The sequence below is a fragment of the Streptomyces sp. 351MFTsu5.1 genome, assembly GCF_000383655.1.
GTDB lineage: Bacteria > Actinomycetota > Actinomycetes > Streptomycetales > Streptomycetaceae > Streptomyces > Streptomyces griseorubiginosus.
In genome coordinates this window covers 224,932-269,211 of sequence record NZ_KB911787.1, presented here as the reverse complement: position 1 = coordinate 269,211, position 44,280 = coordinate 224,932, and the positions used below count along the sequence as shown (strand labels likewise).

Annotated in this window: 42 protein-coding genes (1 of these 42 only partly in view); 23 read left to right on the top strand and 19 right to left on the bottom strand. The window is 72.1% G+C overall.

The window, feature by feature from the left end:
• From H295_RS0127990 to H295_RS0127965, 6 genes are all read left to right on the top strand, one after another.
• A partial coding sequence (locus tag H295_RS0127990; RefSeq protein WP_020138675.1) for an alpha-glucosidase C-terminal domain-containing protein occupies positions 1–717 on the top strand: 717 nt, incomplete at its 5' end.
• Positions 718–743: 26 nt separating this feature from the next.
• Entirely contained in the window at positions 744–2,108 is a 1,365-nt protein-coding gene (locus H295_RS0127985; RefSeq protein ID WP_020138674.1) for a maltokinase N-terminal cap-like domain-containing protein, read from the top strand.
• Positions 2,109–2,111: 3 nt separating this feature from the next.
• Positions 2,112–4,313, top strand: coding sequence for a 1,4-alpha-glucan branching enzyme (gene glgB / locus H295_RS0127980; protein WP_020138673.1), 2,202 nt, complete (start codon positions 2,112–2,114; stop codon positions 4,311–4,313).
• A 66-nt stretch (positions 4,314–4,379) separates the two neighbouring features.
• Positions 4,380–5,468: a glutamate--cysteine ligase gene (locus H295_RS0127975; RefSeq protein ID WP_020138672.1), complete on the top strand. Its 1,089-nt coding sequence runs from the start codon at positions 4,380–4,382 to the stop codon at positions 5,466–5,468.
• A gap of 193 nt (positions 5,469–5,661) precedes the next feature.
• A complete protein-coding gene (locus tag H295_RS0127970; RefSeq protein WP_020138671.1) occupies positions 5,662–7,566 on the top strand; it encodes an AMP-dependent synthetase/ligase in 1,905 nt (634 codons plus the stop codon).
• Between the two features lie 212 nt (positions 7,567–7,778).
• Positions 7,779–8,126 carry an ATP-binding protein gene (locus H295_RS0127965; protein ID WP_020138670.1) on the top strand — a complete coding sequence of 116 codons (348 nt, stop codon included), beginning with the start codon at positions 7,779–7,781 and terminating at the stop codon, positions 8,124–8,126.
• Positions 8,127–8,141: 15 nt separating this feature from the next.
• Here the strand turns inward: H295_RS0127965 and H295_RS0127960 are convergent, their stop codons facing one another.
• Positions 8,142–8,501 carry a hypothetical protein gene (locus H295_RS0127960; protein WP_020138669.1) on the bottom strand — a complete coding sequence of 120 codons (360 nt, stop codon included), beginning with the start codon at positions 8,499–8,501 and terminating at the stop codon, positions 8,142–8,144.
• A gap of 268 nt (positions 8,502–8,769) precedes the next feature.
• Between H295_RS0127960 and H295_RS0127955 the strand changes: the two genes are divergently transcribed.
• Entirely contained in the window at positions 8,770–10,146 is a 1,377-nt protein-coding gene (locus tag H295_RS0127955) for an NAD(P)/FAD-dependent oxidoreductase (protein ID WP_020138668.1), read from the top strand.
• Between the two features lie 256 nt (positions 10,147–10,402).
• Positions 10,403–12,634, top strand: a complete 2,232-nt coding sequence (locus H295_RS0127950) for an FUSC family protein (RefSeq protein ID WP_020138667.1) — start codon at positions 10,403–10,405, stop codon at positions 12,632–12,634.
• A 34-nt stretch (positions 12,635–12,668) separates the two neighbouring features.
• Here H295_RS0127950 and H295_RS0127945 read toward each other — a convergent pair whose 3' ends face one another.
• The 5 genes from H295_RS0127945 to H295_RS0127925 all read right to left on the bottom strand — a co-directional run bounded on the left by H295_RS0127945 (position 12,669) and on the right by H295_RS0127925 (position 15,803).
• Positions 12,669–13,103 carry a hypothetical protein gene (locus H295_RS0127945; protein WP_028809820.1) on the bottom strand — a complete coding sequence of 145 codons (435 nt, stop codon included), beginning with the start codon at positions 13,101–13,103 and terminating at the stop codon, positions 12,669–12,671.
• A 28-nt stretch (positions 13,104–13,131) separates the two neighbouring features.
• The gene (locus H295_RS0127940; RefSeq protein ID WP_020138665.1) at positions 13,132–13,971 is read right to left on the bottom strand and encodes a DUF1206 domain-containing protein; all 840 of its coding nucleotides are present in this window, start codon (positions 13,969–13,971) and stop codon (positions 13,132–13,134) included.
• An 86-nt stretch (positions 13,972–14,057) separates the two neighbouring features.
• A complete protein-coding gene (locus H295_RS0127935; protein WP_020138664.1) occupies positions 14,058–14,276 on the bottom strand; it encodes a DUF5133 domain-containing protein in 219 nt (72 codons plus the stop codon).
• 21 nt (positions 14,277–14,297) lie between these two features.
• Entirely contained in the window at positions 14,298–15,155 is an 858-nt protein-coding gene (locus H295_RS0127930; RefSeq protein ID WP_020138663.1) for a SigB/SigF/SigG family RNA polymerase sigma factor, read from the bottom strand.
• 204 nt (positions 15,156–15,359) lie between these two features.
• On the bottom strand, positions 15,360–15,803 hold the full coding sequence (locus H295_RS0127925; RefSeq protein WP_020138662.1) for an ATP-binding protein: 444 nt from the start codon (positions 15,801–15,803) through the stop codon (positions 15,360–15,362).
• A gap of 213 nt (positions 15,804–16,016) precedes the next feature.
• Between H295_RS0127925 and H295_RS0127920 the strand changes: the two genes are divergently transcribed.
• The 3 genes from H295_RS0127920 (at position 16,017) to H295_RS0127910 (ending at position 18,477) form a co-directional block, all read left to right on the top strand.
• Positions 16,017–16,253 (top strand): hypothetical protein, encoded by a 237-nt coding sequence (locus tag H295_RS0127920; protein ID WP_020138661.1) that lies wholly within the window; start codon positions 16,017–16,019, stop codon positions 16,251–16,253.
• 34 nt (positions 16,254–16,287) lie between these two features.
• Positions 16,288–17,766: an aminotransferase class I/II-fold pyridoxal phosphate-dependent enzyme gene (locus H295_RS0127915; RefSeq protein WP_020138660.1), complete on the top strand. Its 1,479-nt coding sequence runs from the start codon at positions 16,288–16,290 to the stop codon at positions 17,764–17,766.
• Positions 17,767–18,021: 255 nt separating this feature from the next.
• Positions 18,022–18,477 carry a cyclic nucleotide-binding domain-containing protein gene (locus tag H295_RS0127910; RefSeq protein WP_020138659.1) on the top strand — a complete coding sequence of 152 codons (456 nt, stop codon included), beginning with the start codon at positions 18,022–18,024 and terminating at the stop codon, positions 18,475–18,477.
• A gap of 22 nt (positions 18,478–18,499) precedes the next feature.
• On the opposite strand, the gene H295_RS0127905 is transcribed toward H295_RS0127910, so the two are convergent.
• Complete coding sequence (locus H295_RS0127905) at positions 18,500–19,798, bottom strand: MFS transporter (RefSeq protein ID WP_028809819.1); 1,299 nt, start codon at positions 19,796–19,798, stop codon at positions 18,500–18,502.
• Between the two features lie 110 nt (positions 19,799–19,908).
• On the bottom strand, positions 19,909–20,526 hold the full coding sequence (locus tag H295_RS0127900; RefSeq protein ID WP_020138657.1) for a LysE/ArgO family amino acid transporter: 618 nt from the start codon (positions 20,524–20,526) through the stop codon (positions 19,909–19,911).
• 66 nt (positions 20,527–20,592) lie between these two features.
• Here H295_RS0127900 and H295_RS0127895 point away from each other — a divergent pair, with 66 nt between their 5' ends.
• Complete coding sequence (locus tag H295_RS0127895; protein ID WP_020138656.1) at positions 20,593–21,486, top strand: LysR family transcriptional regulator ArgP; 894 nt, start codon at positions 20,593–20,595, stop codon at positions 21,484–21,486.
• Between the two features lie 17 nt (positions 21,487–21,503).
• Here the strand turns inward: H295_RS0127895 and H295_RS0127890 are convergent, their stop codons facing one another.
• Positions 21,504–22,208, bottom strand: a complete 705-nt coding sequence (locus H295_RS0127890) for a TetR/AcrR family transcriptional regulator (RefSeq protein WP_020138655.1) — start codon at positions 22,206–22,208, stop codon at positions 21,504–21,506.
• Between the two features lie 114 nt (positions 22,209–22,322).
• On the opposite strand from H295_RS0127890, the gene H295_RS0127885 reads away from it, so the two are divergent.
• Positions 22,323–23,543: a saccharopine dehydrogenase family protein gene (locus tag H295_RS0127885; protein WP_020138654.1), complete on the top strand. Its 1,221-nt coding sequence runs from the start codon at positions 22,323–22,325 to the stop codon at positions 23,541–23,543.
• 109 nt (positions 23,544–23,652) lie between these two features.
• Positions 23,653–23,907 carry a WhiB family transcriptional regulator gene (locus tag H295_RS0127880; protein ID WP_020138653.1) on the top strand — a complete coding sequence of 85 codons (255 nt, stop codon included), beginning with the start codon at positions 23,653–23,655 and terminating at the stop codon, positions 23,905–23,907.
• 117 nt (positions 23,908–24,024) lie between these two features.
• Here H295_RS0127880 and H295_RS0127875 read toward each other — a convergent pair whose 3' ends face one another.
• From H295_RS0127875 to H295_RS0127855, 5 genes are all read right to left on the bottom strand, one after another.
• Positions 24,025–24,474, bottom strand: a complete 450-nt coding sequence (locus tag H295_RS0127875; protein ID WP_020138652.1) for a DUF6098 family protein — start codon at positions 24,472–24,474, stop codon at positions 24,025–24,027.
• A gap of 69 nt (positions 24,475–24,543) precedes the next feature.
• Positions 24,544–26,364 carry a sensor histidine kinase gene (locus tag H295_RS0127870; RefSeq protein WP_020138651.1) on the bottom strand — a complete coding sequence of 607 codons (1,821 nt, stop codon included), beginning with the start codon at positions 26,362–26,364 and terminating at the stop codon, positions 24,544–24,546.
• A complete protein-coding gene (locus H295_RS0127865; RefSeq protein WP_028809817.1) occupies positions 26,361–27,062 on the bottom strand; it encodes a response regulator transcription factor in 702 nt (233 codons plus the stop codon). Before H295_RS0127865 ends, H295_RS0127870 begins: the two co-directional genes overlap by 4 nt.
• Positions 27,063–27,081: 19 nt before the next feature.
• A complete protein-coding gene (locus H295_RS0127860) occupies positions 27,082–27,831 on the bottom strand; it encodes a L,D-transpeptidase family protein (RefSeq protein WP_028809816.1) in 750 nt (249 codons plus the stop codon).
• 41 nt (positions 27,832–27,872) lie between these two features.
• Entirely contained in the window at positions 27,873–29,258 is a 1,386-nt protein-coding gene (locus H295_RS0127855) for a M1 family metallopeptidase (protein ID WP_020138648.1), read from the bottom strand.
• A gap of 141 nt (positions 29,259–29,399) precedes the next feature.
• On the opposite strand from H295_RS0127855, the gene H295_RS0127850 reads away from it, so the two are divergent.
• Positions 29,400–29,750, top strand: coding sequence for a DUF488 domain-containing protein (locus H295_RS0127850; protein WP_020138647.1), 351 nt, complete (start codon positions 29,400–29,402; stop codon positions 29,748–29,750).
• On the opposite strand, the gene H295_RS0127845 is transcribed toward H295_RS0127850, so the two are convergent.
• Positions 29,747–31,420, bottom strand: a complete 1,674-nt coding sequence (locus H295_RS0127845) for an FAD-binding dehydrogenase (protein ID WP_020138646.1) — start codon at positions 31,418–31,420, stop codon at positions 29,747–29,749. The genes H295_RS0127850 and H295_RS0127845 overlap by 4 nt on opposite strands.
• A 17-nt stretch (positions 31,421–31,437) precedes the next feature.
• Positions 31,438–32,064: a TetR/AcrR family transcriptional regulator gene (locus tag H295_RS0127840; RefSeq protein ID WP_020138645.1), complete on the bottom strand. Its 627-nt coding sequence runs from the start codon at positions 32,062–32,064 to the stop codon at positions 31,438–31,440.
• A 129-nt stretch (positions 32,065–32,193) separates the two neighbouring features.
• On the opposite strand from H295_RS0127840, the gene H295_RS0127835 reads away from it, so the two are divergent.
• The 3 genes from H295_RS0127835 (at position 32,194) to H295_RS0127825 (ending at position 35,051) form a co-directional block, all read left to right on the top strand.
• Positions 32,194–32,823 carry an alpha-ketoglutarate-dependent dioxygenase AlkB gene (locus H295_RS0127835; RefSeq protein WP_020138644.1) on the top strand — a complete coding sequence of 210 codons (630 nt, stop codon included), beginning with the start codon at positions 32,194–32,196 and terminating at the stop codon, positions 32,821–32,823.
• A 199-nt stretch (positions 32,824–33,022) separates the two neighbouring features.
• Positions 33,023–33,769 carry an MBL fold metallo-hydrolase gene (locus tag H295_RS0127830; RefSeq protein ID WP_028809815.1) on the top strand — a complete coding sequence of 249 codons (747 nt, stop codon included), beginning with the start codon at positions 33,023–33,025 and terminating at the stop codon, positions 33,767–33,769.
• A 40-nt stretch (positions 33,770–33,809) separates the two neighbouring features.
• Positions 33,810–35,051 carry a DUF4032 domain-containing protein gene (locus H295_RS0127825; protein WP_020138642.1) on the top strand — a complete coding sequence of 414 codons (1,242 nt, stop codon included), beginning with the start codon at positions 33,810–33,812 and terminating at the stop codon, positions 35,049–35,051.
• A gap of 1 nt (position 35,052) precedes the next feature.
• Here H295_RS0127825 and H295_RS0127820 read toward each other — a convergent pair whose 3' ends face one another.
• Complete coding sequence (locus H295_RS0127820; protein ID WP_020138641.1) at positions 35,053–35,925, bottom strand: universal stress protein; 873 nt, start codon at positions 35,923–35,925, stop codon at positions 35,053–35,055.
• 58 nt (positions 35,926–35,983) lie between these two features.
• Between H295_RS0127820 and H295_RS0127815 the strand changes: the two genes are divergently transcribed.
• From H295_RS0127815 to H295_RS0127795, 5 genes are all read left to right on the top strand, one after another.
• Positions 35,984–36,337 carry a VOC family protein gene (locus H295_RS0127815; protein ID WP_028809814.1) on the top strand — a complete coding sequence of 118 codons (354 nt, stop codon included), beginning with the start codon at positions 35,984–35,986 and terminating at the stop codon, positions 36,335–36,337.
• A 157-nt stretch (positions 36,338–36,494) separates the two neighbouring features.
• Complete coding sequence (locus H295_RS0127810) at positions 36,495–38,171, top strand: FAD-dependent oxidoreductase (RefSeq protein ID WP_020138639.1); 1,677 nt, start codon at positions 36,495–36,497, stop codon at positions 38,169–38,171.
• Positions 38,168–39,628 carry an ATP-binding protein gene (locus H295_RS0127805; protein ID WP_028809813.1) on the top strand — a complete coding sequence of 487 codons (1,461 nt, stop codon included), beginning with the start codon at positions 38,168–38,170 and terminating at the stop codon, positions 39,626–39,628. The genes H295_RS0127810 and H295_RS0127805 overlap by 4 nt, the downstream gene beginning before the upstream one ends.
• Positions 39,625–39,978 carry a UBP-type zinc finger domain-containing protein gene (locus tag H295_RS0127800; protein WP_020138637.1) on the top strand — a complete coding sequence of 118 codons (354 nt, stop codon included), beginning with the start codon at positions 39,625–39,627 and terminating at the stop codon, positions 39,976–39,978. The genes H295_RS0127805 and H295_RS0127800 overlap by 4 nt, the downstream gene beginning before the upstream one ends.
• A gap of 113 nt (positions 39,979–40,091) precedes the next feature.
• Entirely contained in the window at positions 40,092–43,034 is a 2,943-nt protein-coding gene (locus H295_RS0127795; protein ID WP_020138636.1) for a helix-turn-helix transcriptional regulator, read from the top strand.
• On the opposite strand, the gene H295_RS0127790 is transcribed toward H295_RS0127795, so the two are convergent.
• Together H295_RS0127790 and H295_RS0127785 are read right to left on the bottom strand one after the other, a co-directional pair.
• Positions 43,031–44,236 carry an SGNH/GDSL hydrolase family protein gene (locus H295_RS0127790; protein WP_020138635.1) on the bottom strand — a complete coding sequence of 402 codons (1,206 nt, stop codon included), beginning with the start codon at positions 44,234–44,236 and terminating at the stop codon, positions 43,031–43,033. The two genes, H295_RS0127795 and H295_RS0127790, sit on opposite strands and share 4 nt — an antisense overlap.
• A protein-coding gene (locus H295_RS0127785) for a glycosyl hydrolase family 95 catalytic domain-containing protein (protein ID WP_020138634.1) crosses the window boundary here: on the bottom strand, positions 44,233–44,280 show its 3' end. Its footprint extends 2,295 nt past the window's final position; only the last 48 of its 2,343 coding nucleotides appear in the window; the start codon falls outside the window, past its right edge — the gene reads right to left on this strand; its stop codon occupies positions 44,233–44,235. The genes H295_RS0127790 and H295_RS0127785 overlap by 4 nt, the downstream gene beginning before the upstream one ends.

The window sequence follows — 44,280 nt, the reverse complement described above, 5'->3', positions numbered from 1 at the left end:
GAGATGGTCACCGACGAGGAACGCGACTACATGTGGGCCGAGTACGCGAAGGACCCACGGATGCGCGCCAACATCGGCATCCGCAGGCGTCTGGCCCCCCTCCTCGACAACGACCGGGACACGATCGAGCTGTTCACCGCCCTGCTGCTGGCGCTGCCGGGCTCGCCGATCCTCTACTACGGCGACGAGATCGGCATGGGCGACAACATCTGGCTCGGTGACCGCGACGCCGTCCGCACTCCCATGCAGTGGACCCCTGATCGCAACGCGGGCTTCTCCACGGCAGATCCGGGCCGACTCAACCTGCCGATCATCATGGACCCCGTCTACGGGCACCAGGTCACCAACGTCGAGGCGTCGATGGCGTCGCCCTCATCGTTGCTGCACTGGACCCGCCGGATGATCGAGATCCGCAAGCAGAACCCGGCGTTCGGCCTCGGCACCTTCACCGAGCTCCAGTCCTCCAACCCCGCCGTGCTGGCCTTTCTGCGGGAGTACGAGGACGACCTGGTCCTGTGCGTCAACAACTTCTCGCGGTTCGCCCAGCCCACCGAGCTGGACCTCCGCGAGTTCGCCGGCCGGCACCCCGTCGAGCTGTTCGGCGGGGTGCGGTTCCCGGCCATCGGTGAACTGCCGTACCTGCTGACCCTCGGCGGGCACGGCTTCTACTGGTTCCGGCTCTCCCGAGTCGCATCCCGCATCGGCCGACGCTCTTGAGCGTGCCGACGAAAGGACGCGTCACCATGCCGAAGACCGCACCCCTCGGCCCGAGACCCGCGCCGGCGAGCGACCTCATGGCCTCGCTGGGCGGGCTGCTGCGCGAGTGGCTGCCGCGCCAGCGCTGGTTCGCCGGCAAGGACCGGCCCGTGAGCGAACTCGGTCTGCTGTCGATGACCGAGCTGTTCCCGGGCTGTCTCCATCTGCTGGTCCACGCCAGTCACGGCGGGGTGCCCGCACCGGGCGGCGGGACCCCGGCCGGGGACTGCTACCAGCTGCTGCTGGGCGTGCGCAAACACCTGACGCCGCGTCTCGGCCGGGCCCTGATCGGCCGCGCGGAGCAGGGCCCCCTGGCCGGGCTCACGATCTACGACGCCCTGCACGACCCGCGTTCGGCCCAGTTGCTCCTCGAACGGCTGCGGCAGCCCGGCGCGGCGGGACCCCTGCGCTTCGAGCGCGCGCCCTCGGTGCCGGTGCCCGCCGGACTGCCCCCGCGGCTGCTGGAGGCGGAACAGTCCAACTCCTCGCTGGTGTACGGCGACGAGTTCATCCTGAAGGTCTTCCGCCGGATCCAGCCCGGCGTCAACCCCGACCTGGAGGTGCCGGTCGCGCTGGCCGGGCAGGGCTGCCGCCGGGTGCCCGCGCCCGTGGCCTGGTTCCGGACCACGCATCCGCAGGAGGCGACGCTCGGCGTGCTCCAGCCGTATCTGCGGGACGCCTCCGACGGCTGGACGCTGGCCCTGCACGCGCTGGCCTCCGGTGACGACTTCACCGTGCAGGCGCACGAGCTGGGGCGGGCCATGGCCGAGGTGCACCTCGCGCTGGCCGCCGCGTTCCCCGGTGACGGGGCCCACGGCGACAACGGCTCCACGGCGGCCGCGATGGCCGAACGCCTGGACTCGGCCGCGCACAGCGTGCCCGCGCTGCGGCCGTTCGTGCCGGGCCTGCGGAGCGCGTTCGGCGCGCTCGCCACCTGCGACGCCGGGCCGCCCGCCCAGCGGGTGCACGGCGACCTGCATCTGGGGCAGGTGCTGCGGGCGGGCCGCGAGTGGTTCGTGATCGACTTCGAGGGCGAACCGTCCCGGCCGCTCGCCGAGCGCTGCACCGCCCAGTCGCCCGTGCGGGACATCGCGGGCATGCTGCGCTCCTTCGACTACGCCGCCCGCCAGCGCCGCCCGTGGCGCCCGGAGTGGGCGCGCCGCTGCCGGGAGGCCTTCTGCGGGGGCTACGCCGCCCTCGCCGGGTGGGACCCCCGCAAGAAGCACGGCCTGCTGCGGGCCTACGAGACCGACCGGGCCGTCTACGAGGTCCTGTACGAAGCGCGACACCGACCCGACTGGCTGCCCGTGCCGATGGCGGCGATCGAGCGCCTTGCCGTGAGAGGAGACTGAGCCGTGGCCCTGCGTGACACTTCACTGCCCGAGCCGTCCGGACCGGCCAGGTGCCTCCCGGCACCGCCGCTCGACGGCACCGACCGGTCCCGGCTGCTGTCGGGCGCCCACCACGACCCGCACGCGCTGCTCGGCGCCCACCCGGTCGCCGGGGGCATCGTGTTCAGGGCGCTGCGCCCGTTCGCCCGGGCGGTGAGCGTCGTGATCGACGGCGAGCGCTGCGGGCTGGCCTCGGAGGGCGACGGCCTCTTCTCCGGTCTGCTCCCCCTCGACGCGATCCCCGACTACACCCTGCTGGTGGCGTACGCGGACGGGGAGCAGGAGGTGCACGACCCGTACCGCTTCCTGCCCGCGCTCGGTGAGACCGACCTCCACCTGATCCGCGAGGGACGCCACGAGCAGCTGTGGAAGGCGCTCGGCGCCGAGCCGATGAGCCACCAGGGCGTCACCGGCACCCGCTTCACCGTATGGGCGCCGAACGCCCAAGGGGTCCGGGTCGCCGGGGAGTTCACCTGCTGGGACGGACAGGCGTTCCCGATGCGCTCGCTCGGCGCGTCCGGGGTGTGGGAGCTGTTCCTGCCCGGGATCGGCGAGGGCACCCGCTACAAGTTCGAGATCACCTCCCGCCACGGCGACCGGTTCCTGAAGGCCGACCCGATGGCACGCGGCACCGAGGTCCCGCCCGCGACCGCGTCCGTGGTGACCTCCTCGCACTACGAGTGGAACGACCAGGAGTGGATGGCAGGGCGGGGCGCGACTCCGGTCCACGAGGCGCCGTTCTCGGTGTACGAGGTCCATCTGCCGTCCTGGCGGAAGGGATTGACGTACCGTCAGCTCGCTGAGGAGCTGCCCGTCTATGTGAAGGAGCTCGGCTTCACCCACGTCGAGCTGATGCCGGTCGCCGAGCACCCCTTCGGTCCCTCCTGGGGTTACCAGGTCACCGGCTTCTACGCGCCGACCTCCCGGCTGGGCTCCGCCGACGACTTCAGGTTCCTCGTCGACGCCCTGCACCGGGCCGGCATCGGCGTGATCATGGACTGGGTGCCGGCCCATTTCCCCAAGGACGACTGGGCGTTGGCCCGCTTCGACGGGGAGCCGCTGTACGAGCCCGGGGACTGGCGGCGGGCGGAGCACCCGGACTGGGGGACGTACGAGTTCGACTTCGGGCGCGTGGAGGTGCGCAACTTCCTCGTCGCCAACGCCGTGTACTGGTGCGAGGAGTTCCACATCGACGGCCTCAGGGTCGACGCGGTCGCCTCCATGCTCTACCTCGACTACTCCCGGGACTCCGGCCAGTGGAGCCCCAACGTGTTCGGGGGCCGGGAGGATCTCGACGCGGTCGCCTTCCTCCAGGAGATGAACGCGACCGTGTACCGGCGGGCGCCGGGTGTCGTCACGATCGCCGAGGAGTCCACGGCCTGGGACGGCGTGACCCGGCCCACGGACAGCGGCGGTCTCGGTTTCGGCCTGAAGTGGAACATGGGCTGGATGCACGACTCCCTCGGCTACGTCAGCCACGAGCCGGTGCACCGCAAGTACCACCACAACGAGATGACCTTCTCGATGGTGTACGCGTACAGCGAGAACTACATCCTGCCGATCTCCCACGACGAGGTCGTGCACGGCAAGCAGGCGCTGGTGTCCAAGATGCCGGGCGACTGGTGGCAGCGGCGGGCCGACCACCGCGCCTACCTGGGCTTCATGTGGGCCCATCCCGGCAAGCAACTCCTCTTCATGGGGCAGGAGTTCGCCCAGGGCGCGGAGTGGTCGCAGGAGCACGGCCCGGACTGGTGGCTGCTCGACCCGGCGTACGATGCCGAGCCGGACCACCGGGGCGTGCGTGATCTCGTGCGCGACCTCAACACCGTCTACCGGGAGACGCCCGCGCTGTGGCAGCGCGACACCGACCCCGGCGGTTTCCGGTGGGTGCTCGGGGACGCGGCCGAGGACAACGTGTTCGCCTTCCTGCGGTTCGACGCGCAGGGCACGCCGCTGCTCGCGGTCTCCCACTTCTCCCCCGCCGTGCGCGAGGACTACCGGCTCGCCGTCCCCGAGGGCTTCCCCCTGTGGCGGGAGGCGCTCAACACCGACTCCGCGCGGTACGGCGGCGGCGACATCACCTGTCCCGACCCGGTCAAGGCGGAGGACGGGGCGCTGCGGCTCACCCTGCCGCCCCTGGCGACGGTGTGGCTGACGCCGGTGTGATCAACCGTCCTGTGGGCAGTCGGGGCGTACGAAAGACACCGGCGTCTCGGCAGAAGGGCGGCACACGTGCGCACCGTCGGAGTGGAGGAGGAGCTCCTCCTGGTCGACCCGGAGAGCGGGGAACCGCAGGCACTGTCCTCCGCGGTCCTCGCCCGGGCCACGCAGGACGAAGCGGACCAGTTCGTGTTCGAGAAGGAACTCCACAACCAGATGCTGGAGTTCGCCACCCACCCGCAGTCGGGGATGGACGCGCTCCACGCGGAGATCGTGCGCTGTCGCAAGGAGGCCGGCCGGCTCGCCGGCGAGAGCGGCTGCGCGGTGGCCTCGCTGGCCACCTCTCCGCTGCCGGTCAGCCCGTCCGTCGCCGTCGGGCGCCGCTACGACTGGATGGCGGAGCAGTACGGCATCGCCACCCGGGAGCAGCTCGTCATGGGCTGTCACGTCCATGTGTCCGTCGAGTCGGACGACGAGGCCGTCGCCGTGGTGGACCGGATCCAGCCCTGGCTGAGCGTGCTGGCCGCGCTGAGCGCCAACTCGCCCTTCTGGCAGGGCAAGGACACCGGGTACAGCAGTTACCGCAGCCGGGTGTGGCAGCGCTGGCCCTCGGCCGGTCCGACCGAGCCCTTCCGTTCGGCGGAGCGCTATCACCGCCGGGTCGCGGACATGGTGGCGACCGGGGTGATCCTCGACGAGGGGATGATCTACTTCGACGCCCGGCTGTCCCGGACCTACCCGACGGTGGAGATCCGGGTCTCGGACGTCTGTCTCCAGGCGGACACCGCCGTCCTCCTCGCGACGCTCGCCCGCGGCCTGGTGGAGACGGCCGCCCGCGAGTGGCGGGCGGAACGGGAACCGGTGACGCACAGTGTGAGCCTGCTGCGGCTGGCCGCCTGGCGGGCCGCGCGCTCCGGGCTGACCGAGGAGCTGCTGCACCCGGCGACGATGCACCGGATGCCGGCCGGGACGGTGGTGCGGGCCCTGCTGGAGCATGTGGAGGACGCGCTCGCCGACAGCGGTGACCTGGACCGGGCCCGCGAGCACTGCGAGGAGCTGCTGCGGCACGGCAACGGCGCCCGGGTGCAGCGCGAGCTGCTGGAGCGCACCGGCAGCCTGCGGGACGTGGTCACGGAGTGCGTGCGGCTGACCCAGGCCTAGCCGGCTTCCAGGGACACGCCCCAGGCCGGGTCGTACTCATGGGGGTCCGGGTCCCCCGATCTCGGCGAGATCACAGGTGACCGCCTACTTCCGTAATACCGGCACCCCTTGCTGACTCCTGGGTTAGATTCGAGCGCCGCGGATGACCGAGCTCGTCGGCGCAGTCACAGCCCGTACACGTCAGGAGCAGCGCATGCGCGACTTCGCCCTCGCTCCCCGGACCCTGTCGCGCTCCAGCGGGGGTCTGGCCGACAGCGTCTTCGAGAGAGCGGAGCTCGACCCCACCCTGCCGGTGCTCGCCCGCCGCCCCGAGGGCTCCCCGGGAGGCTGGCAGGAGGTCACGGCGGTGGAGCTGCGGGACGAGGTCGTGGACCTCGCGAAGGGGCTGGTCGCCTGCGGTATCTCGCCCGGTCACCGGGTGGCGATCATGGCACGCACCCGTTTCGAGTGGACGGTTCTCAGCTACGCGCTGTGGACGGTCGGCGCCGAGGTCGTGCCGATCTATCCGACGGCGTCGCGCGATCAGGTCGAGTGGATCCTGCGGGACGCCGGCTGTGTGGCCGTGGTGGTGGAGGACGAGCAGGCGGTCATGACGGTCGGCTCGGTGTGCGCTGCGCTGCCCCGGCTGCGGCACGTGTGGCAGCTGGACGCGGCGGCCCTCGACGACCTGGCCGAGCGGGGCGAGGTGATCCCGCTCGCCACGGTCGAGTCGCTGCGCCGCATCGTGCTCCCGGACTCCACGGCGGTGGTCGCCTACACCTCCGGCACCTCCGGGCGTCCGATGGGGTGCGCGCTCAGTCACCGCGGTCTGGCGGCCCCCTGCGACATCCTGCTGGAGGGCTGGCGGCAGGTCGCCTCCGCGCCGGGCGAGCAGCCGTCCGTCCTGGCCTTCCTGCCCTTCTCGCACGTGTACGGCCTCATGATCCAGGGCGTGTGCATCCGGGGCGGCTTCCTCATGGCCCACGAGCCCGACCTGAGCGAGGAGGCGCTGGCCACCTCCCTCCAGTCGTTCCGGCCCACGTACTTCTACGCCGTGCCCTCGGTCTACGAGAGGATCTACAAGAACTTCCTGCGCGCCTCCCAGCAGTCGGGCCGCGGTGCCCTGTTCGAGCGGGCCGCCGAGACCGCCCGCGACTTCGCCCTGGCCTGTGAGCGGCAGCGGCTGGGCGAGGGTCCGGGCCCCGGGTTCGACCTGCGGCTGCAGCACGCCCTGTACGAGCGGACGGTGTACCGCAGACTGCGAGCGGCGCTGGGCGGGCGGGCCCGCCGGGGCACCTCGGGCGGCTCGACCCTCAACCGCGAGCTCTCCCTGTTCTACGAGGGCATCGGTCTCTACGTCCACGACGGGTACGGCCTCACCGAGACCTGCGGCGGGATCACCATGCAGCCGCTGGGCCGGGAGAAGTCCGGGACCGTCGGCCGGCCGCTGCCCGGGGTGGACCTCAGGGTGGCGGAGGACGGGGAGATCCTGGTGCGCGGCCCGTCGGTGTTCCAGGGGTACGTCAACGACGAGGCCGCCACCCGGGCCGCGCTGTACGGCGGCTGGCTGGCCACCGGGGACCTGGGGCGGCTGGACGCCGACGGCTATCTGACGATCACCGGGCGGAAGAAGGACATCCTCGTCACCACCAGCGGCAAGAGCGTGGCCCCGGCCGCGCTGGAGCACCGGCTGCGGATGCATCCGCTGATCCACCAGGCGGTGGTCGTGGGCGACAACCGTCCCTGCGTGGGCGCGCTGCTCACCGTGGACCCGGAGTTCCTCGCGCACTGGCGCGGCGTGCTGCTCGCCCAGCAGGACCCCGCGGTCCGGGAGGCCCGGGAGGAGAACCTGCTGCGGGAGGAGATCGCCCGGGCCGTGGCCGCCGCCAACAGCTCGGTCTCGCGCTCGGAGTCGATCAGGGTCTTCCGGGTGCTGTCGGAACCGTTCGACCTGGCCAACGGGCTGCTGACGCCGTCGATGAAGCTGCGCAGGGACGCGATCGTGCACCGGTACGCCGCCGAGATCGAGGCGATGTACCAGGCCCGTTCGGCCGGCGCCCGGCGCAACGCGGCGGAGGACGTGCTGAGCTGGGACGACTCCGACAACGTGTTCCGCTGACCGGGGTGCGGGCCGGACGCGTTCGGGGAGGTCGGAACGATTGGGCGGCGCGCCGTCGGGAACACGGATCAATGGCAGCATGACCGTTGTCCGTCAGTCCCGCTGACGCCGCGCCGCACGAGCGGTACGGCGCCCGATCCGCGTGGGGAGAGACCCTGACTTCCGAGGCGATTCCGAGTCGCACCACCCGTTTCGCGGGCGAACCGCACTGTGTGACGGGTGCGCGGCTCGCTGCCGAGGAATTCCTGAGCGACCTCGGCGAGAACCAGCCGCCCGCCAGCCCCGAGCACTGGGACGACATCCTGCTGGTCGTCACCGAACTGGCCGCCAACGCCGTCCAGTACGCGCCCGGGCCGTTCGCGCTGCGGATGCGGCGGACGTTCGACGGGGTGCACGTGACCCTGCGGGACACCAACCCGACGCCGCCCGCCCCCCGCTCCTTCAATCCCCGTACGGGCGGCGGCGGCATCGGCTGGCATCTCATCCACGCCCTGTGCGACCAGGTCAGCGTGGTGCCGGACGATCGCGGCAAGGACGTGCACGTCTTCCTGCCGTGGTGAGGTGTCCGACGGCGGTCAGGCGGTGGCCGTGAGCCCCAGATAGTAGGCGCCCACCGCGGACAGGTAGGCGCGGTCGCGGGTCTCGCTGTCGGTGCGGAACCGCGGTGCCGCCTTCACCTCCGACCTGGTGCAGGCAACCGTGACCCGGCGGTCCTCGAGGTCGACGCGGGTCACGACGCCCACCGGGACCAGGACACTGCGGCCGAAGATCCACACGCCGGTGTCCACGACGAGGTGGGCCAGTCCCCCGGGGGCGGCCTGCCGGTCCACGAGCCCGATCGTGCCGTCGCTCGCGTCCACGCTGAAGCCCGTCAGGTCCTGTCCCTCGACGAGTCCGCTGTCCGGCATGTACGACCAGATGCTGTCGGTGGTCACACTGCTCCTTTCCTCCCGCACGCTGCACGGGCCCCGACGGTCCGCCGCGCACGGGCCCACTGCACCAAATACCCGTATGCCGCACGCGCATTCGGGAACCGGCGACCTCACAAGCGGTTTCCCGGCCTCCGCTCCGCGCACCTCCTTCACCTTTCTCCCGGTGCGTTTTGAGGCCAGGACGGGCATGGTGGTCCTCGAACGCATTCGTCGCACCCGCAGGGGCACACGAAGGGCGTTCGAGGCAGACCGCCTGGAGCCGCAGAAAGGGATGAACACCGTGACACGACCCAGGATCCTGGTGGTCGGCGCCGGCTTCGCCGGTGTCGAGTGCGTGCGCCGGCTGGAACGCAAGCTCTCGCCGGACGAGGCCGACGTCACCCTGGTGACGCCGTTCGCCTACCAGCTCTATCTCCCCCTGCTGCCCCAGGTCGCCTCCGGCGTGCTGACGCCGCAGTCGATCGCCGTCTCCCTGCGCCGCAGCAAGAAGTACCGCACCCGGATCATCCCGGGCGGTGCGATCGGCGTGGATCTCAAGTCCAAGGTCTGTGTGGTCCGCACCATTACGGACGAGATCGTCAACGAGCCGTACGACTACCTGGTGCTGGCGCCCGGCAGCATCACCCGTACCTTCGACATCCCCGGCCTCACCGAGCACGCCTTCGGCATGAAGACGCTGGCCGAGGCCGCCTACATCCGCGACCACGTCATCTCCCAGCTGGACCTGGCCGACGCCAGCCAGGACCCCGCGGAGCGCGCGGCGCGGCTCCAGTTCGTGGTCGTCGGCGGCGGTTACGCCGGCACCGAGACCGCGGCCTGCCTTCAGAAGCTCACGCACGCCGCGGTCAAGCGTTATCCGCGGATCGACCCCGGGCTGATCAAGTGGCATCTGATCGACATCGCCCCGAAGCTGATGCCGGAGCTGGGTGACAAGCTGGGCCGCAGCGCGCAGGAGATCCTGCGCCGGCGCGGTATCGACGTGTCGCTGGGTGTGTCCATCGAGAAGGCGGGTGCCGAGGAGGTCACTTTCACCGACGGGCGTGTCGTCCCCACCAGGACGCTGATCTGGACCGCCGGGGTCGTCGCGAGCCCTCTGATCGCCACGCTCGGCGCGGAGACGGTGCGCGGACGGCTGGCGGTGACGGCCGAGATGACCCTTCCGGGCCAGGACGGGGTGTTCGCGCTCGGTGACTCCGCGGCCGTGCCCGACAAGGCCAAGGACGACGACAGCGCGGTGTGCCCGCCCACGGCCCAGCACGCCATGCGGCAGGGCAAGGTGGTCGCCGACAACGTGATCGCGACACTGCGGGGGCAGGCGCTGAAGCCGTACGTCCACAAGGACCTCGGCCTGGTCGTCGACCTCGGCGGCACGGACGCCGTCTCCAAGCCGCTCGGCATCGAACTGCGGGGCCTGCCCGCCCAGTTCGCGGCCCGCGGCTACCACTGGGCGGCGCTGCGCACCAATGTCGCCAAGGTCCGGGTGGCGACGAACTGGACGCTCAACGCGATCGCGGGCGACGATTTCGTCCGCACCGGCTTCCAGGCCCGCAAGCCCGCCAAGCTGAAGGACTTCGAGTACACCGACGCCTATCTGACCCCGGAACAGCTCCGCGCCCAGGTCGAAGGAGCGAAGCGACTGGACCCGTAGGTGCGGCGCACGTCGCTCTGGACCGCCGATCGGTTGTCGGCCGGTCGGCGGTCGTAGGAGGGACAGCACGGCGTCCCCCCGAAGTACGGCCGCCCCGTAGCCGAGTGGCAGGAACTGATCACCTCCTCCCCGCTGACACGGCACATGGACCCGTAGGCGCGGCGCACACCCTCGCCGAGGCCAGAGGGAAGTGATGCACTCCGTCGTGCCATGCTGGAAACGGATCATGACGTGACACGGGAGCGAGTACGGCGGAGTGAACACAGCGAGGCTGCGGGACCGAGTCGCCGCGTCCGATCCGGGGCTGCTGCGGCTGGCCGCCGGTCTGCGCACGGTGGTGGCGATCGCGCTCACCCTGGCGGTGCTGGGTCTGGCGGGCGTGAGCGTCCGGCATCTGGTGGCGGGCGCCATCGCGGCCATGGTCGCGACCTTCGCCATCCGGGAGAAGCCACGCACCTCGCAGGCCGTGACGCTCGCCCTGGGCCTGCCGCTGGCGCTGGTCTCCATGTCGCTGGGGGCGCTGCTGAGTTCCCGGGTGGTGGCCGGTGACCTGTTCTTCGTGGCGCTGATCTTCTGCGCCGTCTACGGCCGCCGCTTCGGCGACCGGGGCACCGCCCTCGGTCTGATCGGCTTCCAGATCTACTTCGTCTCCCTGTTCGTCGGCGCCACCGTCTCCGGCCTGCCCGAGCTGTACGGCGTCCTCGGTGTCGCCTTCCTGTGCAGCGCGGCGGCGCGGTTCCTGCTGGTGCCGGAGACCCCGGCGGGCCTGCTGGAGCGGCTGCGGGAGGCCTTCCGGGCCCGGCTCGCCCAGCTGGTGTCCGCACAGCTGGGGCTCCTCGACGCCGGCCCCGAGGAGATCGACGAGGCGCTGGAGACCGTGCGCGAGGGGACCGCGCGGCTGCACGAGACGGCGCTGATGATCCAGGGGCGGCTGGAGGAGGGAACCGCCGACGAGGCCACGGCACGGCTGGTGCAGCGGCGGATCGCGGACGCCGAGATCGCCGCCGAGCGGCTCGGCCTGCTGCTGCTGACGGCCCGCAGCGCCGAGCGGGCGGACACCCTGACCCTGCATCTGCCGGGCGCGCCGGCCCCGCGGGCGGGGCGGATGCCGGGCCGGGACGAGGCGATGGCGCAGGTGCGCCGGGATCTGGAGGCGCTGCGGCTGCTGGTGCTGCGTCCGAAGGCGGCCCGGTCCGGCACCGCGCTGTCCCAGGTGCGCAACCGGCTCCTCGGCTACCGCGAGGAGGACCGGCTGCCGCCCGCACCGCCCGCCGTCCAGGACGTCTTCCGGGGCATCGGCGAGACCGCTCGGGCGGTCCTCGGCCTCAGGATCGCCCTGGACGGTCCGCAGGACGAGTCGGACGACTCCCCCGAAACGGCCCGTTCCCGCGAGGAGCTCGACGCCGAGGACGCCGTCATCGACGCCGGCAAGGCGGACGGGGCGGCGGAGGAGGAGCTGACGGGGCTCCGGCGGCCCACGACCCGGGCCGCGGTGCAGGTGGCCGTGGGGTCATCGCTGGCCATCGTGGGCGGTGAGTTCCTGTCCAGCCAGCGCTGGTACTGGGCCGTGCTGACCTGCTGGATCGTCTTCCTCAACACCTCGTCCACCGGGGAGATCCTGGTCAAGGGCTACCGCCGGCTGCTGGGCACGGTCCTCGGCGTGCTCGCCGGGATCGTGCTGGCCGGGTCGGTCGGGCAGCACACCTGGACCGCGTTCGCCCTGGTGCTCGTGCTGGTGTTCGCGATGTTCTACACCGCGCCGCTCTCCTACACGCTGATGTCCTTCTTCGTCACCGCCGCCCTGGGCCTGCTCTACACCCTGCTGCACACCTACAGCCTCTCGGTGCTGGTGCTCCGGGTGGAGGAGACCGCGCTCGGCGCGGCCTGCGGGGTGATCGCGGCGGCGTTCGTCCTGCCGGTGCGCACGGACCGCCGTACCAACGACCTGCTCGTCACCGTTCTGGAGCGGCTCGACGAGGTCACCGAGGCCGCCGTGGACCAGCTCAGCGGCGGCACCCCGGTCGAACTGCTCGACCAGGCGCGCGACCTGGACCAGGCGCTGGCTGATCTGCGGGCGGCCACCCGGCCGCTCACGCATCCGATCACGCCGCTGCGGGCCCGCCGGGACACGGCCCGCTATGTGGTGGCGCTGCTGGAGACCTGCGCGTACCACGCGCGCTCCCTGGCGGCGACGGCCGAACTGCTGCCCACGCACCCCTCGATCGCGGCGGATCCCCGGCTGCGGCGGGCGGGCCGGCGCATCGGGGACAACATCGCGGCGATCGCCGCGCACGTGCGCGACGAACACTCCAGCGCCGCGGTCGAGACCGGGCCGAGCATCGCCTCGCTGCTGGACACCGAGGTCCCCGGCACCCCGCGGTTCGGCCGGGTCACCGACCGCGTGCTGCGGCACGTGCAGCGGCTGGACGAGACCCTGGTGGGTCTGGCCCGGCCACTGCACGTGCCGGTTTCGGCGCCGAAGCGGTAGCGAACGCCTGGGCGTTCACATGTCCTTAAGGTGCTCAGAGGTCCGTGGGCAGACCGCTCACCTCGGCGATGCCCCGCAACTCGTCGTCGAGCCGCCTGCGTTCCCGGATGTACTCGGCGATCTCGCCGAGCCGCACCGGATCGTCGGCGGTGTCCGCGTCGGTGACCACCCGGATCGGGTCGGTCCGCTCGTCGACGTGGAGTTCGATCACCTTGTTGTCCATGCGCCCGGTGACGGCGGTGGCGATGACCAGGGCGGCCTCGTCGCGGATCTCCTGGGGCAGCCCGTCCTGTTGACTGTCCTCTAGGGCGAAGTCCAGGGCGGGCAGCTGTTGTTCGTCGATCGCCCGCAGCACCGGACGGACCACGCTGAGCAGCAGCTCGTAGTCCTCCGAGGGCATGCGGATGCGCAGAAGGTCCAGGTAGACGTCCACGGGCCTACCGTCGGGCGGAAGCTCGGGTTCGCTCATACACCCCGGGTTCCCCACGAGCCGCCGATCAGACCCGCCGCCAGCGGGCCATCGCGAACGAGAACACCCCGAACAGCACCAGACCGGCCGCGACCAGGACCAGCAGCCAGGGTCCGAGCGGGGTGTCGACGAACGAACGGAGCGTGTCGTCGAGGCCCTTCGCCTTGTCCGGTTCGTAGTCGACCGCCGCGCGGACGGCGAAAGCGCCGGCCGCGGCGAACACCACGCCGCGCGCCGCTCCGCCGCCCACCCCCGTCACGTCGACCAGCTTGCGGACGCGCGGGCTCATCTCGTGGAGCTTGAGCTTGTCGTGGAAGGACCGCATCAGCGCCCGCCCCGCGATCCACACACCCGCCACCGCGACGCCCACGCCCGCGACGCCCACGATCCACTGCCCGCCGGGCCACTCCAGGACCCGGGCGGTGACGTCCTTGGACTGCTTGTCGCTGGAGCCGCTGCCGTCGGAACCGGAACCCGCGGCGAAGGACAGGACGGAGTAGGCGACGAAGGCGTAGAAGAGGAAGCGCCCGGCCGACATCAGCCGTTTGCCGGCCTTGCGGCCGTCGGGTCCGGCCGCGCCGAACAGCGCCTCGGACAGCCGCCACAGGGCCATCCCGGCGAGCCCGATGCCCAGCGCCCACAGGACGACCGAGCCGAAGGGCTTGTCGGCGAGGGTGGCGAGGGCGCCGCCGCGGTCGGCCTGGCGCTTGCCGTCGCCGAAGGCGATCTGGAGCGCCAGCACGCCGACCAGCAGGTAGATGACACCGCGGGCGGTGAAGCCGACGCGGGCGGCACCCTTCGTCACGGAGCCGCGCGCCGCGCGTCCGGCTCCGGTCCGGCCGGTCTGCGCCATGGAGGCAGTGTTCATGTCCACTCCTGGGTCACGGATGCCCTGGGCGGGCGATCGCATCCTGGGTTACGGATGCCCTGGGCGGGCGGTCGCATGGCATACGGTCAGTCGGCGGTTCGGGCGCGGTCGGGGACGGCCCCGAGGAGCCGGTGGGCGGTCTCCAGGGCCGGTCGCACGTCCCGGGTGCCGGTCACCACACAGAGCGTGTAGGCAAGGTCCCGCGCCCGCGGGCTGGGCTCACCGGCCGTCCGGGCCTCCGCGGCCCGCAGTGCTTCGTACTCCTCGACAAGCCCGCGCAGGAACGCGGGGTCGGGTATCAGCATCTGTCCCCCCCCCTCGTTCTCTCAGGCCCCGGCCGTGCCGTCGGCGGCCTGCCGCCTCGCCCGGTCGGCCAGCGCCTCGTCGCGCACCCGTGCGCAGCTGCGGCTGATGAGCCGGGAGACGTGCATCTGCGAGATGCCGAGCTGGTCGGCGATGCGGCTCTGGGTCATGTCCTCGAAGAAGCGCATGTAGAGAATGGCGCGTTCGCGTTCGGGCAGCCTGCGCAGGCCCTCCTTGGCGGACTCGCGGTCGACGACCACGTCGTACGAGGTGTCGGGGCCGCCCAGGGTGTCCGCGAGGCTGTAGCCGTCGTCGCCGGCCGACAGTTCGGCGTCCAGGGACAGGGTGCTGAAGCTTTCCAGGGCCTCCAGACCGGCGGTGACCTCTTCCTCGGTCAGGCCGGTGTGGGCGGCGAGGTCGGCGGGGGACGGTTCCGGGGAGCCGGGGTTCTGGGTGAGTTCGCGTCGGGCCACGCGCACCTTGTTGCGCAGTTCCTGCACCCGGCGGGGCACCCGCAGGGCCCACATGCGGTCGCGGAAGTGGCGCTTGACCTCACCGGTGATGGTGGGCACGGCGTAGCTCTCGAAGGCTCCTCGTTCCGGTTCGAACCGGTCTACGGCCTTCACGAGCCCGAGGGCCGCGACCTGGCGCAGGTCCTCGAGGGACTCGCCGCGGTCGCGGAACCGGCCGGCGATGCGGTGGGCCATGGGCAGCCAGGCGGTGACGAGTTCGTCGCGCAGGGCGTCTCGCTCGGGTCCTTCCGCCAGCCCGGCGAGCCGGGCGAACTGGGCCATGGTGTCGGGGGCGTCGTCGTGCCGCCGCCTGGTGGCGGCGGGGCGGTCCTGGGTGGTGGGACGGCTGGTCGACGTGTCGGTGAGCATGCGGATTCGCTCCTGAAGAACGGGTTCAGGGACTGACCGCGGGAGGAAGGCCGCCGGGACCGCCGAAGAGGGGCCCGCAGCAAGCCGTACGGCTCCCGCTGGCGCGCCTCCGGTCCGAAGCACGAAACTGCGTCTGCCCTGCTGCATGCGGCCCAAACACCGCTGTCGAAACTCCGTTTCCGGAGCTTTCCCAGCAGTGCCGGATCAGCTCAGGGGCACCATCGCGGTGATGCACTTGCCGCCCGAGGGCAGGTCGGTGACACGGACGTCGTGGGCAAGCCGGCACACGATGGGCCAGCCGCGGCCGCCGGGCCGCCACCGGCCCTGGCGGTCGACGGGTTCCTTGGCGACCGGCAGGGCGGTGCTGCGGTCGCTCACCGAGACGCGTACGTCCCGCCCCTCGACGCAGACGTCGAAGCCGGTGATGCCGCCGCCGTGCAGGATGGCGTTGGTGGTGAGTTCCGAGGTGACGAGCAGGGCGTCCGAGAGGGTCTGCTCGTCACAGGGGGTGTGGGTGGCGCGACACCGCTCGGACACGGCCTGCGCGACGGCGCGGCGTGCCTCTGCCGGCCGGTTGGGGCGCGGCGGTGCGTGTCGGTACGCCACGGAGGATTCGGGGGTGGCGTCGGTCCTGTGCTCGTCGCACATGACGTGGCTCCTGATCGGTGATTCGACTGGCTGTCTGGTCTGTGCAGCAGAAGCCGGGCCCGGCCGGACCCGCGAACACGGTGACCGCGGTCTGCGGTGCGCGCTCTCCATGGGCCTCCTGTAATCGGCTGACCTCTGCGCGCCTGGTCAAACCTCCCCGTTTCGGGTGCCTGTCCGGGTCATTCGTCGGCGCAGGGCGGGTACGCGGTCTGCATGACGGATGTCGTGGACTCAGACGAACTGCTGCGCCGGATCCGGCGTGCCCGGGCCTGTGCGGCCGAGGAGGAGCGGTCCTGGCGGGCCCGCAGCGAGGAGCTCGGCCCCAGCGACACGGGCGCCGCCCGGGACGCCGCCGTACGCACGCTGGCCTACGAGGCGGTGACCCGGGTGCTGGACGAGGTGCTGCGGCCGGGCAGCCGGGGGCCGTCGACGGGGTCCGGCGCGGACTGATTGACGCGGGCCTGCTCTGGGCACCCGGCGGCCCATGACTGTCGACCACACCGAAGCACCGGTTCTGCAGGCCCTGGCCGATTTCCACCGTCAGGGGCAGCTGGCGTTCGCTCCGCCGGGCCACAAACAGGCTCGTGGGGCCGACCCCGCGGTGCGGGAGGTGCTGGGCGACGCGGTCTTCCTCGGCGATGTGCTGGCCTCGGGCGGTCTGGACGACCGGCTGACCCGCGGGCGGGTGCTGGAGCGTGCCGAGGAGCTGCTGGCCGACGCGGTGCACGCGGAGCACACCTTCTTCACCACCTGCGGGAGTTCCCTGTCGGTGAAGGCGGCGATGCTGGCCGTCGCGGGCCCGCACGAGAAGCTGCTGATCGGGCGGGACGCCCACAAGTCGGTGGTGTCGGGGCTGATCCTGTCCGGGATCGAACCGGTGTGGGTCGAGCCGCGGTGGGATGCCGAACGCCATCTCGCCCATCCGCCGTCCGCCGCCGACTTCGAGCAGGCCTTCGAGGCGCACCCCGACGCGAAGGGTGCCCTCGTCGTCAGCCCGACGCCGTACGGCGGCTGCGCGGCGCTGGAGGACATCGCCGAGGTGTGCCACCGCCGGTCGGTGCCCCTGATCGTGGACGAGGCCTGGGGGGCGCATCTGCCCTTCCACCCCGATCTGCCGACCTGGGCCATGGACGCGGGCGCCGACATCTGCGTGACCAGCATCCACAAGATGGGCAGCGGTCTCGAACAGGGGTCCGTGTTCCACCTCCAGGGCGATCTCGTCCCGCCGGACCTGCTGAAGATGCGCGCCGACCTGCTGGGTTCGACCAGTCCCTCGGTGCTGCTGTACGCCGGTATCGACGGCTGGCGGCGGCAGATGGCCCTGCATGGCAAGGAGTTGATGGGCGGGGCGCTGGACCTGGCGGCCCGGGTCCGGGCCGCGATCGAGGAGATCGAGGGGCTGCACGTCAACGACCGGGACGACTTCTGCGGGCCCGGTCTCGCCGACGACTTCGATCCGCTGCCCGGTGTCATCGACGTCACGGGGCTCGGGATCACCGGGTATCAGGCGGCGGACTGGCTGCGCGAGCACCGGAGCATCGATGCCCACCTCACCGATCACCGTCGTATCGGCATGCAGATCACCCATGGCGACGACGAGGAGACCACCGGCCAGCTGCTGGACGCGCTCCGGGATCTGGTCCGGGTCGCGCCGGAGCTGGGGCCCGCGCCGCGGGTGGCGGTGCCGCCGCCGTCCGAGCTGCGGCTGGAGCAGGTGCGGCTGCCCCGGGACGCGTTCTTCGGGCCGGCCGGGAACGTTCCGGTCGGCGAGGCCGCGGGACGGATCGCGGCGGAGATGGTCACGCCGTATCCGCCGGGGATCCCGGCCGTGCTGCCCGGCGAGCTGCTGACCGAGCCGGTGCTGGAGTATCTGCGGACCGGGTTGGCCGCGGGCATGAACCTCCCCGATCCGGCCGATGCGACGTTGGAGACGATCAGGGTGGTAAACACCGGTTCCGAGTGAAACCGGTCACTCACCCCGCACCGGATTGCGCGAAATCACCATGGATGGTTTACGGTTCATCCATACGTGGTGACGGGGTCGACACCCTCCTCCGCACCACCTCTGACTGCCCTGGCTGGCCTCCCCCGTCCAGCCAGGGCTTTTCCATGCCGTGGGCAGGTCCTCACCTCCGCCGAGGTGCCCCGGACGGCGGCAGCCGCTGAAATGGGCATAGGCACAACACCGGAATCCCTGGCCGGCGAGGAGCCCCGCGTCATGACCAAAGCGACGAAACTGCTGAACGCTCTGCCGCAGCCGCAGCGCCAGAGCCTGATGACGCTCGCCAGGGAGGTCTCCTTCCCGGAGGACCACCACATCTTCGAGGCGGGCGGCACGGCCGACCGCTTCTGGGTCATCCGCTCCGGGGCGGTCTCGCTCACCCAACAGGTGACCCCCCAGCACCGGGTCACCGTCGCCGGGCTCGGCTCCGGCGACCTGCTCGGCTGGTCCTGGCTGTTCCCGCCGTACCGGTGGGACTTCGGCGCGGAGGCCTTCAGCCCGGTGCGGGCCTACGAGTTCGACGCGGCGGCGGTGCTGCGGCTGTGCGAGGAGGATCCCCAGCTCGGGATGGTCCTGGTGCGCAGCGTGGCGGAGATCCTCGCCCACCGGCTGGAGACGACACGCGGCAAGCTGATGGAGCAGTACGGCTCGCGCCGCAGGAGCTCGCTGTAGGCGCGGGACGCTCTCGCGGGGCTCAGATCCGGTAGCGGCGCAGCGCCGGGAACGCGAAGGCGAGGCCCAGCATCACGGCGACGACCAACAGGCCGCCGCCGGACACCGCGGCGCGCGGTCCGAAGACCGATCCCGCGGTGCCGTGCAGGACGTCGGCCAGGCGCGGGCCGCCCGCGACGACGACGGTGAAGACACCCTGCATGCGGCCGCGCATCTCGTCGGTGGCGGCGGAGAGCAGGATGGCCCCGCGGAAGACCATCGAGACCATGTCGGCGACCCCGGCCGCCGCCAGGAACACCACGGCGAGCCAGAGACTGCGGCTCAGCCCGAACCCGGTGATGGCCGCGCCCCAGGCGACGACCGCGCCGATGACCATCCAGCCGTGCCGCCGGGCCCGGGAGAACGTGCCCGAGAACAGCCCGCCCACCACGGCGCCGATCGGGATGGCGGCGAACAGCAGGCCCAGCGCGAACCCCGAGCCGTAGGAGGCGTAGGTCTCGGAGGCGAGCTGCGGGAACAGCGCCCGGGGCATGCCGAAGACCATGGCGACGATGTCGGCGAGGAAGGACAGCAGCAGCACCTTGTGCGCGGAGATGTACCGGAAACCCTCGACGATCTCGCGCACGCCCGCCCGGCGGGCCAGAGCCGTCGCCAGCGGCGGCAGGGAGGGTAGCCGGTGCACGGCCCAGACCGTCACGCACAGCGCGAGCGCGTCGAGGAGGTACAGCTCCGGCAGACCGATGACCGGGATCAGGACACCCGCGAGCAGCGGGCCCATGACCTGGCCGGTCTGCATGACGGTGGAGCCGAGGGCGTTGGCGGCGGGCAGCTGGTCCTCGGGCACCAGACGGGCGATGGAGGCGTTGCGGGCCGGGGAGTTGAGACCCCAGAAGGCCTGCTGCACCGCCAGCAGACCCATCAGGGCGGCCACCGAGTCGAGTCCGGTCACGGCCTGGAGCCAGAACAGGACCGAGGTGACGGCGATGCCGCTGTTGGTGATCAGGAGCAGCTTACGCCGGTCCATGGTGTCCGCGATGGCGCCGCCCCACAGCGCGAACACGATCAGCGGCAGCAGCCCGGCCATGCTCGCGGCGCCGACCCAGGCCGAGGAGCCGGTGATGTCGTAGATCTGCTTGGGCACCGCGACGGCGGTGAGCTGGCTGCCGACGGCGGTGACGATCGTCGAGCTCCACAGGCGGCGGTAGGCCGGGATGCGCAGCGGGCGGGTGTCCATGGCCCAGCGGCGCCAGCCGCGCCGGGGCGGTGGGGCGGAGTCCGCGAGGGGGGTCTGGGGTTCGGTGCTGCTCTCGCCGGTGTCCACGCGCATCCTGGTTGCTCGTTACATCTATCGGGTCCGGGGTTCACTATCGCAGCACCGCCCAGGAGTTCGAAGCGCGATGTCTCAGCTTGTGGGACACCAGGGCCGGGGCTTCACGCTCCGGCCACGAGGGCGGCGCCGAGGGCGATCATCGTCACGGCGACCAGCCCGTCCAGGAACCGCCAGGCGGCCGGCCTGGCGAGGAAGCCGCTGAGCAGCCGGGCCCCGAACCCGAGGGCGGCGAACCAGCACAGGCTGGCGAGCATCGCGCCGACCCCGAAGGTCCAGCGCAGCGGGCCCCGGTCGGCGGCGACGGAGCCGAGCAGGAACACCGTGTCGAGGTAGACGTGCGGGTTGAGCCAGGTCATCGCCAGACAGGTCAGCACCGCGCGGCGGCGGGAGCCCGTCGCCTCGCCCTCCGTCCGCAGCCCCGACTCCCCCGGCCTCAGGACCCGGCGGGCGGCGAGGGCGCCGTAGCAGAGCAGGAAACCGCCGCCGATCCAGCCGACCAGGGTCAGCGCGCCCGGCCAGGCGACCACCACGGCTCCGACCCCGCCGACGCCGAGAGCGATGAGCACGGCGTCGGACAGGGCGCAGATCCCGACGACGGCGAGGACCGCGTCGCGGCGGATCCCCTGGCGCAGGACGAAGGCGTTCTGGGCGCCGATGGCGACGATGAGCGAGAGGCCGGTGCCGAAACCGGCGGCAGCGGCGGACAGGGAGGCTGGCATGGCTTCGACGGTACGGAGACGATCACCTTAGGTACAGCTAAAGATTCTTACGTATCATTAGTTGATATGATGATGACCGAACTGCCTCTGGACCATGTGCGGACGCTGCTCGCCGTGGTGGACGAGGGCACCTTCGACGCCGCGGCGGCGGCCCTGCATGTGACGCCGTCGGCGGTGAGCCAGCGGGTCAAGGCGCTGGAGCAGCGCACGGGGCGGGTGCTGCTGGTGCGGACGAAGCCGGTGCGGGTGACCGAGTCGGGCGAGGTCGTGGTGCGCTTCGCGCGGCAGCTGGCGCGGCTGGAACGGGACGCGCTCGCCGAGCTGGGGATGCCGAGCGAGGGGGAGGTCACCCGGGTCTCGGTCGCGGTGAACGCGGACTCGCTGGCGACCTGGTTCCTGGAGGCCCTGGCCCGGGTCCCCGAAAGGGACCGGCTCCGTTTCGAGCTGCTGCGCGAGGACGAGAAGCGGACGGCGGAACTGCTGCGGGAGGGAGCGGTGATGGCGGCGGTGACGTCCTCGGCGGAAGCGGTGGCGGGGTGTTCCGTGCGGCTGCTGGGGCGGATGCGCTATCAGGCGGCGGCGAGTCCGGAGTTCGTCGAGCGGTGGCTCGGCGGGGCGTCGGTCGCCGGGCTCGGAGAGGTGCCGGTGGTGACCTTCGACCGGAGCGACGACATCCAGGACGGGTTCCTGCGGGAGCTGGGTTTCGCCGGTGCGAGCGCGGTGCGGCATGCGGTGCCCACGTCGGAGGGGTTCGTCGAGGCGGTCGCGCTGGGGCTGGGGTGGGGGATGGTGCCGGAGGTGCAAGCAGGCACGCTGCTGCGGGAGGGACGGCTGGTTGCACTGGCGCCGGACCGGCCGGTCGACGTCCCGTTGTACTGGCAGCAGTGGAAGCTGGACTCGCCCGCGCTGGCCGCGGTGGCGCAGGCGGTGGCCGCGGGGGCTTCAGCGGCCCTGCGATGACCTGCCGTCGGGTGGCCTCAAGGGGCGCCACCGAGCTGCTTCTCCACGCTGTCGAGGATCATGTCCAGAGCCGTCGGGTAGGCGCTGGTGACCATGCGAACCGCCAGCAGGGGGGCCGCCTCGGCGATACGGGGGTACCGGTCGTCCGGCAGGCGGGCATACGTGGAGCGCCACTGGTTCTCATCGGCGCGGAGCGCCGCGCTCGGCAGGGCCAGGGACGCCGCGTCCAGCGCCGCGAAGGCCAGCGTCTGGTCGATGAAGGCGTGGTAGACGCGGACGGTGTCGGGGAGCGGCAGGCCCGCCGTGCGCAGCACGTCGAGGACAGCCTCGTCCGCCGCCAGTTCGTTCGCCCGGCCGGTGACCCTGCTCGTCGTCAGCAGGGCGGCCTGCGGGTGGGCCACGTACGCGGCGTGGATGCGCAGGCCCACCTCGCGCAGGTCCCGCCGCCACTCCCCCGCCGGCTCCCAGCCCGCCAGTGCCTGTCCGATCAGCGCGTCCCCGATCGCCAGCGTCAGGTCGTCCATGCCGCGGAAGTAGCGGTACAGCGTGCTCGGGTCGGCGTCCAGGGCGAGGCCCAGGCGGCGGGCGGTGAGACCGGTGCTGCCGTGCTCGCGGAGCATGCGCAGGGCGGTCTCGACGATCAGCCCCTCCGACAGCACCGTGCCGCTCCTGGTGGGCCTGCGGCGGCGGCGCTTCTCCTCGGGGACGACGGGCTTGGGCATCACCGGCCTCCTTATGCCAACGCCATTGACCTTAAACGAGCGCGAGGCGTTGTATCTCCAGCAGGGGCCCCCGTTACATCCGCGACCTTCGACCCGAAACAGGGAGTTATCGTCATGCGTGTCCTGCTCGTGGGCGCCGGCGGTGTCGGCACCGCCATCACCCGGATCGCCGCCCGCCGCCCCTTCTTCGACGCGATGGTCGTCGCCGACTACGACCCGGCACGCGCCGAGGCCGCCGTCGCGGCGCTCGGCGATCGGGCCGGCCGGTTCACCGCCGAGCGCGTGGACGCGAGCGACGAGTCGGCGGTGACCGCGCTGCTGGAGCGGCACGGCTGTGACGTCCTGCTCAACGCCACCGATCCCCGGTTCGTCATGCCCCTGTTCCGGGCGGCCGGCGCCGCCGGGGCGACCTATGTCGACATGGCGATGTCCCTGTCGCGTCCGCACCCTGAACGGCCTTACGAGGAATGCGGGGTCAAGCTCGGCGACGAGCAGTTCGCGCTGGCCGAGGAGTGGGAGAAGGCGGGCCGACTGGCCCTGGTCGGCATGGGGGTGGAGCCGGGACTCTCCGACGTCTTCGCCCGGTACGCGGCCGACGAACTGTTCGACGAGATCGAGGAGATCGGTGTCCGCGACGGAGCGAACCTCACCGTCGACGGCTACGACTTCGCGCCCTCCTTCAGCATCTGGACCACCATCGAGGAGTGCCTGAACCCGCCCGTGGTCTACGAGGCCGACCGCGGCTGGTTCACGACGGAACCCTTCAGCGAGCCCGAGGTCTTCGACTTCCCCGAGGGGATCGGCCCGGTCGAGTGCGTCAACGTGGAGCACGAGGAGGTGCTGCTCGTCCCGCGCTGGGTCGGCGCCCGCCGGGTCACCTTCAAGTACGGCCTCGGCCGCGAGTTCGTCGAGACACTGAGGACACTCCACCTGCTGGGCCTGGACCGCACCGAGCCGGTGACCGTGCCGAGCGCCGCGGGGCCGGTCGCGGTCTCGCCCCGGGACGTCGTCGCCGCCTGTCTGCCCGACCCGGCGACGCTGGGCGAGCGCATGCACGGCAAGACCTGTGCGGGGACGTGGGTGAAGGGCGTCAAGGACGGTTCGGCGCGCGAGGTGTACCTCTACCACGTGGTCGACAACCAGTGGTCCATGGCGGAGTACGACAGCCAGGCGGTGGTGTGGCAGACGGCCGTGAACCCGGTCGTCGCCCTCGAACTCCTCGCCGGCGGCGCCTGGTCGGGCACCGGCGTCCTGGGGCCGGAGGCCTTCCCGGCCCGCCCCTTCCTGGAGTTGCTGACCGCGTACGGCTCCCCGTGGGGCATCCGCGAGCAGTGACCGGACGGTCCCACGGGACCCGTTTGTTTCACCGCGCATCGACAGGTCACCCGAAAGCGAGTAAGGGATGCACGAGGGCACGTACGACTTCGATCGCAGGTGACTTTTGATGGACAACTGGCGAACCCATGCCGCGTGCCGCCATGAGGACCCCGACCTCTTCTTCCCGATCGGCACCACCGGACCCGCTGTGGGACAGACGGAGCAGGCCAAGTCCGTGTGCAGGCGCTGCCCCGTCCAGGAGCAGTGCCTCGAGTGGGCCCTGGAGACGGGACAGGGCATCGGCGTCTGGGGCGGCACCAGCGAGACGGAACGCCGCGCGATGGCGCGGCGGGCGAGTGCCGCACGGAGAAGGTCCGGCTGAGCGGGCCGGTTCGACGGCGGGCCCGGTTCGGCGCCAGGTCCGGTTCGGCAGCGAGTCCGGACCTGGCGTCGAACCGGGCCCGCGCCCGCGTCGGCAGCCGCAGTCCTGGCCGCGCGCTCACGGGCCCGTACGGCGCAGCGGGCCCCAGGCGGTCTCCTGGCCGTCCACCGCGTCCCGTGCCTCGTCGATGACCCGGGGATCGATCCAGCACATCGGCCGCACGTCCGCGACGAGCGGCTCGTTGTCCGGTCCCCGGCCCCGCTCGTGCCCCTGGAGCACCCAGGGACGTACCCCGGGTCCCTTGTCGTGCGGCAGATGGGAGTAGTCGTACAGACGGCGGGCCACCCACAGGCGCGCCGGCCGCCCCTGCCACCACTCCTCCATGTCGAGCGGGTTGGCCGAGAGCCCCGGCAGGGCCACACCGGTGAGGTCGTCGGTGCTGGAGGAGCGGGCCAGGTCGACCTCGGGGCCGCGCGACCAGCGGACGTACAGCCGCTCGTACCGCCCGGCCAGGTCCGCGAGTTCCGCCAGTGTCCGCACCACCGGCAGCCCGTCCGGCACACCCATCCCGTGACCTCCCTCTCCCTCGCGGTGGTACGGAGTACCCGCAGGCCACGGAGGGAATCGGGGACCTCGCTACGGTGTCGGGCCCCCGGGCAGCCGCAGCGTGAAGACACTGCCCTTGCCGGGCTCGCTCGCCGCGTCGACGGTGCCGCCGTGGGCGGCGGCCAGATGGCGGACGATGGGCAGCCCGAGCCCGGAGCCTCCGGTACGGCGGCTGCGGGACTTCTCCGCGCGCCAGAACCGGTCGAAGACGTGCGGCAGGTCCTCAGGGGCGATGCCCGAGCCGGTGTCGGCGACCGCCAGCACGACCTCGTCGCCGTCCCGGCGCGCGGACAGGGTGACCGTGCCGTCGGGCGGGGTGTGCCGCAGGGCGTTGGAGACCAGGTTGCCGAGTGCCTGCCGCATCCGGACGGGGTCGGCGTCCAGCCACAGCGCGTCCTCGGCCCGGGTGCGCAACTCCACCTGGGCGGCGACCCGGTGGGCCGCCGCCACCTGCTGGAGCAGTTCGTCGCAGCGCACCGGCTCGCGGTGCAGACGCAGCGTGCCGGCGTCGGCGGCCGCGAGGTCCTGGAGGTCGTCGATGACGCGCTGGAGGACGAGCGACTCCTCGTGCAGGGAGGCGAGCAGCGCCGGGTCGGGTGCGACGACGCCGTCCCGGGTGACCTCCAGCCAGCCGCGGATGTTGGTCAGCGGGCTGCGCAGTTCGTGGGCGATGTCGCTGACCATCGCCTTGCGCTGGGCCTCGAGGCGCTCGCGGCGTTCGGTGAGGTCGTTGAAGGCGGCGGCGAGGATGCCGGTCTCGTCCCGGGTGGTGACGGGCACCCGGACGTGGAGTTCGGGCGGTTGCTGGGCCGCCGCGGTGAGCGCCCGCAGTGGCCGTACGAGCCGGCCGGCGACCAGGGCGGTCGCGGCGACGGTGACGGCGAGCACCAGGGCGGCGGTGCCGACGACCTTGGCCTTGTTGCCCGGGGACATGTCGAAGAGCACGGCCGGGGTGTCCCCGGTGCCGAGGAAGAGTTCGGCCGCGGGTGCCACGTAGGGGTCGAGCTGGGTACGGCGGGCCTCGTCGACGCAGGGCTGGGCCAGGCGTCTCTCCTTGTCGCCGAGATTTCCGGGCAGGGGGTCACGCGCGTCCACCCCGCCCAGCTCGCTCCCGACCGGCACGGCGATCCCACCGCTCAGTCCGGCCTTGACCAGGCAGCCGCGGGCCAGGCCCTGGAGCGCTTCGGTCGCCTTCTCCTCCGTCGGGGTGGGGGTGTTGAGGAGTCCGTCGGCGCAGGCGTCGGGCACGTAGGCCGGGGCGGAACCGCTGTCCGGGTCGGTGAGGACCGTCCGTCCGCTGGGGGTCCGCTTCAGCCGGGTCTCCAGACCGTGCCGGGAGAAGCACAGTTGCCGCTTGTGGGCCAGGGTGGCGACCGTGTCCCGTTCCTTCTCGGGGAGGCGGTACGGGCCCACCGCTCGCGGGTCGATGCCGGGGATCTGGGCACCGCGCTCGCTGTAGGTGTCGGTGTGCAGCGGGTCCACGGCGGCGGCCGCGCCGGGCGGCAGGGACGTGCCGCGCGGCGCGGAGTCGGCGATGATCCGGCGGTCCGGGGTGGTCAGGGCGATGCGCCGGCCGGTCCGCTCGGACAGTCTCCGCACGGTGGCGGTCACGCCGGTCCAGTCGGGGTGGGTCGCCGCGTACCCGCTGAGGTCGGCGAGGACCTCCATGTCGTCGGCGAGCGCCTGCCCCTGTTCCTCGCGCAGGGCCTGGGTGGTGGTGGCCACGGCCAGCCAGGCCGTCGCGGCCACCGAGCACACGGCGATGAGCCCGGACGTGATCAGCAACCGCACCAGCAGCCGCTTGTGCAGGGGTATCCGCACGCTCGGCCGCCGCCGGCGCCAGGGGGTCATCCGCGGCCGCCGCTCAGCTTGTAGCCGACGCCGAACACCGTGAGGAGCCGGGCCGGGCGGCGCGGATCGGCCTCGATCTTGCGGCGCAGGTTCATGATGTGCACGTCCACGGCCCGTTCGGTGGAGGCCCGGTCGGTACCCCGGGTCACCTCCAGCAACTGCCGTCGCGAGAAGACCCGTTCGGGCTCGGCGGCCATGGCGAGCAGGATCTCGAACTCGGCCGGCGTGCACTCCACCGGCGCCCCGTCGCAGTGGACTTCGTGCCGTGCGGGGTCGACGCCGAGGTCACCGGCGCGCACGACGGGGTCCTCGCGCGGTCCGGTGTCCACGCCCCGGCCGCTGCGTCTGAGGACGGTCCGGATGCGGGCCATCAGCTCACGCGGGCTGTACGGCTTGGTCATGTAGTCGTCGGCGCCCAGTTCCAGGCCCAGCAGGACGTCGTCCTCGGCGGACCGGGCGGTGAGCATCACGACGGGGATGTCGGCGTCCCGGCGCAGCACCCGGCACACCCCGAAGCCGTCGATCACCGGCAGCATCAGGTCCAGGACGACGAGGTCGGGGGCGATCCGCCGGGCCGCGTCCAGGGCGGCCCGCCCGTCGTGGACCACGGTGGCGGTGTGCCCCTCGGCGAGCAGGGACCGCCGTATGAGTTCGGCCTGCATCTCGTCGTCCTCGGCGACCAGCACATGTGCGCACACCCGGCGGATCCTAAGCGCTTCAGCGGGCCAGGGACGGGCCGTCGCCCATGACGACCACGGGATGGAGGCCGGGGTCCAGGACGCGGAGCAGTTCCTTCATGTGCTCCTCGGAGATGCTCACACAGCCGTGGGTGGGGCCGCCGTGGTCGACGTGGAGCCATATCCCGCCACCACGGCCCGCGCCCATCGGGCGGGTCCAGTCCAGGGGCGAGGTGCCGGGTCGCCGGTTGTAGTCGATGGCGATCACGTAGTCGAAGGACCCGGCCAGCGGCTCCCCCTCGAAGCCGGTGCCGGGTGCGGTGAAGCTGCCGGAGCGGTCGTACGGCAGCTTCGTGCCGGGGTTCCTCAACAGTCCTCCGGCGTCGGTGAGGGTGTAGACGCCGATCGGTGAGCGCAGGTCGCCCGCGAGGTGGTGGTCGGTCCAGCCCTTGAGGGCGTTGTGCGCGGGCCAGCTCTCGCCGGCCTGCCAGCCTGCCTCGGTGCGCTGGTGGAGGACCAAGGTCGAGTCCGAGGAGTCGCGGCTCCTTCCGGTGACGACGACGGCCTGCCGGGCGTCGGCCGGTACCTTCGCCCAGGTCTTCGGGCCGAGGCCGGGTATCTGCCGGGGAGCGGCCTCGACGGAGCTCTCCGGAGACGGCGTGGGTGCCGGCTCCGGAGTCTCGCGTGCGGGCGCGGGCGCGCCCTCCGTACTGGCCAGGGCACCGCCGCCGCATCCGGTCAGAAGCACGGACGCGGCGAGCAGGGCCACATGGGTTCTGCGTGTGATCATGATGCGACTCTGACCGACAGTTGTAAGAAACTCGTCAGGTTCTAGGGGCGGTTCGGCTTTCCCGGGGTGTAGAGCCAGGTCTTGAACAGTCCGTCCAGCTTCTTCCCCGAGACCTGTTCCGCCAGTCGCTCGAACTGTGCGGTGGTGCCGTGGCCGTCACGGTGTCCGCCCGCCCAGGCGCGCAGGATCCCGAAGAACGCCCGGTCGCCCACGGTCGTGCGCAGCACGTGCAGGGTCATGGCGCCGCGGGCGTAGACGGGGGTGCCGAAGATGTTGCCGCCGCTGCCGGGGTTGCCGGGCGGGAACTCCCACAGCTCGTCGCTCGCGGGCTTCGCGTAGAGGTCGTCGAAGGACTTCTGCGCGCTGTCGCCGCCGTGCTGCTCGGCGTACAGCCACTCCGCGTAGGTCGCGAAGCCCTCGTTGAGCCAGATGTCCTTCCACGAGGTCAGCGAGACGGAGTCGCCGAACCACTGGTGGGCGTTCTCGTGGACGAGGGTGCTCAGGTCGGGCGCCCGGTCGTAGACGGGACGGGACTGGGTCTCCAGCGCGTAGCCGACGTTCGGGGCGTGGTCCACGATCGACCCGGCGGCACGGAACGGGTAGCGCCCGAAGAGCTTGCTCTCCCACTCGAGGACGGAGGGCAGCTTCTTGAGGACCGGAGCGGCGGCGGCCGCCTCGCGCGCGTCGACGGCGTTGTAGACGCGGATGCCGTCGCGGGTGGTGAACTGCTCGACCTTGAACTTCCCCACGGTCGCGGTGGCCAGGTAGGCGGCCATGGGCTCGCTCTGGCGCCAGCGGAACGTGGTCTTGCCGTGCGCGGTCCGCTGGGAGCGCAGCACACCGTTGGCGACCGCGGTGCGCCCCTTGGGGACCGTGATCGTGAAGTCGTACGACGACTTGTCCCTGGGGTGGTTGTTCGCCGGGAACCAGGTCATCGCGCCCTGCGGCTCCCCGGCGACGAAGGCCCCGTCGTCGGTCGGGATCCACCCGTCGAGCGAGCCGTCCGGGTCTTTCACGGGGCCCGGCTTGCCCTTGTAGGTGACCGTCACGGAGAAGCGCTCGCCCTTGCTCAGGGCGTGCCGCGGGGTGACGACGAGTTCCTGTCCGTCGCGGCGGAAGGCGGCCTTGGCGTGACCGACCGTCAGACCGGTGACGGTCAGTCCCTTGAAGTCGAGGTCGAAGCGGGTCAGGCGCTGGGTGGCGCGGGCGGTGAGGACCGCCTTGCCGTCGAGATGCCGGGTGCCGGGGTCGTAGCCAAGTGTCAGGTCGTAGTGCTCGACGTGGTAGCCGCCGTTGCCGGCGAGCGGGAAGTAGGGGTCTCCCACTCCCTTGGAACCCGTCGCCGCGGGTGCCGCGGCGCCGATCAGGGCCACGAGGGCGACGGGGGTGGTGACGAGGACGAAGGTGCGTCTTGCGGCCTTCGGCACGTGCGCTCCTACGGATGGGGGGCGAATGGTCGCCTCACCCTAAAGGCCGGGCTCGGTGCGACTCACCCATGATCAGGTCAAGTCACGGCAGGTCGGACAGTACGCTCCGGGCACACCGAGCACTTCGTCGAGAGGCCTGCCGTGAGCGTGCGCGTCCGCCGTGTCTACGACCCGCCCGAGCCCGCGGACGGCGTCCGCGTCCTGGTCGACCGGCTGTGGCCGCGCGGCCTGTCGAAGGACGCGGCCCGCGTGGACGAATGGCCCAAGGCCCTCACCCCGTCGACCGAACTGCGCCGCTGGTACCACGCGGGCGAGGGCTCCTACGAGGAGTTCGCCGAGCGGTACGAGTCGGAGCTGGCCGCGCCCGAGGCCGTCGAGTCCCTGGACCGGCTGAGGGAGTCGGCGCGCCAGGGCGACATGACCCTGCTGACGGCGTCGAAGACACCGGAGCAGAGCCACGCCACGGTCCTGGTACGCCTGTTGGAGCCCTAGCCGACCTGCTTCGCCGCCGCGCGCCCCGCCGCGCGGCCCGAGAAGAGGCAGCCGCCGAGGAAGGTGCCCTCCAGGGCGTTGTAGCCGTGGACGCCGCCGCCGCCGAAGCCGGCCACCTCGCCCGCCGCGTAGAGGCCTTCGAGCGGCTTGCCGTCGAGGCCGAGGGCGCGGGAGTCGAGGTCGGTCTGGATGCCGCCGAGGGTCTTGCGGGTCAGGATGTGCAGCTTGACGCCGATCAGGGGGCCCGCCGCGGGGTCGAGGATGCGGTGCGGGGTGGCGACCCGGCCGAGGCGGTCGCCGATGTAGCGGCGGGCGTTGCGGATGCCCTGCACCTGGGCGTCCTTGCTGTAGGAGTTGGCGATCTGGAGGTCGCGCGCCTCGATCTGGCGGCGGAGGGAGGCCGCGTCGAGGAGGGCCTTGTCCGTCAGGCCGTTCATCTTCTCGACGAGCTGCTCCAGGTTCGGGGCGGTCACGAAGTCCGCGCCCTTGCGCAGGAACGCGTCGACCGGCCCTGGCGCGCCCTTGCCGAGGACACGCTCCTTGAGGAAGCCCGCGCGGTCCTTGGCGGTGATGTCGGGGTTCTGCTCGGAGCCGGAGAGGGCGAACTCCTTCTCGATGATCTTCTGGGTGAGGATGAACCAGGAGTGGCCGTGCTCCGCGATGTCCTCGGTGGTGCGCAGGTGCCTCAGGGTGCCGAGGGTGTCGTAACCCGGCAGGCACGGGTCGGGCAGCCGGCGGCCGAGGGCGTCGAACCACATGGAGGACGGCCCGGGCAGGATGCGGATGCCGTGGCCGGGCCAGATGGGGTCCCAGTTCCGGATGCCCTCGGTGTAGTGCCACATGCGGTCGCGGTTGACCAGGCGGACGCCCGCGTTCTCGCTGATGTCGAGCATCCTGCCGTCGACGTGCGCGGGCACGCCGGTGACCATCTCGGCGGGCGGGGTGCCGAGCCGTTCGGGCCAGTAGCGGCGGACGATGTCGTGGTTGGCGCCGATGCCCCCGGTGGTGACGACGACGGCCTGGGCGGTGAGTTCGAAGTCACCGATCGGGTCGCGGTTCGAGGCCACCCCGCGCGCGGAGTCGTCCTGGGCGAGAACCGTCCCGCGCACGCCCCGCGCGGTGCCGTCCTCGACGACCAGCTCGTCGACCTGGTGGCGGTGGTAGAAGGTCAGCAGTCCGTCACGGGCGGCCTGTTTGGCGTAGCCGACGAACGGCTCGACGACGCCGGTGCCGGTGCCCCAGGCGATGTGGAAGCGCGGCACGGAGTTGCCGTGTCCGTGCGCGGTCAGGTCGCCGCGCTCGGCCCAGCCGACGGTGGGCAGGAACTTGATGCCGTGCCCCTCCAGCCAGGACCGCTTCTCCCCGGCCGCGAACTCGACATAGGCGCGCGCCCAGCGCACCGCCCAGGAGTCCTCGTCGTCGACGCGGTCGAACCCGGCGCTGCCCTGCCAGTCGCTCCAGGCGAGGTCGAGGGAGTCCTTGATGCCGAGGCGCCGCTGCTCCGGGGAGTCGACGAGGAAGAGCCCGCCGAAGGACCAGAAGGCCTGGCCGCCGAGGTTGGCGGCGTTCTCCTGGTCGACCAGTGCGACCCTCCTGCCGCGGCTGGTGAGTTCGTGCGCGGCGACCAGGCCCGCGAGCCCCGCTCCGACGACGATGACGTCGGCATCCATGGCGACCGTCCCTTCCCTCATACGGTGGTGTCGCTGCCGTCGGTGAGCAGCGCGGTGAGCAGTTGCTTCAGCCAGACGCGGGCCCGCTCGAGGTCCCCGTCCAGCAGCAGTTGGACGGTGACCCCGTCGTAGGCGGCGACCACGGCGTGGGCGGCACCCTCGACGTCGACCAGCACGGCGGGCAGTACGGCGTGCCCACGTGTGCGTGCCAGCCGGTCGGCGATCGCGCTCCGGAGCCGGGCCCGGTGTTCGAGCAGGGTCCGGGCGACCTCGGGCGCGCGGGCGGCGTGCACCAGGAAGTCGGTCTTCACCAGGAGCCACTCCCGGTCCAGGAGCAGTACGTCGGTGACCCTGTCGACGGCGGCCGGCACGTCGAGGCCGGGGCCGTCGAGGGCGAGGGCACCGGAGACCTGCTCGGCGATGAGGTCGGCGCGCTGCTGGTAGAGCGCGAAGAACAGCTCGTCGAGGCTGTCGAAGTTCGAGTAGAAGGCCCCGCGGCTGTATCCGGCGGCCTCGCAGACCTCCTCGATCGACACCCGGCCGAAGCCCTTGGCGGCGAAGACCGCGAAGGCCGCGTCGAGCAGGTTGGCACGGGTGCGGACCCGGCGCTTGGTCACGCGCCTGGCCGTTTCTTCCACCGCCATGTCCGCCTCCATTCGATACGCGAATGTATCCGATACATCGATGTATCGAAAGGCCGGTGCACTGGAAGGCCGAACATCTCGCCGGGATGTCATTGGAACAGATTTTCGAATCAGGAGTACGCTGGATCCATGACCGCGCACCTCCAGGGCTCCCTCTTCGACCAGACCGACCAGCTGCGGCTCGGCTCCCTCGACGGGATCCGCCGTACCCTGCTCGGCCTCGGCGCCTGGATCGACGTACTGCCCGGCTGGCTCACCGGCTCCGACACCCTGTTCGCACAGCTGGCCGACGAGGTGCCCTGGCGGGCGGAGCGCCGCACGATGTACGACCACGTCGTCGACGTACCGCGGCTGCTGGCCTTCTACCGCGCGGACGACGCCCTGCCGCACCCCGTGCTGGAGGAGGCGCGGCAGGCGCTCGGCGCGCACTACGCCGACGAGCTCGGCGAGCCGTTCACCACGGCGGGGCTCTGCTACTACCGGGACGGCCGTGACTCCGTCGCCTGGCACGGCGACCGGGGCGGGCGGGGCGGGAGCTACGACACCATGGTCGCGATCCTGTCCGTGGGCGCGCCGCGCGACCTGCTGCTGCGGCCGGCGCGCGGCGGCGGCGAGACGGTACGGCGACCGCTGGGCCACGGCGACCTGATCGTGATGGGCGGCTCCTGCCAGCGCACCTGGGAGCACGCGGTACCGAAGACCACGCGCGCGACGGGACCGCGGATCAGCATCCAGTTCCGCCCGCACGGCGTGCACTGAGGCGGAGAGGCGGCCGCTTCGGGGCACGCGGGGGCTGCCTCCGGCGGACGGTGCCGGAGGCAGTCCCGACCCGCCGGGAGCAGGCCCCTGAAGTGCAGGGGAAGTTGAGCGCTGGAGGACCGGTACCCGGCGCTCCGGATCGGCTGAGCGTCTGCTTTGCTGGGTGCCGTCGGGCAGGTACTCAGCGGGCGGGGCGATCATGAGCGCGGGCGTGCAGCAAGTCGCGGACGGCACCTATCTGGTGCACGGCAGCAACACCAACTGGGTGATCCTGACCGAGGGAAGCTCGGCCACGCTCGTCGACACCGGCTACCCGGGCGACCGGGAGCAGCTGCTCGCCTCCCTGGCCGAGGTGGGCAGCTCACCGGAGGCCGTCACCGCCGTACTCGTCACGCACGCCCACAACGACCATCTGGGCTCCGCCGAGTACCTGCGCACCGCCTACGGCACGCCGGTCTATCTGCACGAGGCCGAAGTGCCCCACGCGCGGCGGGACTTCCTGCACCAGGTGTCCGTGGGGACGGTCCTGAAGAACGGCTGGCGGCCCGGTGTGCTGCCGTGGGCGGTGCACGCGATCCGCGTGGGCGGCACGGCCCATGTGCCGGTCGCCTCCCCGCAGCCGTTCCCCGCCGAGGGCGCCCTGGACCTGCCCGGCCGTCCGGTGCCCGTGCACACGCCGGGCCACACCGACGGGCACTGCGCCTTCCACCTCCCCGAGCGCGGGGTGCTGATCTCCGGCGACGCCCTGGTGAGCGGCCACCCCACGTCCCGGGTCAAGGGGCCCCAACTGCTGCCGGACATGTTCCACCACGAACGCGCGCGTGCCGTGGCCTCCCTGGAGGTCCTCGCCGGGCTGGAGGGCGACGCACTGCTTCCCGGGCACGGTCCTCTCCACCGCGGTCCGGTCCGTGAAGCGGCACTTCAGGCCCGGGACCTCGCCCTCTAAGGTGAGGTGACGATCACCGGCCGGACAAGGACACCGCACCATGGCACTGCAGATCAGCGCGACGAACCCGGAGCACCCCGCGCTCCTGCTCGAACTGCCCTGGCATCTGCCGCTGGAGGAGTGGCCGGAGGAGGTCCTGGTCCCGCTGCCGCGCGGCATATCCCGGCACGTGGTGCGTTACGCGCGCGCCGGCGACGAGGTCATCGCCGTCAAGGAGCTGGCCGAGCGCCCGGCGCTGCGCGAGTACGAGCTGCTCCGCGACCTGGACCGGCTCGGGATCCCCGCCGTCGACCCGCTGGCCGTGGTCACCGGGCGCGTCGACGCCGACGAGGCCCCGCTGGAGTCGGTGCTGGTCACCCGGCACCTGGGCGGCTCGATGCCGTACCGCTCGATGTTCGAGACGACCATGCGGCCCGCCACCATGCACCGCCTGATGGACGCCCTGGCCGTCCTGCTGGTCCGGCTGCACCTGGCCGGGTTCGCCTGGGGCGACTGCTCCCTGTCCAACACCCTGTTCCGGCGCGACGCGGGCGCCTACGCCGCCTACCTGGTGGACGCCGAGACCGGTGACCTGCATCCGCAGCTCAGCCCGGGGCAGCGGGACTACGACCTGGACCTCGCCCGCGTCAACATCAGCGGCGAGCTGCTCGACCTGGAGGCCTCGGGGGCGCTGCACCCCTCCGTGGACGCCATCGAGTTCGGCATGGAGATCTGCTCGCGCTACGGCAGCCTGTGGGACGAGCTGACCCGCAGGTCGGTGTACCCGGCGGGCAAGTACCACTTCATCGAGCGCCGGATCCGGCGGCTGAACGACCTCGGCTTCGACGTGGCCGAGATGCAGATCGAGCACGCCCCGAACGGCGACTCGGTCACGTTCGTGCCGAAGGTCGTGGACGCCGGCCACCACCAGCGCCAGCTGCTGCGCCTGACCGGCCTGGACACCGAGGAGAACCAGGCCCGGCGGCTGCTCAACGACCTGGAGAGCTGGATGGCCACCCAGGACGACTACGCCCCGGGCGACCCTCTCGGCGCCCGCCCGGAGGTGCTCGCGCACCGGTGGGTGCGGGACGTCTTCCGGCCGACCGTGCGGGCCGTACCGCTGGAGATGCGCGGCTCGATGGACCCGGCCGAGATCTACCACGAGCTGCTCGAACACCGCTGGTACCTGTCCGAGCGGGCCCAGCACGACATCGGGCTCGACACGGCCGTCGAGGACTACATCACGAACATCCTTCCCAAGGCCCGCGAGACGCTCCAGCCCACCCCCGCCACCGCCGAGTGACTCAGGTGTGCGGCACCACCGCCACCGGGCAGTCCGCGTGGTGCAGCACGCCGTGCGCGACCGAGCCGATGCGGGCGCCGACGGCGGTACGGCGGGCCCGGCGCCCGACGACCATCAGCTGCGCCCGTGCCGACATCGACAGCAGCACCTGGCCGGCGCTGCCCATCTCCACGTGCTCGGCGACCGGCACGTCGGGGAAGCGTTCCCGCCACGGCTGGAGCGCGGTGGCCAGGGCCTTCTTCTCGTACGGCTCCAGCCCGCCGGCCTCGTCGAGCAGTTTCAGCGAACCGGGGCTGTAGGCGAACACCGGCGGCAGCGTCCAGGCCCGCACGGCACGAACCGTGGCTCCCCGGGCGGCCGCCGTCTCGAAGGCGAACCGCAGGGTCTCGGCACTGTCCTCCGGGGTGCCCTCCTGACCGACGACGATCTCGTGCCCCGCGGCCTCCGCGGAGCCCCGGTCGCCGGCGCGGACCAGGACGACGGGCCGGGTCGCCTCGGCGATCACCTGCTGCCCGACCGAGCCCAGCAGGAAGCCGACCACGGGGCCGTGCCCGCGGGAGCCCAGGACGAGCAGTTCGGAGTCGGCCGCGGCGGCGACCAGCACGTCCACGCTGCCGCCCTCCACCAGGTCGGTGTCCACCTCGAGACCGGTGTGCCGCCCCGTGACGGCCCGGACGGCCTCGGTCATCGCGTCCCGCGCCCAGCCCGCCTGGGTGTCCCGGTCGCCGGCGTCGATCCCCTCGTACGACTGGAACCGCCAGGCGTGCACCACCCGCAGCCCGGTGTCCCGCCGGACCGCCTCCCGGGCGGCCCAGCCCAGTGCGGCGAGGCTCTCCTCGGTTCCGTCGATGCCAGCGGTGATCGGGCCGGGCATGCGGTGGCCTCCTTTTATCGCGGTGACGTAGGACCCCAGTCTTCACTACGCTGCCGGAATGACCTTGGAATGGGAGCAAGTGATCGTGGACTCGGCCGACCCCGCCGCCCTCGGGCGCTGGTGGGCCGAGGCCCTGGGCTGGGTGGTGGTCGAGGACTCCCCCGACGAGTTCGAGATCCGTCCCGAGAAGGACCGGATCCCGGGGCTGCTGTTCGTGCCGGTGCCGGAGGCGAAAACCGTCAAGAACCGGCTCCACCTCGACTTCCGGCCCGACGACCACGAGGCCGAGGTCGCCCGCTTCCTGGCCCTGGGCGCGCAGCGCGCGGACATCGGGCAGGGCGAGCAGTCGTGGGTGACGCTCCTGGACCCCGAGGGCAACGAGTTCTGCGTGCTGGGCGAGCGCCGGGCCTAACCCGCGCTTCCGCGTGCCGGGGCGGCGCCGAGCCTGACCCCGGCAGGGTCCGTCATCCCGGCGCGAAGCCGGGCGATCGAACATACGATGGGCGGGACCGGGCCGGTGACCACGGGGGGCGCCGTGCCCCCACGGACCGCCCGGGGTGGGGAGACGTATGGCACAGGCCGCCGAATCGGCGCGGACCGTCATCCTGACCGTGGACGACGACCCGGGGGTCTCCCGTGCCGTCGCCCGCGACCTGCGGCGGCGCTACGGCGAGTCGTACCGGATCGTGCGCGCGGAGTCCGGCGAGTCCGCGCTGGAGGCGCTGCGGGAGCTGAAGCTGCGCGGCGACCTCGTGGCGGTGATCCTGGCCGACTACCGCATGCCGCAGATGAACGGCATCGAGTTCCTCGAACAGGCCCTGGACGTGTATCCGGGGGCCCGCCGCGTGCTGCTGACGGCGTACGCGGACACCAACGCGGCGATCGACGCGATCAACGTCGTCGACCTCGACCACTACCTCCTCAAGCCCTGGGACCCGCCCGAGGAGAAGCTGTACCCGGTCCTCGACGACCTCCTGGAGGCATGGCGGTCCAGTGACTACCGGCCCGTCCCGGCCACCAAGGTGATCGGGCACCGCTGGTCGGCGCGCTCCTCGGACGTCCGGGAGTTCCTGGCCCGCAACCAGGTGCCGTACCGCTGGTACTCCACCGACGAGCCCGAGGGACAGCGGCTGCTGACCGCCGCGGGGCAGGACGGGCAGCAGCTGCCGGTGGTGATCACCCCGGACGGCACTCCCCTGGTCGAGCCGGAGGCGCCCGACCTGGCCGCCCATGTCGGCCTGGCCACGACCCCGACCGCCGACTTCTACGACCTCGTCGTGATCGGCGGCGGCCCGGCCGGGCTCGGAGCCGCGGTGTACGGGGCCTCGGAGGGCCTGCGGACCGTGCTCGTGGAGCGCTCGGCGACCGGTGGGCAGGCCGGACAGAGTTCCCGGATCGAGAACTACCTGGGCTTCCCCGACGGCGTGTCCGGCGGCCAGCTCACCGACCGGGCCCGGCGGCAGGCCGCCAAGTTCGGCGCCGAGATCCTCACCGCCCGTGAGGTGGCGGGCCTGGAGATCAACGGCGCGGCCCGTACCGTGCGCTTCTCGGACGGGTCGGCGGTGGCCGCGCACAGCGTGATCCTGGCGACCGGTGTCTCCTACCGGCAGCTGGAGGCGCCCGGCTGCACGGACCTGACCGGCTGCGGGGTGTACTACGGCTCGGCGCTGACCGAGGCGGCCTCCTGCCAGGGCCAGGACATCTACATCGTCGGCGGCGCCAACTCGGCCGGGCAGGCGGCCATGTACCTGTCGCGGGGCGCCAAGTCGGTGACCCTGCTGGTGCGTGGCCCCGACCTCGCCGCGTCGATGTCGCACTACCTGATCCAGCAGATCGAGGACGCCCCCAACATCTCGGTCCGCCCGCACACCGTCGTCGAGTCCGCGCACGGCTCCGACCACCTGGAGCAGCTCACCCTGCGCGACACCCGGACCGGGGAGACCGAACGCGTCGACGCGCAGTGGATGTTCGTGTTCATCGGTGCGGCCCCGCTCACCGGCTGGCTGGACGGCACGGTGCTGCGCGACGAGCACGGGTTCATCCTGGCCGGGCCCGACCTCACCCCCGACGGGCGGCCACCGGCCAACTGGGAGCTGGACCGGCCGCCGTACCACCTGGAGACCAACATTCCGGGCGTGTTCGTCGCGGGCGACGCACGCGCCGAGTCCGCGAAGCGGGTCGCGTCCGCCGTCGGAGAGGGAGCCATGGCCGTGATGCTCGTCCACCGGTACCTGGAGCAGTCGTGAGCGGGCAGTTGATGCCGTGCAGCCCCGGGGAGATCGGGTCGCTGTTCCTGTTCGAGAAGCTGTCCCCCGAGCAGCTGGGCCAGTTGTGCGCGGCGGGGCGGGTCGAGAAGTTCGAACCCGGTCCGGTGTACAGCGAAGGTGAACCGGCCACCTGCTTCTACGTGATGATCGAGGGCACGGTCGTGCTCTCCCGCCGGGTCGGCGGCGACGACGTGGAGGTCAGCCGCACCTCGCAGCGCGGGGTGTACTCGGGGTCCATGCAGGCGTACCTGGGCGACCGGGTGCAGCAGACGTACAACAACTCCATGCGGGTCACTGAGCCTTCGCGGTTCTTCGTACTGCCCGCGGAGACGTTCTCGGACTTCATGCAGGAATGGTTCCCGATGGCGGTCCATCTGCTGGAGGGGCTCTTCTTCGGTTCGAAGAACACCCAGCGGGCCATCGGCCAGCGGGAACGGCTGCTGGCGCTCGGCTCGTTGTCGGCCGGTCTCACCCATGAGCTCAACAACCCGGCCGCGGCGGCCGTGCGGGCCACGGCGACCCTGCGCGAGCGGGTGGGCAAGATGCGCCACAAGCTCGGCATCATCGCCCAGGGCTCGTACAGCCCCGAGGTGATGGCGAACCTCATCGACATCCAGGAACGCACGGCCGAACGGGTCGCCAAGGCACCGACGCTCAGCCCGCTGGAGGCCTCCGACCGGGAGGACGCGCTCGGCGACTGGCTCGACGACCACGGCATCCAGGAGGGCTGGCGGATCGCGCCCACCTTCGTGCAGGCCGGCCTTGACGTCGACTGGCTGGACCAGGTCGCGGCCGCCCTCGACGAGGAGATGCTGCCGAACGCGATCGGCTGGCTCAACTACACCGTCGAGACCGAGCTGTTGATGGACGAGATCAACGACTCCACGGCCCGCATCTCGCACCTCGTCGACGCGGCCAAGCAGTACTCCCAGCTGGACCGGGCGCCCTACCAGGTGGCCGACGTCCACGAACTCCTCGACAGCACCCTGCTGATGCTGTCCGGGAAGATCGGGCAGCAGATCAAGGTCGTCAAGGAGTACGACCGGACGCTGCCGAGGATCCCGGCCTACCCCGCCGAGCTCAACCAGGTGTGGACGAACCTGATCGACAACGCGGTCCAGGCCATCAACAGCGCAGGCGGGGAAGGGACGTTGACCGTCCGGACCGCGCTGGAGCACGACCGGCTGCTGGTGGAGTTCCGGGACACCGGGCCGGGGGTGCCTGCGGACATCCGCGGGCGGATCTTCGACCCCTTCTTCACCACCAAGCCGGTGGGCGAGGGGACGGGACTCGGGCTCGACATCTCCTGGCGGATCGTGGTCAACAAGCACCACGGGACGCTCCAGGTGGAGTCGACGCCGGGTGACACCCGCTTCCAGGTGCTGCTTCCGCTGACCGCCGTGGACCCCGACGAGACGACCGAGGAGCCGGAGTGACCGACATCAAGGGGATCGACCCGAGCGTGCCGCCGAGCGGGGACGGGTGCGTGGAGTGCGACGCGGCGGGCGGATGGTGGTTCCATCTGCGGCGCTGTGCGCAGTGCGGGCACGTGGGGTGCTGCGACTCCTCTCCCGGTCAGCACGCGAGCGGGCACTTCCGGGAGACCGGGCATCCGCTGGCGCGGAGCTTCGAGCCGGGTGAGGAGTGGTTCTGGAACTTCGAGACGGAGGAGATGTTCGAGGCGGGGCCGGGGTTGGCTCCGCCGGCGAGTCATCCTCGGTCTCAGCCGTCTCCGGGGCCTGCGGGGCGGGTGCCGGACGATTGGGCTCGGACGTTGCGCCGATGAGCTCGGGGCGACCTGTTTGACGGCGGCTGCGGGTACGTCGTGGCTGGTCGCGCAGTTCCTCGCGCCCCTGGGTGGATCATTGCGCTGTCAGCGTCGAGTGCCAGGATGTTCTTGTGTCGCAGATCTCCAGCAGTACGCCGATCATCGGACGGGACGACGAGCTTGCCGGGCTGACCAGTGTGCTGGAGCGGGCCAGGGGCGGGGAAGCCCGGGCTGTTCTCGTCGCCGGAGACGCCGGGGTCGGTAAGACGCGGCTGCTGGACGAGGTGATGGGGCGGGCCGCTGCGGACGCGATGACCGTGCTCACCGGGCACTGTGTCGATCTCGGGGACGTCGGGTTGCCCTATCTGCCGTTCACCGAGGTGTTGGGGGCGGTCGCGCAGGACGAGCGGTTCGCGTCGGCGCTCGGTGCGTATCCCGTGGTGGAGCGGCTCATGGGGGGCGGCTCCACCGACGAGGCCGGTGACCGGCTGCGGTTGTTCGAGGGGATCGCCGGGCTGCTCGCCGATCTCGCGGACATCGCTCCCCTGCTCCTGGTCCTGGAGGATCTGCACTGGGCCGATCAGTCGTCGCGGGATCTGCTGCGGTTCCTGCTCAGCCGGGGGATCCTCCAGCGGTCGGCGGGCGGGGCGCCCACCCATCGGCTGGCCGTGCTCGCCTCCTACCGCGCCGACGACCTGCACCGGCGGCATCCGTTGCGGCCGCTGCTCGCCGAGCTGGTGCGGCTGCCCGCCGTGGAGCGGCTGGAGCTGCGGCCGATGCCGGACGCCGAGGTGGCCCGGCTGGTGCGGGCCCTGCGGGAGGGGCCGCTGTCCGACACCACCGTGCGGCGGATCGTCGAGCGCGCGGAGGGCAACGCCTTCTACGCCGAGGAACTGCTCGCCGCGACCGGGAGCGGGGACGGCGGAGTGCCGAGCGGGCTCGCGGATGTGCTGCTGATCCGCTTCGAGCAGCTGTCCGACACCGCTCAGCAGGTGCTGCGCACCGCCGCCGTGGCCGGGCGGCGCGTCGAGCACGACCTGCTGCGGGACGCCGTAGGACTGCCGGAGGAGGAGTTGGAGGGGGCGCTGCGGGAGGCCATCGGACGGCAGCTGCTGGTGCCGGGTGAGGGGGACACCTACGCGTTCCGGCATGCGCTGGCCCGGGAGGCCGTGTACGCCGATCTGCTGCCGGGTGAGCGGGCGCGGTTGCACGGGGCGTTCGCCCGGCTGATCGAAGAGCGCGGGCCGCGGGCCGAGAGCGCGGCGGAGCGGGCCCACCACTACCGGGAGAGCCATGACCTGGCGTCCGCGCTCGCCGCTTCGCTGGAGGCGGCGGACCACGCCCAGCGGGTGGGGGCGCCCGCCGAGGAACTACGGCATCTGGAGGCGGCGCTGGATCTGTGGTCGGCGGTGGAGCCGTCGGCTCGGCCCACCGGCGAGGGGGTGGACCGGGTCCGGTTGATGCTGCGGGCCTCGGCCGCCGCCGCGCACACCGGCGAGCTGCACCGGGCCGTCTCGCTCACGCGGGCCGCGCTCGCCGGTGCCGGCCAGGAGACGGACTCCGAACTCGCCGCCCGGGTGCGGTACACCCTCGCCGGCAATCTGATGAGCGTCGACAACCTCACCGCGGCCTTCGCCTACAGCAGCGAGGCGCTCGCCATGATCCCCGCCGAGCCCCCGTCCCGTACCTGGGTCTGGGCCGCGGCGACCCATGTGCTGGCCGCCCGCCATGTCGGGGAGAACGAGACCGCGCGGCGGGTCGCCCGGCAGGCCCTGAGCAGGGCGGAGGAGCTGGACGTGGCCGACGCCCAGGCGGATCTGCTGATCTCCCTGGCGGTCATCGAGGGCGACGGCCGTCGCTCGGTGGAGGGGCGGGAGCGGCTGCGGCGGGCGCGGGACCTGGCGCGCAGCTCCGGGAACGCTCCGGTGGAGATGCGCGCGCTGTTCAACCTCGCCGTCGGCACCTACGAGTCCGGGCACCTCGAGGAGTGCCTGCCGTGGATCACGGAGGGCCTCGACCGCGCGCGTCGGGCCGGGCTGCTGTCGTCGCCGTATCCGATGGAGATGCGCTATCTCCAGCTGCTGGTGCTGTACACGCTGGGTCGCTGGGACGACTGTGTCCGGGCGGCGGCCGACGATGCTCAGGTGCTGCCCGCGGCCGGGGGGTACCGGGTCGGGCCCGCGCTCTATGTGGCGCTCGCGCGCGGTGACTTCAGGGCCGCCGACCGGGCTCGGAGCCTGTTGGAGGGGCCGTTCGACTGGATGGCCGCACTGGTCGCGGGCATCGCGCTGATCGAGGCGGCGGTGCTGCAGGGCGACGCGGAGGCCGCTGTGGATCGGATGCGGTCCACGGTCGGCGTCCTCACCGACGACGCCGGAACGCGTCCCCATGTCACCGTCCGGCTGGCGGCCCTAGCCCTGTCCGCGGTCGCCGACCGGGCTACCGATCTGCGTCTCAAGGGAGACCAGGAAGGGGCGAGCGGGTGGGCGGGGACCGCGAGCGAGCTGGTGGAGTCGGCCAGGGCCCTCGCCGTGCACGACGGGGTGCCCCAGGGTCCGGAGGGCCAGGCGTGGCTGGCGCGGGCGGAGGCGGAGTGGAAGCGGGCCGTGTCGGGGCCGGATCCCGAGGCGTGGGCCAAGGCGGTCGCAGCGTTCGACTTCGGTGACGTGTACGAACCGGCGCGTTGCCGGCTGCGGTACGCCGAGGCCCTGCTCGCGGCCGACCGGCGGGCGGAGGCCGCGGCCGAGGCGCTGGCCGCTCGTGAGGTGTTCGCGCGGCTGGGCGCCAAGGTCCTCCTCGAACGGGTGGACGAGCTGATCCGGCGCGGCCGGCTGGCCGAGGCCCCGGCCGCCGGCGCGTCGCTGCTCACGGCGCGTGAGCAGGACGTGCTGCGGTTGCTCGCCCGGGGGCGCAGCAACCGGCAGATCGGCGAGGAGCTGTTCATCACCGGCAAGACGGCCAGCGTGCATGTCTCCAACATCCTCGCCAAGCTGGGTGCGGCGAGCCGCACCGAGGCCGTTGCGGTGGCCTACCGGCAGGGGCTGATCGTCCCGGAGACGCCGGTCCGTGACTAACGACGGGCGCATTCCAGGGAGTTGAGGTCGACTGAGTCCGCCATGGCCTGCATTCCCTTGTCGTTGGGGTGGATGTGGTCCCCGCCGTCGAGGAACGGGAGCATCCGCTCGGGGTCGTAGGGGCTGCGCAGGACGCGGTCGAAGTCGGTGACGCCGTCGAACTCCTCCCGGTGGCCCCGGATGAAGTCGTTGACCTGCTGCCGTACGGCTTCGGCGGGCGGGTCCCACTCGGACCAGCCCTTGAAGGGGGCGATGGTGGAGACGACGACACATTTCCCGGCGTCGTGGGCCCGGTCGACGATCCGGCGGTAGCCGGCGACGAGGTCCTGTGCGGTGACGCCGCTGTGGGCCTTGAGGTCGTTGACGCCCTCGAAGAGGAACACGGTGCGCACGCCCGGCTGGGACAGGACGTCCCGGTCGAGCCGGTTCAGGGCGCTGGGCCCGCCGCCGTCGGCCAGTACCTTGTTGCTGGAGATCCCCTCGTCGGCCACGCCCTTGACGGTGGTGTGCGCCTTCTGGAGGCGGCGGGCGAGGTAGTCGGGCCAGCGGCGGTTCCGGTCGCCGGTGGAATGCCAGCCGTCGGTGATGGAGTCGCCGAGGGCGACGACGGCACCGGTGGCGCCGGGCGTGCGCACCGAGACGGCGTCGAGGTAGAACCAGGACCCGATGGTGTCGGTCCAGTGGGCGCCGCTCTCCTCGGCGGTGTGGTCGCCCTGGGTGGCGTACGAGGTCTGCAGGGCCATGCCGTGGCCGGTGACCGGGCCGGCCGCGTCCGGGGTGTGGAGGCTGACGACCAGGTCCGAGGCGGCGGGCAGGCTGCCCGGCAGCGGGTCGCTGTAGACGGTGGAGCCGGGTTCCACGACCGTGGAGGCCTCGCCGTCGAAGGTGAGCCGGCGGTTGCTGCCGCGTACCAGGTCGGGTCCCTTCAGTTGGAGGCCGGCGTAGACGCTGTCGAAGGTCACCGGGCGGTCCCCGAACGCGTTGGAGAGCCGCACGCGCGGGTCGCGGCCGCCGGCGCTGGTGTGGACGACCATGCGGTACCCGCGGTCGGCGGTCGAGTCGCCGATGCGGTAGGCACTGGCGCCCCAGGTGATCACGCCGTCGGGCGGGCCGACCGCGGCGAGGGAGGGGGTGGCCTGGAGCATGGCGGCCGCGACCGTGACGGCGAGCAGGCGGGCGCGGCGGACCGTCCGGCCCCTCATCGGCCGAATCCCCTCAGGGTGACGGCGGCCCCCGGCTTCAGCGT

Coding starts and splice junctions, on each gene's coding strand:
- H295_RS0127985 (WP_020138674.1), top strand. CDS start 744: ATGCCGAAGACCGCACCCCTCGGCCCGAGACCCGCGCCGGCGAGCGAC.
- H295_RS0127970 (WP_020138671.1), top strand. CDS start 5,662: ATGCGCGACTTCGCCCTCGCTCCCCGGACCCTGTCGCGCTCCAGCGGG.
- H295_RS0127955 (WP_020138668.1), top strand. CDS start 8,770: ATGAACACCGTGACACGACCCAGGATCCTGGTGGTCGGCGCCGGCTTC.
- H295_RS0127945 (WP_028809820.1), bottom strand. CDS start 13,103: ATGAGCGAACCCGAGCTTCCGCCCGACGGTAGGCCCGTGGACGTCTAC.
- H295_RS0127940 (WP_020138665.1), bottom strand. CDS start 13,971: ATGAACACTGCCTCCATGGCGCAGACCGGCCGGACCGGAGCCGGACGC.
- H295_RS0127935 (WP_020138664.1), bottom strand. CDS start 14,276: ATGCTGATACCCGACCCCGCGTTCCTGCGCGGGCTTGTCGAGGAGTAC.
- H295_RS0127930 (WP_020138663.1), bottom strand. CDS start 15,155: ATGCTCACCGACACGTCGACCAGCCGTCCCACCACCCAGGACCGCCCC.
- H295_RS0127925 (WP_020138662.1), bottom strand. CDS start 15,803: ATGTGCGACGAGCACAGGACCGACGCCACCCCCGAATCCTCCGTGGCG.
- H295_RS0127920 (WP_020138661.1), top strand. CDS start 16,017: ATGACGGATGTCGTGGACTCAGACGAACTGCTGCGCCGGATCCGGCGT.
- H295_RS0127915 (WP_020138660.1), top strand. CDS start 16,288: ATGACTGTCGACCACACCGAAGCACCGGTTCTGCAGGCCCTGGCCGAT.
- H295_RS0127910 (WP_020138659.1), top strand. CDS start 18,022: ATGACCAAAGCGACGAAACTGCTGAACGCTCTGCCGCAGCCGCAGCGC.
- H295_RS0127900 (WP_020138657.1), bottom strand. CDS start 20,526: ATGCCAGCCTCCCTGTCCGCCGCTGCCGCCGGTTTCGGCACCGGCCTC.
- H295_RS0127895 (WP_020138656.1), top strand. CDS start 20,593: ATGATGATGACCGAACTGCCTCTGGACCATGTGCGGACGCTGCTCGCC.
- H295_RS0127890 (WP_020138655.1), bottom strand. CDS start 22,208: ATGCCCAAGCCCGTCGTCCCCGAGGAGAAGCGCCGCCGCCGCAGGCCC.
- H295_RS0127885 (WP_020138654.1), top strand. CDS start 22,323: ATGCGTGTCCTGCTCGTGGGCGCCGGCGGTGTCGGCACCGCCATCACC.
- H295_RS0127880 (WP_020138653.1), top strand. CDS start 23,653: ATGGACAACTGGCGAACCCATGCCGCGTGCCGCCATGAGGACCCCGAC.
- H295_RS0127875 (WP_020138652.1), bottom strand. CDS start 24,474: ATGGGTGTGCCGGACGGGCTGCCGGTGGTGCGGACACTGGCGGAACTC.
- H295_RS0127870 (WP_020138651.1), bottom strand. CDS start 26,364: ATGACCCCCTGGCGCCGGCGGCGGCCGAGCGTGCGGATACCCCTGCAC.
- H295_RS0127860 (WP_028809816.1), bottom strand. CDS start 27,831: ATGATCACACGCAGAACCCATGTGGCCCTGCTCGCCGCGTCCGTGCTT.
- H295_RS0127845 (WP_020138646.1), bottom strand. CDS start 31,420: ATGGATGCCGACGTCATCGTCGTCGGAGCGGGGCTCGCGGGCCTGGTC.
- H295_RS0127840 (WP_020138645.1), bottom strand. CDS start 32,064: ATGGCGGTGGAAGAAACGGCCAGGCGCGTGACCAAGCGCCGGGTCCGC.
- H295_RS0127835 (WP_020138644.1), top strand. CDS start 32,194: ATGACCGCGCACCTCCAGGGCTCCCTCTTCGACCAGACCGACCAGCTG.
- H295_RS0127830 (WP_028809815.1), top strand. CDS start 33,023: ATGAGCGCGGGCGTGCAGCAAGTCGCGGACGGCACCTATCTGGTGCAC.
- H295_RS0127825 (WP_020138642.1), top strand. CDS start 33,810: ATGGCACTGCAGATCAGCGCGACGAACCCGGAGCACCCCGCGCTCCTG.
- H295_RS0127820 (WP_020138641.1), bottom strand. CDS start 35,925: ATGCCCGGCCCGATCACCGCTGGCATCGACGGAACCGAGGAGAGCCTC.
- H295_RS0127815 (WP_028809814.1), top strand. CDS start 35,984: ATGACCTTGGAATGGGAGCAAGTGATCGTGGACTCGGCCGACCCCGCC.
- H295_RS0127810 (WP_020138639.1), top strand. CDS start 36,495: ATGGCACAGGCCGCCGAATCGGCGCGGACCGTCATCCTGACCGTGGAC.
- H295_RS0127790 (WP_020138635.1), bottom strand. CDS start 44,236: ATGAGGGGCCGGACGGTCCGCCGCGCCCGCCTGCTCGCCGTCACGGTC.